Origin of the sequence: Ensifer oleiphilus (assembly GCF_013371465.1) — a bacterium.
Classification (GTDB): domain Bacteria; phylum Pseudomonadota; class Alphaproteobacteria; order Rhizobiales; family Rhizobiaceae; genus Ensifer; species Ensifer oleiphilus.
In genome coordinates, this window is the sequence record NZ_JABWDU010000004.1 from 343,820 (window position 1) to 399,137 (window position 55,318).

Consider the following 55,318-nt stretch of genomic DNA (forward strand, 5'->3'; position numbering starts at 1 on the left):
AGCGCGCACGAGGCGGCAACTGCGAGCGCAGTCGCTGCCTTCCAGTACGCAATACTCGACCGTGGTGGGGACATTCGCTTCCGCATCCCGTCTTAAGGCGACCCAATACAAACTGCCTTCAATATGCGGCGGGGTCACTATTGCATGCCTAAGGTTTTCCATCTGTTAACGATGACGACGCTCCGCATCCACCCCTGAGGCCCAGATTCCGGGTCGATTTCGCTGAAAAAGACCCGGAATGTTGTCAGCGCAGCACAAAAACCGAGTGCCGTAGCCGAGATGGCGGTTGCCGTGGACGTCTGCTGGGCGATGTTTACTGGGCATCGGATGGTCGCATCGAGGCAACGCCGCAGCGTCAAGCCGGCTCGGGCAACGCCCGTAACCTGGGAACCTGCGAGGCGATGATAACAAGAAACTGGATGAGGAAACCCACTGTTGCGACCGCCAGGCAAGCCTTGACGCCATGGTGGGTGGCGACGATGGCGCCGAGCGCTGCGCCAACCGGCCTTGCGCCGAATGTTGCCGTGGTGATGAAGGCCGAAACTCGACCCAGCATCGCGTTCGGGGTGATGGCCTGCCTAAGCGTCAACGTGGCGATCGACCAGAGAACCGGTCCCGCACCGAACAGAAAGAAGCTCAATCCCGCAAGCGCGCCATGGGGGAACCAGATCGTCAACAGCATGACGACGGCTGCGAGCAGACCGCCAAGCGGACCGAGCGCGATCATGGCGCCGAAGGGAATGCGGCGCGCAATGGCAGGGGCGGCATAGGCGCCGATCATCATGCCGGCTCCATAGATGCCGAGCGTCACACCGACACCGGTTGCCGTCAATCCGAGCGTGCGGACCGCGTAGGCGACATAGACCGCCTGCAGCACGAACCAGGACGTGTTGAAGACGATGGCGGTCACGAGGATTGGTCGCAGCAGCGTATGGCCGGCAAGGAACCGCGCGCCTTCAACAAGGTCATGAAGCAGATCGCGCCGTGATCGCGCCGCTTGTTCCTGTTCGCTGAGGCCGGAGAGCAGCACGACGGCGAGAAGGGAAAGCGTGGTCGCCGCGACATAGGCAAGCGACGCGCCGGTCCAGGCGACGATCGCACCGCCGATCGCCGGCCCGCCAGAATAGGCGAGGCTGCGGGCAAGCTCGAGCCAGCGATTGGCATCGGCAAGCTGCGCGCGTGGGACGATCGCCGGGATCAGTGCCGGTGCGGCGACATTGTAGCAAACCGTTCCGATTGCCCCGACGAAGCCCATGATCGCGAGAAGCGGCATTGTGAGCATGCCGCTTGCCATCAAAACCAGGGTGGCGACCAGCGACAGGGCGCGCAGGATTTCCGAAAGCACCATGAGCGTTCGCCGCGAGGCACGATCGACGAGCAGGCCGGCCGGAATGGACAAAAGCAGAAACGGCAGCGTCTGGGCCATCTGCAGCCAGCCGGTTTCGGCGGGGCCGGCCGAAAGCAGAAGGACGGCGGCAAGAGGTGCTGCCGCCAAGGCGATTTGCTCGGAAAATTGCGCAAAAAGGTTGGACCAACCGATGCGTTTGAACGCGGAGGGTAGGGCAACGGCAGGCGGTTTGGGCATGGGGATGTCCTCGATCGGTGTGGTTCGAGGCACCTGACAGAATTGCGTTGCCGCCGGCCACCCGGTTCCTGCGGCACTGCGTTCGATGGGGTTACCAGGCGTCAGTGTGTTCGGCAGATCGACGATAGGGGCAGAAAACGAAAAACCCCTCATGGCGGGAACCATGAGGGGTGATGACGTGTCGCCCTGACTGTCATTCGACGTCGGGCATCTTGTCGATGCGATCGACTGTCCGTGCGGCTTAGCGCGGGCAGGAGTCGATGTAGCGGCGGCCGTAGCGGTCGCGGTAGTAGCACTGGCCCGGCTGTTCGGTGACATTGCCGATGACCGCGCCGGAGACGCCACCGATGGCAGCGCCGACAGCTGCGCCACGGACGTCGCCGGTGATCGCGCCGCCGATGATCGCGCCCGAGACAGCGCCGATGCCGGCACCCTTTTCAGTCTGGGTGCAGCTCGCAACCGAAAGGGCAACCAGCACAAGTGCGATGGCTTTCTTCATTGTTCTCTCCGATCTCTACGGATGTCAGCCTGTCGCCTCGTCCGTCCCTTGAGTGATTGGCAAAAAGACGGCTGTCTTTCTCCACCTGAACTTGCAATTGCAGAAAATAAACCGCCCGCTGTGAAAGTCTACAGGAGGTCCGGCGGATTCTCTTCGCCGCCAACATAATGATATCGTTCCTGAACGGGACATGAAGGCCTCATCCCGGCAAGCGCAACCATCACGGAAATTTTTTATCGTCGCCGGCCTTCGGGCGGTTGCGACATTCCAAAAAAAGACAATGATACAGACAAGCCACGGGGACGCGGAGGAGCGGGCCACGAGGCGAAGGGCATCGATAGCAGTTGGCGCGTTTCCAGAAGTCGCGTGAACAGATCATCACCCGGCTTCCCGCGCTCGTGTTGGCATTGACCCACCCGGAGGAGCGAAATGGCGAAAATTACAATGACGGTCAACGGCCGTCAGGTGAGCGGTCAGTGCGATGACCGAACGCTGCTGGTGCATTTCATTCGCGAGAACCTTGGCCTGACCGGCACCCATGTCGGTTGCGACACGTCGCAATGCGGCACCTGTGTCGTCCACATGGATGGAAAGTCGGTCAAGAGCTGTTCCACCCTTGCCGCGCAGGCGGCGGGCTCTGACATCACCACAATCGAAGGCCTTGCTGCAAACGGAGAGCTGCATCCTGTGCAGGCGGCCTTCAAGGCCAATCACGGCCTTCAATGCGGCTTCTGCACTCCGGGCATGGTGATGACGGCCGTCGACATGATCCGCCGGCATGGCGGGCAACTCGACGAGGCGACCGTTCGCGCCGAGCTCGAAGGCAATATCTGTCGGTGCACCGGCTACCACAATATCGTCAAGTCAATCCTGGCGGCTGCCGCCGAAATGGGCGGTGCCCGCGTCGCTGCCGAATGACATCCGGCCCGCGGCGATGATTTGTCGCCGCGATCACATTTCACCGCAGGAGTTTCGCTGGATATCTCGGGAGGAGATCGGCAATGGGCGTTGAAGGTATCGGCGCGCGGGTGGCGCGCAAGGAAGACAAGAGGTTCCTGACCGGCAAGGGACGCTATACGGACGACATGTCGGTGCCCGGCATGAAATATGCGATCTTCGTTCGCAGCCCCTATGCGCATGCGAAGATCAGGTCTATCGACGCGGCGGCGGCCAAGGCCATGCCCGGGGTGATCGGCGTGCTCGACGGCAAGCAGCTGCTCGCCGACGGAATCGGCAATCTCATTTGCGGCTGGATGATCCATTCCAAGGACGGATCGCCGATGAAGATGGGCGCCTGGCGGCCGCTTGCCCACGAGACGGTGCGGTACGTCGGCGATGCCGTCGCCATCGTCGTCGCCGACAGCGTCGCCGAGGCGAAGGATGCAGCAGAAGCCGTCGTCGTCGATTACGAGGAGCTGCCGGTCGTCACCGATGCCACCAAGGCGCTGGAACAGGGCCAGCCGCAGCTGCACCCGGAAGCGCCAAACAATCTGATCTTCGACTGGCAGATCGGCGATCCCGCCGCCACCGACAAGGCGATTGCGGCGGCAGCGCACGTGACCGAGATCACCATCCACAACAACCGCCTGTCGCCAAACCCGATGGAGCCGCGCGCCACGCTCGGGATCTACGACGGTGGCGACGATCATTACACGTGCTACACCACCAGCCAGAACCCGCATGTGGCACGGCTGGTGATGAGCGCCTTCTACAACGTCGCGCCTGAAAACAAGCTGCGGGTGATTGCGCCCGATGTCGGCGGCGGCTTCGGCTCGAAGATCTACATCTACCCCGAAGAGATCGTCTGTCTCTGGGCCTCCAAGCGCACCGGCGTACCCGTCAAATGGACGTCGGACCGGACGGAAGCGTTCCTGACCGACGCGCATGGCCGCGATCACCTCTCGAAGGTGAAGATGGCGTTCGATGCCAACAACCGCATCATCGGGCTGAAGGTCGACACGGTCGCCAATCTCGGCGCCTACATGTCGCTGTTTTCGTCGGCAGTGCCGACCTATCTCTATGCGACGCTGCTGTCGGGCCAGTACGACATCCCGGCAATCCACGCCAATGTGCGCACGGTCTACACCAATACCGCCCCGGTCGATGCCTATCGCGGCGCCGGCCGGCCGGAAGCGACCTATCTCTTGGAACGCACCATGGAGACGGCGGCGCGCGAACTCGGGGTCTCGCCGGCGGAACTGCGGCGGATCAACTTCATCCGCACCTTCCCGCACCAGACGCCCGTGATCATGAACTACGATGCCGGCGATTACGACGCATCGCTCGATGCGGCGATGAAGGCCGCCGACTGGAACGGCTTTGCCGCCCGCAAGGCGGAAGCCGCCGGACGCGGCATGAAGCGCGGCATCGGTATGAGCTGCTACATCGAGGCCTGCGGCATCGCGCCGTCGGCGGCAGTCGGCTCGCTCGGCGCCGGCGTCGGCTTGTGGGAATCGGCCGAGGTCCGGGTCAATGCCGTCGGCACGATCGAGGTCCTGACCGGCTCGCACAGCCACGGGCAGGGGCATGAAACCACCTTCGCCCAGCTGGTCGCCGACCGCTTCGGCGTGCCGATCGACAGTGTCAACATCGTGCATGGCGACACCGACAAGGTGCAGATGGGCATGGGCACCTATGGCTCGCGCTCGGGTGCCGTCGGCATGTCGGCGGTCGTCAAGGCGCTCGACAAGGTCGAAGCCAAGGCGAAGAAGATCGCCGCTCACCTGATGGAGGCGGATGAGAGCGACATCGTCATCGAGAACGGTGAGCTGAAAGTCGCCGGTACCGACAAGACGGTGCCGTGGTTCCAGATGGCGCTGGCCGCCTATACCGCCCACAACCTGCCGCCGGGCATGGAGCCGGGGCTGAAGGAGGGCGCCTTCTACGATCCGGCCAACTTCACCTTCCCGGCCGGCTGCTACATCTGTGAGGTCGAGGTCGATCCGGAGACCGGCGTGACGAAGATCATCCAGTTCGTCGCCGCCGACGATTTCGGCAATATCATCAACCCGATGATCGTCGAGGGGCAGGTGCATGGGGGCCTGGCGCAAGGCATCGGCCAGGCGCTGCTCGAGAACGTTCACTACGATCCGGAAAACGGACAGCTGCTGACGGCCAGCTACATGGACTATGCCATGCCGCGTGCCGACGACCTGCCGTCATTCAAGGTCTCGACCTCGAACACGCCCTGCCCGAACAATCCGCTCGGGATCAAGGGCTGCGGCGAGGCCGGCGCCATCGGCTCGCCGCCGGCGCTGATCAACGCCATCACCGATGCCATCGGCAACAACCGGCTGACCATGCCGGCGACGCCGCAAAAGGTGTGGGCCGCCGCCCACGCCGCCAACTGAGCGGGAGGACGTGTCATGTACGAGACCCACTATCACCGGGCGTCCTCCATCCAGGATGCGGTCAAGCTCCGGCAGGCGGCAGGCGAGGGCAAGTATCTCTCCGGCGGGATGACGCTGATACCGACGATGAAGCAGCGGCTTGCCGCACCGAGCGACCTCGTCGACGTCAGGCAAGTCCCCGAAATGAAGGGCATCAGTGTTTCCGGGAGAACCGTAAGGATCGGCGCGGCGACCACGCATTTCGACGTGGCGTCCTCGAGCGAGCTTGCGGCCCTCTGTCCGGCGATCTCAGGGCTTGCCAGCCACATCGGTGACCCGCATGTGCGCCATATGGGGACGATCGGCGGCTCGATCGCCAACAACGATCCGGCAGCCGACTACCCCTCGGCGATGCTGGCGCTCGATGCAACCATTATCACCGACCGGCGGGAGATTGCCGCCGGTGATTTCTTCACCGGACTTTTCGAGACCGCGCTGGAGGATGGCGAGCTGGTGACGGCTGTCACCTTCGAGGCTCCGGCAAAGGCCGGTTACCAGAAGTTCGCCAACCCGGCCTCGCGCTATGCGATGACCGGCGTCTTCGTGGTTCGACGGGACAATGGCGATGTTCGCGTCGCGGTGACGGGAGCCGGTTCGAATGGCGTCTTCCGGCACGAGGGCATAGAGGCGGCGCTTTCCGCGCAGTGGTCGCCGGACGCGCTTGCCAATGTGACTGTCGATCCGTCCGATCTGCTGTCCGATATTCACGCCGATGCCACCTATCGCGCCAATTTGGTGAAGGTGATGGCAAAACGCGCGGTGGCGGCGGCACGAGCGGATTGAACACGTTGTGATGCGACAAAAAGGGCGGTTTCGGCCGTCCTTTTTTCGTCCAAGCTTGACTTCGATCAAGCTTGGAGGGAATTACATACGCTAAGGCTTTCTTTGGAACGGTTCAAAACTAGAGGCCTTTTGCCGCAGGCGGCGGGCGCATCGCATTGCGGGGTTGACCCCTGGTCGCTTTGAATAAAAAAAGCGGCAGGGCACTGGAGAAGATGATGGACTTCGAGAATTTCTTTAAAACCGAACTGGACGGGCTGCATCAGGAAGGTCGCTACCGGGTTTTCGCAGATATCGCTCGCAGTCGCGGCAACTTCCCCAAGGCCGCGCGCCACACGGCTGAAGGCATTCAGGAAGTCACCGTCTGGTGTTCCAACGACTACCTCGGCATGGGCCAGCATGCTGTCGTTACCGAGGCGATGAAGCGCGCCATCGACGAATGCGGCGCTGGTGCCGGCGGCACCCGCAACATTTCCGGCACCAACCACTACCATGTGCTGCTCGAGCGCGAGCTCGCAGATCTGCATGGCAAGGAATCGGCGCTTCTGTTCACCTCGGGTTACGTTTCCAACTGGGCAGCGCTCGGAACGCTCTGTTCGAAGATTCCCGGTGTCATCGTCTTCTCAGACGCCGGGAATCACGCTTCGATGATCGAGGGGATCCGTCATTCCAAGTGCGAACGCGTCATCTTCAAACACAATTCGGTAGCAGACCTCGAAGCCAAGCTGGCTGCAGCCGATCCGCGCGCGCCAAAAATCATCGCGTTTGAATCCGTCTATTCGATGGATGGCGACATTGCCCCGATCAAGGAATTCTGCGATCTCGCCGACAAATACGGCGCGATGACCTATCTCGACGAAGTGCACGCCGTCGGCATGTACGGCCCGCGCGGCGGCGGCATTGCCGAGCGCGAAGGTTTGATGCATCGCCTGACTGTCATCGAAGGCACGCTGGGCAAGGCTTTCGGCGTCATGGGTGGCTACATCACCGGTTCGACGGCGCTTTGCGATTTCATCCGCTCGTTTGCATCCGGCTTCATCTTCACCACGGCGCTGCCGCCGACGCTTGCGGCCGGTGCGCTTGCCTCCATCCGTCACTTGAAGGAAAGCCAGGTCGAACGCTTCGCCCATCAGGAGCGCGTGCGCCGGTTGCGCTCGATGCTCGATCAGCGCGGCATTCCGCATATGCCGAATCCGAGCCACATCGTGCCGGTCATGGTCGGCGATGCCGCCAAGTGCAAGTGGATCTCCGACCTGCTGCTCGACCATTTCGGTGTCTATGTGCAGCCGATCAACTATCCGACGGTGCCGAAGAAGACCGAGCGCCTGCGCATTACGCCGACGCCGCTGCATTCGGATGCTGACATCGACCATCTGGTCGGCGCGCTGCATTCGCTGTGGTCGCGCTGTGCGCTGGCACGGGCTGTCGCGTAACGTTCGGCTTATATTTTCAGAACGCTGCCCCTCTCCTCGGGTTAAACCCGAGGACTAACCCTCTCCCCGCTTGCGGGGCGAGGGGACGAGGACGACGGCGGAGGGCTCCGCGTCTTTCGGACGCAGAAGTGCTGTCTCGGCCTGATGTTGGGGAGCCAAGGCCGAGAACGTCAGCAATTGATCGGAGCGGGTGCAGCAACGTCGCTTCGCCCCGCCTGAGGGGAGAAGGTGCCGGCAGGCGGATGAGGGGCACACACTCCACGCGATGGCGAAGTGCCCGATCAAACCAATTACTGAAGCAGCCCGGCAGCCAGTTGCCGGGCTTTTTCGTCGGCGGCGAAAACGTCGTCCATGGTGACGGCGGCCGGCAGATCCGACAACTTGTCCATCACCTCTTCGACGATTTCAGCCATGGTCAGAAATCCGGTCTGACCGGCGATAAAGGCTTCGAGCGCCGTTTCCTTGGCGCCGTTCAAGACGGCACCTTGCACGCCGCCCTGTTCCATGGCGCGCCGCGCCAGCCGGATCGCCGGGAAACGCACTTCATCGGGCGCTTCGAAATCCAGCCGCGACAGCTTGGCGAAGTCGAGCCTTTCGATCGGCAGGTCGCAGCGGCTGGGATAGGCAAGCGCATAGCCGATGGCGGTGCGCATGTCGGGGCAGCCGAGCTGCGCCAGCACCGAGCCGTCGGTGTAGCCGACCATCGAGTGGATGACCGACTGCGGATGCACGATCACCTCGATCTGCTCGGGCTTCAGCCCGAACAGATGCTTGGCCTCGATCATCTCCAACGCCTTGTTGAACATCGAGGCGCTGTCGATCGAGATTTTCAGACCCATCGACCAGTTGGGATGGGCACGGGCAACATCGGCGGTGACGTGGCGCATCTCTTCGAGCGACTTTGTGCGGAACGGCCCGCCCGAGGCTGTGAGAATGATACGTTCGACTGCTTGGCGCTGGTGCTCCTCCAGCACCTGGAAGATGGCGTTGTGTTCGCTATCGACAGGCAGCAACCGGCCGCCGCCCTTTTTCACCGCTTCGATGAACAGGCCGCCGGCGGAGACCAGGCATTCCTTGTTGGCAAGCGCGATGTCGGCGCCGCGGCGTGCGGCGGCGAGCGTCGGGGCAAGCCCGGCATTGCCGACGATGGCCGCCATCACCCAACCGGCATCGCGCTCAGCCGCCTCGATCAGGCCGCTCCGGCCGGACGCGGCCGCGATGCCTGTGCCGGCGAGCGCTGCCTTCAGGCTGGTGTAGTGGCTGTCGTCGGCGGTGACGGCAAGCTCGGCGCCGTGAGCGATCGCTTGGCGCGCCAGAAGCGGAACGTTGCCGTTGCCGGTGAGGGCGACGATCTCGAACGCTTCGCGACCGCCCAGGTGTTTGACGACATCGAGCGTGTTCGTGCCGATGGAGCCGGTCGAGCCCAGGATCGTCAGTCGGCGCTTCGCGTGTTCGCGGGATGCCATGCCAATTCCCATATTCTTGTGCGCTCTTCCAACGTTCCAGCGGAGGCGCAGCGCCCGGTAAGGCGTCTCGCGCTCGCTCCGACGGAGGGAAGTCGCGTTTTGATTTTGCCGAAAACCGATGCCGATCTTCACTGTATGCGCTAGGCTCTACAGGCGAAATCGACGTGCAACAAGGGCGCGGTCTTCAATCCGACGTGTGAACGGGCTAAGAATCGGGTCACGAGTCGAAGCACCAAGGAGTTCCCGATGCTGAAAGTCGCCACCGCCCTTTCCTGCGCCTGCGTGCTGATCGAAATGGCCTCGATGCAGACGGTCGCTGCCGAAAACGTGCCGCAGGCGCTTGTCGGCACCTGGCTTGCCGAGGATATCGCTGGCCGCGGCGTCATCGACAATCTCCAGTCGACATTGGAAATCCGCGACGACGGCACCTATGGCGGCATGGCCGGCTGCAACCACTTTACCGGAACCTTCAGCCTTTCCGGGGCCAAGATCACCTTCGGACCGGCCGCCTCGACCCGCAAGATGTGCGTGCCGGCGGTGATGGACCAGGAACAGAAATTTCTGGCGGCGCTGCGCACGGAGCTTTCCTGGGATGTCGAAGGCTCGAAGCTGATGCTGGGCAAATCGGCCGGTGCGCCGGCGCTGACGCTTGCGTCCATGGCGGCAGGTGGATCGGGTAGCGTCGATATCGCAATTTCCGTTCCTGGTGCCGAAACGGTCGATCGTCAGCAGGTGCGCTATGACTGCGGCGGCAAGACGGTCGACGCCGAATACATCAATGCCGGCCCGGTCTCGCTGGCAACCTTCACCATCGACGGCAATTTCACCGTTGCTTCCAACGTGATTGCCGCATCGGGTGCCAAATATGTCGGCGGCCAATACATCTGGTGGACGAAGGGCGATGAGGTGACGTTCTACGATGCCACCAAGGGCGACAACGATGCCGGGATCGTCTGCAAGGTGGCGAGCTGACATCCGCATCGTGTCGGTAAAGGTTGCGGCGGACTGTCATAGTGCCTGACGGCGGCCGTTGTTGCTGCCGGCAGGTCTTTGGTTTGAGCCTGCTCAGACGCCTCATTTTGCGCCCGGCCCTCTTTCCCATCTGCCGCGCGATCTAAATAAGTGATTGCCGACATTGGAACTTTTCGGCTCACCTCGTCGTTACAACTCCGACGACTTCGCGTCGCCTTACAAAGGGAGTTTGTCTATGGGGCTTCTCATCAGCATTTTGATCACGTTCCTGGTTATCGTGCTCGTGCTTTATCTGGTCCAGCGCCTGCCGCTCGACGGCCGCGCAAAGCAGATCGTGCAGGCGATCGTGCTCGTCATCGGCATCATCTCGCTGCTGAAGTACTTGGCCGTCTTCTGACGCTGCCACGCACGTCAATCGGCTGGAACGATTTGACAAGGCCGCCGGCTCCATCCCAGGAGCGGCGGCTTTTTCGTGCTCGGCTCCGAACGATGCTGACAGAAACTGGCAGGGATACCCACTAGCCTGCGATCATCTGATAATGGAGATGATCGACGATGCTGAGCCCGAACCTCATCCTGCTTTACGTGGACGATCCTCAAGAGAGCGCCGCTTTCTACACGCGGCTGCTTCGCTGTGAGCCGGTTGCGGCCTTTCCGAACTATGTCGCCTACGCGTTGGAAGGCGGACTTACCTTCAGTCTGTGGTCAACCCGTGCTGCCAACTTCGTATCCTCCGGCTCCGGCCACCGGATGGAGATCGCCTTCATGGTCAAGGACGACCTCGAAGTCGAACGTATCTACACCGAATGGCGCAAGGCCGGTGTGCCGATCGAGCAGGAGCTGATGACCGCCGTGTTCGGGCGCACATTCGTTGCGCTTGATCCTGACGGTCACCGCCTGCGGGTCTGCACCCCGGATAAATGACGGCGCAGATCCGCGCTGGTTACACCTGCACGAAGTGTTCCGCCGAAACCTGCCGGTACGCGCGTGCAGCCACGACGTAGTCGGGCGCGCGCATCGGGCTCTTGATCTCGTCGCTTGAGACATTGCGCCGGGCGTGGCGCCGGGTCGGGTCGGCAATCGGCACGGCGGCCATCAGCTTGCGGGTATAGGGATGCTGCGGGTTCTCGAAGATGTCGGCGCGCGGGCCGATCTCGACGATCTCTCCGAGATACATCACCGCGACCCGGTGGCTGACGCGCTCGACCACGGCCATGTCGTGCGAGATGAACAGATAGGCAAGGCCAAGGCTCGCCTGCAGGTCGAGCAACAGGTTGATGACCTGCGCCTTGATCGAGACGTCGAGCGCCGAAACAGACTCGTCGGCGACGATGACCTTCGGATCGAGCGCCAGAGCCCTTGCAATGCAGACGCGTTGGCGCTGGCCGCCGGAGAACTCGTGCGGATAGCGCGCCGCCATGTCGGCCTGCAGGCCGACGCGCTCCAGAAGCTCGGCGACCTTGTCGCGGGCCTGGTTGGCGGTGCCGAGCTTGTGCTCAAGATAGGGTTCGGCAATCGCTGCCCCCACGGTCATGCGCGGGTTGAGGCTGGCGAAGGGATCCTGGAAGATCATCTGCATGGTCCGGCGCATCTCGCGCAGTTCCTTGCGGTCCATGGCGAGCACATCCCGGCCGTTCAGAACGACCGATCCGCTCTGCGGCTCGATCAGCCGCATGATGGCGCGGCCGGTGGTCGACTTGCCGCAGCCGGATTCGCCGACAAGCGACAGCGTCTCGCCGGGCTGCAGGCTGAAGGAGACGTTCTCGATGGCGTGCACGCGGCCCTGCAGCCTGCCGAGCAGGCCGGCATGGATGTCGAAACGCTTGACGAGGTTCTTGACCTCCAGGATCGGGCGGCTCTCGGCGACCGTGCTTGCGCCTTCGACCGGTGTATCCGGCAGGCCGGTGGTGCTGTCGATGATCGGAAAGCGCAGCGGCTGTGGCTTGCCCTTCATCGAGCCGAGCATCGGCACGGCCGAAAGCAGCGCACGGGTATAGGGATGTTTTGCGCGCAGGAAGATGTCTTCCGTCTGGCCGGTCTCAACCGCCTCGCCGCGGAACATCACCACGGTGCGGTCGGCGATTTCGGCGACCACGCCCATGTCGTGGGTGATGAACAGGACGGAGGTTCCTTCCTCCTCCTGCAGCACCTTGATCAGGTCGAGGATCTGTCCCTGGATCGTCACGTCGAGCGCCGTCGTCGGCTCGTCGGCGATCAGGAGCTTCGGCCGGCTGGCGAGCGCCATGGCGATCATGACGCGCTGGCGCATGCCGCCGGAGAAGCGGTGCGGGTATTCGTCGAAACGGGAGGCTGCCGAGGGGATGCGGACCTTGTCGAGCAGGCGAATGGTTTCGGCCTTGGCCTCCGCCTTGCTCATCGGCCGATGGCAAAGCAAAGCCTCGGAGATCTGGTCGCCGATGGTGAACAGCGGATTGAGGCTGGTCATCGGTTCCTGGAAGATCATCGCCACGTCGTTGCCGCGCACGCGGCGCATGTCGCTTTCCGGCAGGTCGAGGATATTGCGGCCGCCGAGCATGATGCGCCCCTCCGTCCGACTCATGTCCTTCTGCAAGAGGCGCATGATCGACAGCGACGTCACGCTCTTGCCAGAGCCGGATTCACCGACGATCGCCACCGTCTCCCCCGGCATGACCGAGAAGGAAATGTCCCGCACTACCGGTTTCCAGGCGCCGTCGATCAGAAACGAGGTCGTCAGGTTCTCGACCGAAAGCACGGGGTCCTTCGACGGATTGGTGGCAGCGTCGGTGCGGGTCATGTCGTCCATTCCTTGTCGTTCGGCACGGGGGCTACGGGTCGATCTCAGTCGGGCCAGCGCAACAGGCTGGCGAAGCGGCGGGCGTTGCGCTCGTGGAGCGGTGTCGCGATGATCTCGTTGGAGCTGCGCGCCTTCGTCAGTTCCTCGGAAAGCCGGTTCGCCACGATGGTTTCCTGGCCGGGATGCAGGTTGCAGGGGTCGAGATAGAAGTAATTGTGCTCGACCTCGTGGTCGCGCACGATGATCGGCGGGGTCCCGCACGCCAGCGCATCGGCGAGATCCCACGCGGTGATGTGCGCTTCTTCAGGATCGATGGTGACGCGCAGCCGGTCGAGCGGGTTGCCGGTCGGATCGGCCTCGATCACCGGCTTGATGCCGGGACGGCCATCGAGGGTGTCACGCCACAGGTTCAGATAGCCGGCCTCGCGGTCGCGGATGCCCTGGTGGTCGCGGGTTTCCCAGGCGATGAGGGCGGCCATGACGCCGAGCATGCTTTCCTTGCCGACCTTCATGCCGCGGCCGATGCCGAGGTTCTGGAGGAAGGCGTTGCGCACCAGCGTCTTTTCCCCGGCGACGATGCCCGAGGTCGGTCCACCCAGGAACTTGTGGCCGGAATAAAGAACGATATCCGCACCCTGCTCGAGGAAGAGCTTGAGGTCGTATTCGGAAGCGGCATCGACGATAACGGGAACGCCCTTGGCGTGGCAGGCCTCGGCGAACTCCTTGAGGCCAACGAGGCCATACTGCACCACATGGTGAGAGATGACATAGATGGCGGCCGCCGTGCGCTCGTTGATGGCGCCTTCGATATGATAGCGATAGGCCGACGTCGCCTGGCCGACGAGCACCGGCTTGCCGCCGGCAATGCGGATCGCCTGGTCAACCGGCGCGCCGTAGCTGACGACATGGCCCATCTGGATGATGACTTCGTTCTTCAGCCCCGTGGCGTCGGGCAGGCGCTCGATCGCGGCAAGATCGTTGCCGGTCATCGTGCCGGCAACCGCAAGGCTGATGCCGGCCGAGCAGGAGGCGGTGACGAAGCCCGCCTCCGCACCCGTCAGGCGGGCGATCACCGGGCTGATCCTGCGCTGCAGGTCGTTGATCTCGACGAATTGCGGCAGTATGCCTGTCATCGCGGCGATCGCTTCCGGGACCACGATCGATGCGCCGAGGCCCGTCATCGTGCCGGATACATTGATAACGGGGCGAAGTCCGAGAGCTTCGCGGATGTCGCGGTCAGGCATGGTGGTCTCCATATGATTTTCTGGTCGTCGAAAGCGGTAAGCTATTCCGTTTTCTCGGAATATCTACCATAGTAATGAGATATGAGCTGGCCTTTTCGGATCGACGAACGGGCCGTTGTCGCGGGTGAGACGGAAAGCGGCTGCTGCCCGCCCATCTGTTGCGAATTTCGAATTGCACGGGAGCAGACCCTTGGACAAGACGACGATTGCCGCCGAGCCCGGCGAAGACATGGAGCCGACCGGCAAGACCCGCCGCTCGCGCGTGAGCGGCATGGACCGGGCACTGCAGGTGCTCGATTTCCTCTACGAGACCGGCTCGCCGAGCGGCGTCTACGCCATTGCCAAGGCGGTCGGCGCGCCGCTGTCGACGGCCTATGTCATCGTCGACGACATGGTCGAAAAGAACCTGCTCAGCCGCGACGCCGACGGCCAGGTCTGGCTTGGAGACCGGCTCTACCACTACGGCCTTGCCTATGCGCGTTCGCTCGATTTCCTCGGCGTCGCAACGCGGGAGATGCACGACCTCGGTCGCGAAGTTGCCGAAACCATCCAGCTCTGCGGTCGCGACGGCGACTATATGCAGGTGCTCGCGATGGCCGACGGCCCCGGTCATTTCCAGGTGACATCCAGGGTCGGTACCCGCGTGCCGCTCAACTGGACGGCATCCGGGCGACTGCTGGTGGGACATCTGCCCTCCGACGAACGGCTGGAACTGTTCCGCCGCTGCGCCCGCACGTCGCCGACCGGTCGGGCCGACGTCGATCCGGCGGCCCTGTCGGCCCAGGCGGAGGCGGCGCTTAACGCCAAGCTTTCGATCCAGGCCGGCGAGTCCGACTATGCGGTTGCCTGCGTTGCCGCCCCGATCCTCGACGACAAGGGCGCTTGCGTCGCGACCATCTCCATCGTTCTGCCGGAACAGAAGATCCTCGACGATCGCAACTTCTACGCCGATCACGTCAGGGTTTCCGCCGAGCGGATCGAGAAGATGATGGGCTGGCGCAGCCATTGATCCGACCTTCCTCTGACCGTCAGTCGTGAAGCGAGACGATCGCTTCGATCTCGACGGTGATGTTGCCGGGGAGCGATCCGAAACCGACGGCCGAGCGGGCATGCTGGCCCGCTTCGCCGAAGACGTCGATCATCAGGTCCGAGCAACCGTTGATCACCTGCGGATGATCGGCGAAATCCGGCACGGCGTTGACCATGCCGAGGAGCTTGACGATGCGCTTGACGCGGCCGAGATCGCCGAGCGCATCATGCATCACTGCAAGCAGGTTGATGCCCGTCAGCCGTGCGTGCTCATAGGCGCTTTCGACATCGACATCGGCGCCGACCTTGCCGGCATGCAGATGGCCGTCGACTTCGCGTGGTCCCTGTCCGGAGAGGTACAGAATGTTGCCCTCCTGGACGTGGGTGACGAAGTTGGCGATCGGCGGCGGTGCCGGCGGCAGGTCGATGCCGAGGGCTGCAAGCCTCTGGTAGGGCAAAGCCGGCACACGGCCCTTGGTCTTATGGTCCAAACTGTTCACGCGATATCCTGCCAGTTTCTATGTTCTGTGATGGTTCATCGGTAGCTGTAGCCGTGGCTGTGGTCGGGGCACTCCACATGCGGCGGCTGGTAACGGTTTGCGGCCACGACGTCGGTTCCCATGACGGCGTAGCGCGGCTCGAAGAGCCGGTTGAGGTGGGCTTCGGCGCCGAGCGAATCGAAGACCCGGAGTTCGGAATCGACGAGATCGAAGAGGGTGAATTCGGCGCGGGCGCCGACGGCGAGCAGATTGTCCATCGTCAGGCGAATGACCGAGGCAGGCGCCTGGGTCACGGCCTCGACGACCTTTTCGAACGGCATGCCGACACTCAGCAGTTTCGACATGGTGGTGCCGAGGTCCCAGACCGACTGGTTCATGCTGCGCAGGTGCACGTCGGTGGAGATCGAGAAGGGCAGCAGGCCGCGGGCGATTGCGACTTCGGCAACGCGGAACGAGAACGATGCGCCGCCATGGCCGATGTCGAGCCGGATGCCTTCGCCGGCACAGCGCTCGGCGAGCTCGAACAGGTCTTCGTCCTCGATGATGCTCGATCCGGCCTTGCCGTTGAAGCAATGGGTGACGATGTCGCCGGGGCCGAGGATTTCGAGCACCTCGTCATAGAGCGCCGGCGGCTCGCCGACATGCACCATCATCGGGATCTTCAGGATCTTGGCGATCTTTTTGCCGAGCTTGACCGGGGTCACGCCCCAGGAGCCGGTGATGACATGGCTGGCACGCACTTTCAGGCCGACGATATGCTCGCGGTTTTCCTGGTAGCAGGCGATGATCCGGTCGATGTCGATCGAACGGATGTCGCTCAGTTCACTGACGCGGTTGCAGGCGACGAGGCCGATGGAGCCGAGATTGAGGAAGGCCTTGATGCGCTCGCGCGCCGGCTCGATGATGTATTCGCGAAAGCCATGGAAATTGGCTTCGCCGGCCGAGCCGGCGTCGACGATGGTGGTGACGCCGCGCTCCATGCCGCAGAGCTGTGGGCGGACCGAGATGTCGGTGCCGCCGTGCCAAACATGGGCGTGCAGGTCGATCCAGCCGGGCGAGATCCAGCCGCCCTTGCCGTCGATGCGCTCGCCACCGTCAGGTGCAGCCAGCCCATTGCCGATGGCGGCAATGGTGCCGTCGGTGCCGACGAGGATATCGACGGCTTCGGAGGGCGCCGCCATGCCGAAGGCGACGGGCTTCACGTTGCTGATCAGCACGGGGCTGGTGCTACGGGTTGCGGTGGGCATGGATCACAAGTCCTTTCTGAGGCGGGGATCGAGCATGTCGCGCAATCCGTCGCCAACCATCTGCAGGGACAGGACCGAGAGCACGATGGCGATGCCGGGAAACAGCGTCACCCAATCGGCCTGTCCGATGTATTGCCGGCCCGAGGCGATCATCGTGCCCCAGGTCGGGATTTCAGGGCTGACGCCGACGCCGAGGAAGGAAAGCCCGGCTTCGGCGAGCATCGCATGGGCAAACAGGAATGTACCCTGCACCAGGATCGGCGAGAGCAGGTTGCGCAGCACATGCCGTGTCATGATATGCGGCGTCGAGATGCCGAGCGCGCGGGCGGCCTCGACATAGGGCAGCTCGCGGATCACCAGCGTCGAGGCACGCACCACGCGCGCCAGCCGTGGCGCATAGACGACGCTGAGCGCGATGATCACCGTCGTCAGCGAGGGGCCGAGGGCGGCGACGAGCGCGATCGCCAGCAGGATATCGGGAAAGGCCATCATCGCGTCGATCAGCCGGGCGATCGGCGCGTCGAGCTTCGGGAAGAAACCGGCGAGCAGCCCCATGACGACGCCGACGAGGGTAGCAAGCGTGACGACGGCGGCACCGACCAGCAGCGACAGCCGGCCGGCATAGAGCGTGCGCGAAAACACGTCGCGTCCGAATTCGTCGGTGCCGAAGAACCATTGCAGGCTCGGCGGTGACAGACGGTTGACGATCGACAGCTTGCCCGGCGCATAGGGCGCGATCAGCGGCGCGAACACCGCGAGCAGCACGAAGGTGACGATGACGAACAGACCGAAGGCGACGGTCTTGCGCTTGAGCAGGCGGCGCAGGAACTTGGCGCGTTCGCTGACGACTGGGGTTGATACGGTGGCGGTCATCAGTAGCGAACCCTTGGATCAACGAGGAGATAGAACATGTCGATCGCGAAATTGATCAGCACGTAGAGCGCGGCGATCACCAGGAGCGCGCCCTGGATCACCGGGTAGTCGCGCCGGAGCACGGCCGAGACGACGAGGTTGCCGACGCCCGGCAGGCCGAAGACGGTTTCGGTGACGACGGCGCCGGAGATCAGCACCGCGGCGGTGAGCCCGATGATCGTCAGGATCGGGATAAGCGCGTTCTTCAGGGCGTGTTTCATCACCACGCGGCGCTCGCCCAGCCCCTTGGCGCGGGCGGTGCGGATGAAGTCGTCGCCGAGCACGTCGAGCATCGAGGCGCGGGTGAAGCGCAGGATCAGCGCAGAGGAGACAACCCCAAGCGCAATCGCCGGCAGGGTCAGATGGTACATGCGCTCAAGGAAGGTGGAGCCCGGACCGCCGTAGCCGGAGACCGGAAACCAGCCGAGGCGCACGGCGAGAAATTGAATGAGGATCAGGCCGAGCCAGAAGCTCGGAATGCTGGCGGCAAGCATGGCCAGCGTGGTGGCCGCCTGGTCGACGAAGGAGCCACGCCGGTAGGCCGCGTATATGCCGATCGGCAGCGCAATGCCGCTGGCGATCAGGATCGAAAACAGGGTCAGGAAGAAGGTCGGCTCGGCCCGCTCGGCAAGCGCCGATGTGACCGGCTGGTTGAGAAAGATCGACTGGCCGAGATCGCCCTGAAGCAACTGCCCGATGTAATAGACATATTGCAGGCCCAGCGACTGGTCGAGGCCAAGCTTGGTGCGCAATTCGGCGATGTCTTGCTGCGTCGCCTCGGGTCCGAGCATGACGGCTGCGGGATCGCCGGGCGTCACGCGTACGATGACGAAGACAATGGTGACGACAAGCGCCATGACCACGATCATGCCGAACAGGCGCTGGAGGATATAGCGTATCATGGGTGCCTCGAACTTCTTCCGCACGGGCGCCGATGAAACGGCGCCTGGCTATCCGGCGGGCAGCGATCCCTCAAGGGGAGACCGCCCGCCGGAGGCTTCAAGTGGGTGAAAGCTTACTTTTTGATCGAAGCGTTCCAGAAGTAGGGCCATGGGGCCGGCGAGACGCCGTCAAGCGTCTTTGTCTTGGCCGACAGGGCGTTGAAATCGCCGATCTTGATGAACGGGACTTCCTCGTAGATCACCTTCTGCACGTCGGCCCAGAGCGTCACGCGCTTGCCGGCATCCGATTCGGCGTTGAAGGCATCGACGGCCTTGGCGCGGGCCGGCGTATCCCAGTTGCCCGGCGCCTTGGTCGACATCATGCCGATCAGGGCAGGTTCAGGCAGGAACGGGCTGTGGGTGATATAGATATCCCAGAGCGTCGGGTCGGCGCGGCGCTGGGTGAGCGTCGCCCAATCCACCACCTGCAGGTCGACGGTGAAGCCGGCCAGCTTCAGATATTCGGCCGCGACCTGCGCCATCTTGTAGTGGAACTCGTATTGGCGGCTCGTCAGGATGCGCAGCGGCTCGCCTTTGTAGCCGGCGGCCTTCAACAGTTCGCCTGCCTTTTCCGGATCGGCGACATTGTAGCCGCCTTCCGTGCCGGCTTCGGTGCGCCAGACATATTGAGCGGGGTAAAGAGCGGCATCGAGCGCGTAGAAGTCGGTGCTGCCGAAGGCGGCCGCCATCATGTCTTCCATGCTGAGTGCCGTGCGAATCGCCTTGCGCAGCTCCAGGTTCTTGGTCATGCCGTTGCCGGAGTTCAGGACGAAGACCGGCCAGCCGAAGGGTTGCAGCATGACAGGTTCGGAGGCCGACGAGCCCTTGACCCGCTCGAAGGATTCGACCGGGATGGAATCGACATAGTCGTACTGGCCGGAGACGGCGGCCTCGACGCGGGTGTTTGGATCTGGAACCGGCACGAAGCGAATCTCGTCGGCATATTGATGACGCGCGCCGCCGTAGCCGTTGCTTTCGCCTTCGGGCGAGACGTAACCAGCGTAGCGCTCAAGCTGGATGTACTGGTCGGCCTTGCGCTCCTTGAGCTTGTAGGGACCGGTGCCGACGAAATCAACCATCGGCTCGGCCTGCTTTTCGGAGGGCAGCACGATTGCGGCGGAGTTGTTGAAGGCGAGCAGCGAGACCAGCGGCGCATAGGGTGTGTTGAGCGAGATCTTGACCATGGTCGCATCGATCGCTTCGATGCCGGCGATCGTCGTTGCCGTCTGCTTGCCGCGCGAGGCCGTCTTCATCCAGCGCTCGAGCGAAGCGACGACGTCGGTCGCGTCCATGTCGGTGCCGTCATGGAACTTGACGCCGGAGCGTAGCTTGATGGTGTAGGTTTTGCCGTCGGCGCTGATTTCCGGCATGGCCGCGGCCAGAAGCGGCGTCGGCTTCCAATCCTTGTCGAAGGTGTAGAGCGTCTCGAATATGTGCTGCGAGACGATGCCGACGAGGTCGGCCGTCGAGGCCATCGGGTCGAGTGTCGGCGGCTCGCCGACAGTGGCGACGTTGATGACGCTGCCCTTTTCCTGCGCGAAGGCAAATGAGGTGGAGGCGACCAGCGCCGTTCCCAGAAGCAGTGCAATCCTTGCTGATGATTTCATCCTACGTTCCTCTCTTCTTGTTATTGCATAATTATGTACTAAGATACTTTATATTGGAATGATAAGATCAGGCTTACGGAGATGTCAAGCGCTGGAGAAAAGCCGCGGTTCAGACCGCAGTTGTTGGGAGGAAGAAGCCGGAGAAGAGAAAATTGACTTGGGGAGCGGACGCATCGTGAGGCTGCGTGTCATTCAGTCTGACGGAGCAGCCTGCTCGACGTCCCTGCGCAGTGACCTATGTCGTCACGCGCTCTGAAAAATGCTTGTCATTCCAAATGGGTCCCGCCGCCTTGAAGGCGACGGGTCGGGATGGATGGCCGTTAGCGATAGGGCGAATAACAGGCCCGCCGCGCACCGTAATAGGGCTGGAAGGTATTGTCCCACGCCCGATACGAGCGGTAGCGACTTTGGCACCAACTCACATGCGAGTTGCCGCCGTAATACCGTCTTGGCTGGGCGTTCATCAGTCCGCCGATGATGGCGCCGGCGGCAAGGCCACCGATGATCGCGCCGACCCGGTCGTCATGATCGTCATCCCAGTCCCGGTGACGATAATATCGCCGGTCGCCACGCCATCTGTAGTCATTGCCGCCGCGATACCAGCGGCGATTGTAGTATTGCACGGTTTCGACGTCCGAGATGCTTGCCTTCATGGGTATGACCGACGGGAATGCCTGTGCCGGGGCTACGCTGGAGAAGGCCGATGCCAGCGAAAGCGCAACAATTGCCAGCTTTCTCATGGGCTTCACCATTTCCTTTCACTGGGGAAATGGATGAACGCGCGTTTTGTGCCGCGGCGACGGCCGAAGCTCACGGCAACGTGAACGGGTTTGTATTAGTGGCTACTCGCCGACTTCTTCCAGCTTCTGCGCGAAGATGCCGAAGCCGGCACGGCGATAGGTGTCCTGCGCCTTGGCGTGATCCCACTCGTCCGTGTGCAGCCAGATGCGCTGGGGCGCACGATCCCAGACGGCGCGCAGTGCTGCATCAAGAAGATACGGCCCGAGCCTTCTGCCCTGCATGTCGGGGATCAGGCCGAAATGAGTGAGTTCGATATCGGAACTCTCAACACGGTCGAATTCGCAAAGCCCGACGGCACGACCGTCGACCCGCAGGGTGTAAACCGCAGTCGATGGGCTGCGTAAAAAGGCGTCGAGTGTATCGGCAGACATACGCAACCGTTGATCCCAACGAAGCGGTTCGCCGACGGCGCGATAGAGCGAAAGGAATGGCTCTGCCTCCAATCGCTGAAGCGCAAACGCTGCGTTCTCGACGGGCGAGGGCAGCGGCTCGCCGGTCGGTCGAGTGCGCATTTCCATGTAGGTGACGAGCAATTGAACCATGATCGTTCGCATCGATGCCGGATTGGCGCCAGACCCAACTGGGCGGCCCGTGGTGTGTTGAGGTATGACAAGAAGAATGGTGATCCCGACGCGATTCGAACGCGTGACCCCCAGATTAGGAATCTGGTGCTCTATCCTGCTGAGCTACGGGACCACTTGGATAGCACCCATACAAAAGCAAGGCCTGTTCGCCAAGTGTTTTTGCACGATGTCTTTACGAAAGAGGGCTTGGCGCTTGGATGCTGAGCATCCAGGAGCGGTCGGATGTTGCCGGTCCGACACGGCTCCGTCCTCTACCGAGGCGTGCCGAAATCGGGGGCTGGCGTTTCCCGTCTTTCGAATGCTAAGCAGTCATTAGCGCCGGCTTGAGGAGGCAGGCGCTGCTTCATTCGACCTTCACCCAGAGACCTATCCAGACATGTTCATCGGAATTGATTGGGGCGGCACGAAAATGGAAGTCATCGCGCTCGACCGCGATGGCGAGACGCGCGCGCGCCACCGTGTCGCCACGCCGACGAGTGGCTATGACGACTGCATTCGCGCTGTTCTCGACCTCGTCGCCGCCGCCGAACAGACGGCTGGCGAACAGGGCTCGATCGGCATCGGCATTCCCGGCAGCCCCAATCCGCGCACCGGCATCGTGCGCAACTCCAACGCCGTGCTGATCAACGGCAAACCGCTCGGGCGCGACCTCGAGCAGGCGCTCGGCCGCAAGGTGCGCCTCGCCAACGACGCCAATTGCCTGGCGGTGTCGGAGGCGGTCGACGGTGCCGGCAAGGATGCGCAGACAGTCTTTGGCGTGATCGTCGGCACCGGCCACGGCGGCGGGCTGGCGATCGGCAAGAAGGTGCACGCCGGCTACCAGGGCGTTGCCGCCGAAATCGGCCACTATCCGCTTCCATGGATGACGAAGGACGAATATCCCGGTCACAAATGCTGGTGCGGCAAACACGGCTGTCTCGACATGTATGCCTGCGGCACCGGGGTCGAACTCGACTATCGCCTGACCACGGGCGTCGAAATGCGTGGGCGCGATATCATCGAGGCGAAGCGCGCCGGCGATCCGGTAGCAACGGGCGTCTACGATCGCTTCGTCGACAGGTTGGCGCGCAGCCTTGCGCTTCTGACCAATATCGTCGATCCCGATGTCTTCGTGCTCGGCGGGGGCATGTCGAATGTCGACGAGATCTATGAGGACGTGCCGCCACTGGTGGTCGACTACCTCTTTGGCGACAGTTTCGAAACGCCTGTTCGCAAGGCGCTGCACGGAGATAGCTCCGGCGTGCGCGGTGCGGCCTGGCTCTGGAAGGATTGAGCGGAGGCTTCATGAACATCGACAAGGATCTCAAGCGCATCGGCGAGCAGGAGCGGGAGCTGCAATTCGACAGTTTCGATCTGGAAGCCGCGTGGCAGCTTGGCTCGACGCTGCGCCGCATGGCGGCCGAGCGCAAGCTCGGGGTCGTCATCGACATCACGCTGTTTTCCATGCAGGTGTTCTATGCCGCGCTTGAAGGTGCAACGCCCGACAATCCGAATTGGGTACGCCGCAAGCGCAACACCGTCTTCCGCCTGTTCAAGAGCAGCTATTCGACCGGCCTCGGGCTGTTGAAGCAGCAGACCAACCTGCAGGCAAAGCTCGGTCTTCCCGATGCCGAATATGCCGCCCATGGCGGCAGCTTCCCGATCGTCGTCAAGGGCACGGGCTGCATCGGTGCGGTGACCGTGTCCGGCTTGCCGCAGCGCGAGGACCACAACATGGTGGTCGAGGCGCTGGCCGAGTTGCTCGGCAAGAACCATGACGACCTGAAGCTTGAGGGCTGAACCGTTGCCGCAGGACATTTTCTCGCAATCCGCCACCCTGTCGACATGGCTGGCCGAAAAAGCCCTGCCGCTCTGGCGCGAAAAGGGCGTCGATGCGACGGGCGGCGGCTTCGTCGAAACCATCGACATGGCAGGCGAGCCGACGCGCGCCAACCGTCGCGCCCGGGTGCAGCCGCGCCAGGTCTATTGCTTCGCCGAGGCCGGCAGGCGTGGATGGGGCGGCGACTGGAAGAGTGCCGCCGAGGGCGGGCTTGCCTATTTCGATCGTGTCTATCTGCAGCCGACAGGCTTTTACGGCGCGCTCGCGGATGCAGACGGTCACTTGATCGATGCCTCCTTCGATCTCTACAATCAGGCTTTCGCGCTATTGGCCTTCGCGTACCTTGCCGAGGTCTTCCCGGATCGAAAGCCCGAGATGATCGAGCGCAGCAATGGTCTGCGCCAACGTCTCGAAACCCATTGCAAGCATCCGCTCATCGGCTTCGAGGAGGATGATCCGTCGCGGCTGCCGCTCTGCTCCAACCCGCACATGCATCTGTTCGAAGCGTGCCTTGCCAGCGAAGAGGTGGAAGGCTTCGATCAGGTTGCCTGGTCCAACCTCGCCGACGAGATCGCGCATCTGGCGATGGATCATTTCATCGACGGCGATACCGGCGCGCTCAGGGAGTTTTTCGACCACGATTGGGCGCCTTATCCGGGCGACAAGGGTCGTATCGTCGAGCCGGGCCACCTGTTCGAGTGGGCCTGGCTGCTTCTGCGCTGGGCAGAGCGACGCGGGAGTGCCGAAGCCATTGTCAAGGCTCGGCGGCTGTTTGCCATCGGCGAGGCGCACGGCATCTGCCCGACTCGGAATGTCGCGGTCATGACCCTGCTCGACGATTTCTCGGTCGCCGACCCGATCGCCCGGCTCTGGCCGCAGACCGAATGGCTGAAAGCGTCGGTTCGCTTCGCGGCGCTGACCGACGGGGCGGAGCGCGAGCGCTACCTCGCTTCGGCGGCCCGGGCAGCGGCGGCACTCGGCTTCTTCCTGGAGACGCCGGTTGCGGGCCTGTGGCGCGACAAGCAGAAGCCGGACGGCATTTTCGTCGAAGAGCCGGCACCGGCGAGCAGTTTCTACCACATCCTTTGCGCCATCTATGAAGCCGAGGACTGCCTCGCTCGCCTCTGAGCTTTTTCTCTGATGGTATGCCCATGGCTCGTCGCACGCGCGGCGGGCCGTTTTCTTTTTGCTCCCTGTTCATCCGAAAAGCCGAATCGTCTTTCTGCCGCGCCTGTGCGCAGACTGAAACGGTGCACAGATGGGCGCTGAAGCCAGGCTCATCGAGGCAAAATAAGTCCTTTCATATGTTGACATAAAGATATCTTTATGTGATTGACTCGGCTATTGTTTGTCGTTTTCAGAACGGGAGATTTCCCATGTCCGCCATCGACGCCCTTTTCGGCGACCTTTCCTCCAAGCCGGATGGCTCCGAAGTCATGCGGGCGCTGAAGCAGGCGGCCAGCGAGCGCATCCTGATCATGGACGGCGCCATGGGCACGGAAATCCAGCAACTGGGTTTCGTCGAGGATCATTTTCGAGGCGATCGCTTCGGCAGTTGCGCCTGTCACCAGCAGGGCAACAACGACCTTTTGACGCTGACGCAGCCGAAGGCGATCGAGGACATCCACTATTCCTACGCCATCGCCGGCGCCGATATTCTGGAAACGAACACGTTTTCCTCGACCCGTATCGCCCAGGCGGACTACGGCATGGAAGATATGGTCTACGACCTCAACCGCGACGGCGCCCGGCTGGCGCGGCGTGCGGCAAAACGCGCCGAAGCGCATGACGGTCGTCGACGCTTCGTCGCCGGCGCGCTTGGCCCGACGAACAGGACCGCGTCGATTTCGCCCGATGTCAACAATCCCGGTTACCGGGCGGTCAGCTTCGACGATCTGAGACTTGCCTATGCCGAACAGATCCGCGGTCTGATCGACGGCGGCGCCGATATCATCCTCATCGAGACGATCTTCGACACGCTGAACGCCAAGGCGGCGATCTTCGCCACCAAGGAAGTGTTCGCCGAGAAAGGCATCGAACTGCCGGTGATGATCTCCGGCACGATCACCGATCTTTCCGGCCGCACGCTCTCCGGCCAGACGCCGACGGCATTCTGGTATTCCGTGCGCCATGCCGAGCCGTTCACCATCGGTCTCAACTGTGCGCTCGGCGCCAACGCCATGCGCGCGCATATCGACGAGCTTTCCAGTGTCGCCGATGCCTTCATCTGCGCCTATCCGAATGCCGGGCTGCCGAACGAATTCGGTCAATATGACGAAACGCCGGATCAGATGGCGGCCCAGGTCGAGGCCTTTGCCCGCGATGGTCTGCTGAACATCGTCGGCGGCTGCTGCGGCTCGACGCCGGCCCATATCAGTGCGATTGCCAAGGCGGTTGCCAAGCATCCGCCGCGCCGCATCCCCGATGTCGCGCCGCTGATGCGGCTTTCTGGGTTGGAGCCCTTCACGCTGACGTCGGATATTCCCTTCGTCAATGTCGGCGAACGCACGAACGTCACCGGCTCGGCCAAGTTCCGCAAGCTGATCACCGCCGGCGATTATTCGGCAGCGCTCGATGTCGCCCGGGACCAGGTCGCCAACGGCGCCCAGATCATCGACATCAACATGGACGAGGGCCTGATCGATTCGAAGCAGGCGATGATCGAGTTCCTCAATCTCATCGCCTCCGAACCGGATATCGCCCGCGTTCCTGTCATGATCGACTCCTCGAAGTGGGAGGTGATCGAGGCCGGCCTGAAATGCGTCCAGGGCAAGCCGCTGGTCAACTCGATCTCGATGAAGGAAGGCGAGGAGGCGTTTTTGCACCACGCCAGGCTTTGCCGCGCCTATGGCGCTGCCGTCGTCATCATGGCGTTCGACGAGGTCGGCCAGGCCGATACCAAGGCGCGCAAGGTCGAGATCTGCACCCGCGCCTACAAGCTACTGACCGAACAGGCGGGTTTCCCGCCCGAAGACATCATCTTCGACCCGAACATCTTTGCTGTCGCAACCGGGATCGAGGAGCACAACAACTACGGCGTCGATTTCATCGAGGCGACCCGCGAGATCATCGCGACGCTGCCGCATGTGCACATTTCCGGCGGCGTCTCCAACCTCTCCTTCTCCTTCCGCGGCAACGAGCCGGTGCGCGAGGCGATGCACGCCGTGTTCCTCTACCACGCCATCCAGGCGGGCATGGACATGGGCATCGTCAATGCCGGCCAGCTTGCCGTCTATGACGGCATCGATGCCGAGTTGCGTGAGGCCTGCGAGGACGTGGTCCTGAACCGGCGCGCCGATTCGACCGAGCGCATGCTTGAAATTGCCGAGCGCTATCGCGGCCAGGGCGGCGCCCAGGCCAAGGAGAAGGATCTCTCCTGGCGCGAATGGGCGGTGGAAAAGCGGCTCGAACACGCGCTGGTCAACGGCATCACCGAATACATCGAGGCGGATACAGAGGAGGCCAGGCTTTCGAGCGCAAGGCCGCTGCATGTGATCGAAGGTCCGCTGATGGCCGGCATGAACGTCGTCGGCGACCTGTTCGGCTCGGGCAAGATGTTCCTGCCGCAGGTGGTGAAGTCCGCACGCGTGATGAAGCAGGCGGTTGCCGTTCTGCTGCCGCACATGGAAGCCGAGCGGCTGGCAGCTGGCGGCGAAGGCGAGCGCCAGAGCGCCGGCAAGATCCTGATGGCGACGGTCAAGGGCGACGTGCACGACATCGGCAAGAACATCGTCGGCGTCGTGCTGGCCTGCAACAACTACGAGATCATCGACCTTGGCGTCATGGTGCCGTCGGCCAAGATCCTGCAGGTGGCCAAGGAGCAGAACGTCGATATCATCGGCCTTTCCGGCCTGATCACGCCGTCGCTCGACGAGATGGTGCACGTCGCCGCGGAACTCGAGCGCGAAGGTTTTGACATTCCGTTGCTGATCGGCGGTGCCACGACGAGCCGGGTGCATACGGCGGTCAAGATCAATCCGCGCTACGATCGCGGCCAGACGGTCTATGTCACCGACGCGAGCCGCGCGGTCGGCGTCGTCTCCAGTCTGCTGTCGCCCGAGGCGAAAGACTCTTATGTCGCGACGATCCAGGCTGAGTACCGCAAGGTTGCCGATGCCCATGCCCGCAACGAGGCGGAAAAGCGCCGCCTGCCGCTGTCGCAGGCCCGCGCCAATGCCCACAAAGTGGATTGGAGCGGCTACCAGGCGAAAGCGCCCTCGTTCCTCGGAACACGGGTGTTTCAGGGCTGGGAACTGGAGGAACTGGCGCGCTACATCGACTGGACGCCGTTCTTCCAGACCTGGGAGCTGAAGGGCGTCTATCCCAAGATCCTCGACGACGAGAAGCAGGGACAGGCCGCCCGTCAGTTGTTCGACGATGCGCAGGCGATGCTTGCCAAGATCATCGACGAGAAATGGTTCGCGCCGAAGGCGGTTGTCGGCTTCTGGCCGGCCGGAACCGTTGGCGACGACATCCGGCTGTTTGCCGACGAAGCGCGCGATGCCGAGCTTGCCACCTTCTTTACGCTGCGCCAGCAGCTGAGCAAGCGCGACGGCCGGCCGAACGTGGCTCTGTCGGATTTCGTGGCCCCCGTCGACAGCAGCAGCCGAGACTATCTCGGCGGCTTCGTCGTGACGGCCGGCATCGAGGAAGTGGCGATCGCCGAGCGCTTCGAGCGCGCCAACGACGACTATTCGTCGATCATGGTCAAGGCACTCGCTGACCGCTTCGCCGAGGCTTTTGCCGAGCGCATGCATGAATATGTGCGCAAGGAGCTCTGGGGCTATGCGGCCGACGAGACCTTCTTACCGCAGGATCTTGTCGGTGAGCCCTATGCCGGCATTCGTCCGGCGCCAGGTTATCCGGCACAGCCCGATCACACCGAAAAGGAAACCCTGTTCCGATTGCTGGAGGCTGAAAAGACCATCGGCGTCACCTTGACCGAGAGCTTTGCGATGTGGCCGGGCTCGTCCGTCTCCGGTCTCTATATCGGCCATCCCGAGGCCTATTATTTCGGTGTCGCCAAGGTCGAGCGCGATCAGGTCGAAGATTACGCGTCGCGCAAGCGCATGCCTGTGCGCGAAGTCGAGCGCTGGCTTTCGCCAATTCTCAATTATGTGCCGATGCCCGAAGCAGAGGCAGCCGAGTAATCTCGGCAATCCAACAATAGCACTGGCGGGCGATCAAGCCTGCCAGTGTCGCTTTTGACGCGCGGTTGTCTGCAAGGCCGGTCCTGCGGCGAAACCCACTTTCCCACTTGCCTCAATACAAGATGAAACTGGATCGGGCGGTCAGGGATGCCGACACTTGCCATTTTTGCCCCCTCTATGCTTCGCTCAGCTGGGCTATAGTTCTGCATTCGTGATTTATCGTTGAAGGCAAAGATATATTTCTTGGCGCGCCTAAAAATAACAGGATGGAAATTCCGAAAGGATTCCAATCGAAACAAGCTTGAACCAACGTTGTTTTTCAGCCGCGCCGTTGCATTTCGAGCGGTTTTCCAAATGAAACATTGAAAATCTCGAAAAAAGAATTATATGGGTGCAATCGAATATTGCTTGCGACCTTTGTCAAAGCGCTGAAAAGCGTAGTCAGATTTCCTCTCAACATCGACAAGGCCCGGCGAATACCCGTCGAGCGAAATCAACGATTGAAAGGAGATCGTTATGAATTCAGGCACAGTAAAGTGGTTCAATGGCACCAAGGGTTTTGGCTTCATCCAGCCGGATGACGGCACGACCGATGTGTTCGTTCATGTTTCCGCTGTAGAGCGTGCAGGCATGGGCTCGCTGGCGGAAGGCCAGAAGGTCACCTACGACATCGTCCGCGACCGCAAGACCGGCAAGAACTCTGCCGACAATCTGCGGGCGGTATGAATCGTCATCTGCCTCCCCCGACCACGGATGTACTGGCTGGGGATGTTTGATTGACGGGAAGAGGTCGGGTGAAGCCCGGCCTTTTTGCGTCCGGACCCTGCACCGCCGGGGAAGGAAACTATCATGACCCGCAGAATTTGTGCCGTTGGCGACACGGTGACCGTAAGGGCCGATTTCACCAAGCTGGCACCCGCCGTCAGGACGTGCCGGATCATCGGTGTTCTGCCCGCCGACCACGGCGAGACCCAATATCGCGTCCGTTTCGACGGCGAGAATTTCGAACGTCGCATCGTTGCAAGCGACGTCGAGACCACTGAGGCGGCATCTCCCATCGAAGAGGGACCGTCGCGCATCATTGCCAAGGGGGAACCCTGGCTGAAACCGTCGCGCATCCGGATCGGAAGATAGCCTAAGGCAATTTCGGTCCGCCGGTGTGCGGCCACGAACCAAAGGGAAGGATATACCTTGCAGGTACTCGTCAGAGATAACAACGTCGACCAGGCACTTCGCATTCTCAAGAAGAAGATGCAGCGCGAGGGACTGTTCCGCGAATTCAAGGCGCGCAGCGCTTACGAAAAGCCGTCGGAAAAGCGCGTTCGCGAAAAGGCCGAAGCCGTTCGTCGCCAGCGCAAGCTCGCGCGCAAGAAGCTGCAGCGTGAAGGCCTGCTGCCGGCGCCGAAGAAGGCCGTCCGCACCCGCTAGAGCGGCGAAGAACGATCTCTAGCTGATTGTTTACGCGTTTCCTGACGGAAAACCGCTTCGCACTTTTCCGGGAAAAGCTTTAAATCTGAGGCACCGATGCCGATTTCGGCATCGGTCCACGCCCGAGCGAGGAGGTACGCATGACGTCGACGAAGAAAGATCTTTTCAAGCCTGAGCGTTTGTCGGCAGCCGACAAGGCTGCGGCGACCGACCACACGGCCCGCGGTATCGTCGCTGCCGAAAAGCTGGCGCGCGAGAAGAAGACCGAAAAGCTCAAGGCGCAGCGGCTTCTGCAAGAGGCTGACGCCGAGCCCGTTGCCCCGGCGCCGAAGCGCCAGCCGGCGCGCAAGCGCACCCCCGCCTGATTTCACCCATCATCGCAAGGCCTGGAGCGTTTCCGGTTTAGACCCGCTTGCGGAAGCGCTCTACATTTCTTTTTCTCCCAACGGAGAGCCGTTTCGCGTCTCTGCCGGAGACGTCCTGCTCGTTGCCATGCCGAGCCTCCGAACAGGGGCAGATGAAAACCCACGAGCGTTCCTGCCGGCCACGCCTCAACCGGATGCTTGGCCAGCCGTTGCTCCCGGATAAAGCGCGTCGCGATCTTTCAAATTCGCGTGGCGCGCTTCAAGGTCTTGTTTTCACGCATGTCGTTTTTGCAAAACCGCGGCACGCTTTTGCGCGACATGTATTAGTTGACGGGGCTTGGCTCCGGAAACTGCCACTTTCCATCCATTATTTCCTGCCGGGGACGATAGAGGCGCACGGTGTAATTCCAGCCTTTCGTGGTCGGCAGGCAATTTTCTATCTTGCCATCACAGCCACCGAACTGGATCGCCACCGTGCCGTCGTCGCGCTTCTTTGCGGTGATATTGTTGACAGTGTAAGCACCATACTGGTTCTTCTCGTAGTATCCGGCGTCATTGTAGACGCTCACCGACCAGAACGCGTCGACCGGAACATCCTTCACATCGAGCTTGTAGACTGTCGCGCCATCGTTCTTCGACGGCGTGATGTTGAGATAGGTCGCATCCCTGTCCGGGTTTCCGCCCCAGGCCGAGGCCGTTCCGATCAGATGGCGAACGGGATCGACCTCCTCCTTGGTCCCGAACGCTTTCTTGAAGTCGGGCAATGTCGCACTCAGCGCAAGCAGCGCTTCACGCACTGTCTTCTGGCTCGCGGGATCCCAGGCAGGGACCTCGAAGCTGCCGCTCTTTGCCTGACTGACCTTGATCGCATCCTGTAGGGCATGGACCGCTTCGATATCCTTTGCGTCGGCCGGATCGACGAGCGTGCGAATAGCAACCACGACATAGCGCGTCCCGACGCCCTCCTTCGTCAGTGTATGCTCGCCGGCCTCATAGGTTACCTGCGGCACATAGTGATCCTCGTTGATCACCTGCATCGACATGAACCGTTTTCCGGCATCGGGCAGCGTAATGGTGACGGGGCCGGCATCGAGGTCGAACACTCCAGAGGAATAGAGAGTGTCGCGGTTGAGGCGAATGACCGTCTGGTTGTCGATCGAGGCGGGCTCGCGGCGGTGCAGCAGCTTCCCCAGTGCCCCGTCCTTGACCATGGCTGCGGCATACATGTCGCTCTCGGCGCGGATGAAATTGTCGACACCGACAATAACTGGTTCTGCGGCTTTGGCTGGCATCATGCCGATCGAGGTAAGGGCCGCTGCCAAAGCAAGTGTGGTTCGAAGCGTCTTCATGTTGGGCATCCTCTCTGCTTAAGCGACCACTTTCAGTGGCGGGGCCTTCCATTTTCCGTCTAGCGCATCGGGCTTGGGCCAATAGAGCCGCATGACCACGAAGAATGGTCCCTTTGGCGCGGGCAGCCAATTGCTTTCCCGATCTGCCCCCGGGCTCTCGTTCTGGACATGCAGGGTCAGGCCGCCATCGGCGTCTTGCTTCAGGCTTGGCAGCATCGGCGAATTGATGAGATAGCGATCGAGCGCATTGGCGTAGAGCAGGCTTTCCGGCAGCTGGTAGAGCGTCAGCGACCAGAAGGCGTTGACCGGCGGCAGTTGGCCGGGCTCGCAACGCAGCGCGTACTTGCTCGCGCCGGAGAGCGGCTTTTGCTGGTCGTCGGTGAAATAGGCGGGGTAAAGGGCTTCGTCCTTGGAGTTGCCGTAGATGCCCAGCACGGCGCCCGACATGCGCTGCATGTAATCGTTCTTCAGGAATTCGCGCGTGCCGAATGCATCGGCGCTCGACGCCTTGCCGGTGTCGATCATCGTCTCCTTGTGTTCCTTGAAGGCGGCCCAGGCATCCGCCATGCCGTCGGTGATCGCCTTCTGGATATCCGGCGGGAAGGCCATGAGGTCGAATGTCTTGCCTCCGCCGATGTTCAGGTCGGCGAAACGGACCATCAGCTCCCGCTCCGAAGGATCGGTCGGGCAGAACTGCAAGATGAAGTTGAGCACCTTGAAGAAATCGGGCGAGGTCTTTTCGTCGGCGGCGCTCAAGGGGGCGATGAAGTCGACGGCGGGGGCTGGAGCAGGCGCGGGTTGCCCGAGGAACGTCGACAGGGGCTCGACCTTGTAGCCAGCCTGGATCTTCTTGACGTTGTCGAGATCATCCGGGTTGAAGAGCTGCGTGCGGTAGAGCACGAAGGCAAACTCCGTTTCCGAGCGGATGACGGCCTTGATGCCGGCAGGCGTTTCGCCCTTCCAGTTCGGCCCGGCCAGCAGATAGCTGCCTGCCTCGTTGCCCGTGGCGCGGCTGCCGACATAGGCGAAGTTGAAGGTGTATTGGTCGATGAACTGCAGCGAGTAGTAACGCTCCTTCTCGATAGCCGGCACTGTGAACACCAGGGGCTCGGCTCTCAGATCGGCACCGACATAGGAGTAGGGCGTATCGGAGTTCGGGGTCTGGATCGCCTTATCGTCAGGCGTATAGACCCGTGCATTGTTGACCAGCTCGTTCCAGGGGGCCTTGAACTCCGGCCCTCCGGTATCGACGAAATAGGAATGCTGTACCCGATAATTGTCGACCAGCGGGAAACCGTAGATCGTCGCGTCCTTGGCGATTGCCCGTGCCTCGTCCGGTGTAAGCGCCACGTCGGTGGCAACGGCCCGCAGGGCCGCTAACGGGGACAGCGCGGCAGCAAACACGCCGCACATCAAAAGGGTCCGTCGTCTGAGCATGCAAAGTCCTCCAGAAGAACGCGTGTCGTGCAGGCAGTCGGCGGCACCTGCAAAGCCGTGTGCAACCAGCACCGTTTGACGCTGAGCGACCGGTGGAAAACCGCAAGTACGTAACGGTTACGGCGGCGGCGTCAGCGTGCCTGTCGATGCGATGGCGGCGCCTGACGACCTGCGGTAACATCGTTGTTGAACACATCGCACGTGAAGAGACCGTCGATGGAACGCCGCCTCGCAGCCGTCCTGATCGCCGACGTTGCCGGATACACTCGCCTGAGCCGGCTCGACGAGGAGGGAACGCGTGCGAGATTCCAGAGCGACCTGCACGACATTCTGGAGCCGCAGTTTGCCGAGCACCACGGTCGCCTGGTCAAAACGATGGGTGACGGGCTGCTGGTAGAGTTTCGCAGCGTGGTCGATGCGCTTCGCTGTGCTGTGGAAATCCAGCAACGCAAGGCCGAACAGGCCGACAAGGTTGCAGCCGACCGCCGTCTCGATTTCCGCATCGGCATCAATCTCGGCGACATCATCGTCGAAGGCGACGACATTCACGGCGATGGCGTCAACACCGCCGATCGGGTGCAAGGGCTTACTGAGCCAGGGGGTATAGCCATTTCCGGCACCGCCTATGATCAGGTGCAATCGAAGATTGCCGTCGGATTTGCCTCGCTCGGCGAGCAGACGGTGAGGGGCATTGCCGAGCCCATTCGTGTGTATCGCGTTCTGCTCGATCCTGATGACGCCGGCAAGACCATCGTCAACGCGACGAAACAGCATTTCGCACGCAAAAACTTCCTCGTTGCCGGTGGCCTCATGCTGATCCTTGGCCTTGCTGCCGCCTGGTGGCAGCCTTGGACGCTCATTCTGCCGGAAACCCCGACGGAGCGCTTTGCCTATCCCTTGCCGGACCAGCCATCCGTTGCCGTCCTGCCTTTCATCAATGTCAGCGGCGACCGGGATCACGACCATCTGGCCGAAGGACTGACCGACGACCTGATCACCGAGCTGTCGAAGGTGTCGGGGCTGTTCGTGATTGCGCGCCACTCGGTGTTTGCGATGAAGGACAACGCTTCGAAAATCCAGGATGTGGCGGCGGAGCTGGGCGTTCACTACATCCTAGAAGGCACGCTGCAGCGGGCCGACCAGCGGCTGCGCATCAACGTCAAACTGATCGATGCGATGAGCGGGCTGTCGCTCTGGGCGGAGCGCTACGACCGTCAGTATGCCGATCTCTTCGCCGTGCAGGACGACGTCATTGGCAAGATCATTGCGGCGCTGGAGGTCAAGCTCAGCGAAGGTGAGCGCGACCAGCTGGCGCGCATTCCGACGGACAATCTCGAAGCCTACGACTATTACATGCGCGCCGAGCAGCAGGGGCTGATCTACAGCGACGTCGATACCTATCGCCAGACGCTGGCCTTCTATCAGAAGGCGATCGATCTCGACCCTCGGTTCGCCGATGCCCATGCCGGGATCGCACGCGTCGCCGTCGATGTCTGGCGCAACGACTACAACTCTCTCTGGTCGGCGGCCGTCGCCCGCAAGATCGCCTATGATGCGGCGGGCCAGGCGTTGAAGCTCAACGCCAACAATGCTCGCGCCCACACCGTGCTTGCATTGCTGCAACTCGTTGACGGTCGCGAGACGGAAGCACGGCAGTCAGCTGCGCGAGCGGTCGCCGCCCAACCGAGCGATCCCGAGGCCTATGCCAGTCAGGCGCTGATCCTGGCGCAAACGGGTGACCACCAGCAGGCGATCGCGGACCTGGAGAAGGCGCTCAGGCTCGACCCGTCGCCATCCCCGAGCTTGCGGCTTTTGGCGGGCATCGTCTACTACACGGCGCGGGACAACGACCGGGCGATCCCGTTGATCGAGAATGCCGGCGAGGCCCTTCCCAACGCCGAGCCGGCCCGGGAATATCTGGCGGCCGCCTACGCCCAGCGAGGCGACAGGGCCCGTGCGGTGGCGGAAGGGGAAAAGCTGCTAAAGCTCTTTCCCGACACCAACCTCACCTATTACGGCTATCTCTACGACTACTGGCGCGAGGAGGACTTGAACCGCCACCTCTACGGCCTGCGCACGGCCGGCATTCCGCAGTGGCCGTTCGGCTTCGTCGGCGCGCCGGCCGACCGGCTTGGACCTGCGGAACTCGGCGAAATCACCAGCGACAAGACCTGGAGCGGGCAGCACAAGAACGGCACCAGCTTCCTGCAGTTCTTCGACAGAGCGGGCAATACTGCCTATCGCAGCGCCAACACCAACATCACCGGGCGGGTCGAGGTGAAGGGCAACCAGCTCTGCGAGAAATTCGACGGCTATTTTCTCGGCCGGATGGTCTGCGGCTATGTCTATCGCAACACGGCCAAGGGCGAGCGCGGCGCCGACTTCATCCATGTGACGCCGCAGGCGCTGAAGTTCTTCGCGATCGAGCGGTGACGGCCGTCGAAATGAAAGCGCTTTAGCGCGCCTTCTGCCAGCTGGTTCCAAGCTTCTCCGAAACGAGCGTGTTTTCCACTTCGGACCAGTGTTTCCTGGAATCGACAAGCTTGTTCGGGTTCTTCTCGAAACCTTCTGCCGCACCCGGATCATAGCTCAGGAACAGCTTGCCCTCGATGATCCGCCAGGCTTTGGGATCGATGTTGGTGGTCACCGTTCCGAACGAGACGCCGTCGGCGCAGTAGCCACCGTATTGCGGGGCGTAACGGGTGGGCTCGCGGATGAACAGCTCGCGGTTTTCGGCGCTGGCAAATTGCCAGTTGGCCCCGAGCCAGCGGTAGGAATATTGCGGCGAGCCTTCCAGTGCCTTGCTTTCGGTGAAGTAGGCAACCGGATCATAGCCTTTGATGGCGACATCGCCGAAGTAGCCGGTGTTGACGAGGTCTTCCGCCATCGTCGGCGCGGACAGGGCGAGAAAGGCGGCAGCGGCAACGCCGATGGCGCATGCGTGTCGATGGTAGGACATTTGCTTTTCTCCGATTTCCGGATGCGGGTGGCGAGCGCTCAGGCATCACTTCCGCTTGGTGCATTCGGCATAGAGCCAGTCGCCGACGAGGTCGGCCTTCTGGCAGGTGGCGCCGGCCTTCAGCAGCAGATCGGCTGCGTCCCAGTGCGAACGCCAGCCGGCCTGTGTCAGCGGCGTATAGCCGTTGCGTTCCTTCACCTCGATCTCGGCCTTTTGGGCAAGCAGCAAGGCGACGACGTCGGCGTGTCCTTCCTCGGCTGCAGCATGCAGAGGCGACATATGGTAGAAGTTCTTGGTGTCGTTGACGTCGGCGCCCTTGGCGACGAGCAGCTTGACCGTTTCGAGATTGCCGCCATAGGCGGCCGCATGCAGGGCGGTCAGCCCGCCCTTGTTGCGGATCTCGATGTCGCAGCCGCGGTCAAGCAGAAGCGCGACCACTTGCGGCCGTCCGGCAAGCGACGCGACCAGCAACGCCGGCTCGCCGGCCGTATCCGGCTCGGTGATGTCGGTTCCCTGATCCAGCAACAGCGTGACGCGCTCGATGTCGCCGTCTCTTGCCGCGTCATGCAAGGGACCCGCAAATGTCGCCGAGGTCGAGAACGCCAGCCCGGCGACAGAAGCACACAGATAGTTCATCGCGCCACCTCCGCCCCAGCTTCGGCTTTGCATATAAGGACAGTCGAAAATATCACAGAGTCGTTGCCGGCAACAAGGTCAATTGCCGGGTTGAGCCGAGCGCGAGCTTTCGCGCGGCGCGTCGCCCGATGCCGCAGGCCGATAGTCTGCGCAGAAATTGCGGGTCAGGCGTTGACCCGCATCAGGTCAAGCACGCGCTCGACCGCGCATGGTATGGGTGCGATGATCGGCGTGGCGAAGTGCGGCTGGAGCTGTTCTGCCGCCTGGCCGAGCGGGCCGCCCCCGATGATGACGGCTTCGGCGCCGTCGAGCTCGATGCATTGCCGCACCGCTTCGCCGAGCGCTTCGCGCAGACGCTGTTCGTCGCCGGCAAGGTCGAGCGGGTCGCCCGGTGTGCAGCGGATGCCGGTATATTGGCCGACAAGGCCGAGGTCGCGGGCGCGCTCGTCGATCGCTTCGATCAGCTCCGGCGTCGTGGTTGCGACGCCGAATTTGCGGCCGTTCCGTGCCGCGTCGATCATCGATGCCTCGCAGATGCCGACGACAGGGATGTCGACGCGAGCCTTCAGAGCTGCAAGGCCGGGATCGCCGAAGGCGCTGACGATGATCCCCAGGCAACTGTCGTCGTGCGCCGCGCCGATCTCGATGACTTCGTCGGCCGCAGCGGTCAGTTGCTGCGGCGTGACGATCATCGGCGGGTTCCGCCTGGCCGTGGCGACTGCCACGGCCAGGCGTCCGGTCACAGCCCGCTCGGCGATGGCGAGCATCATGCTGCTGGTCGCGTGCGAGCTGTTCGGGTTGATCAACAGGAGGTGTGCGGTCACGTTCTGACTTCCATGCCGACATTGATCTTGTTCGGTTCAGCCTTGGCGAGGTCGGCATCAGCCGGCTGGTCCAGGTCCTCCATCGACATGCCATAGGTCTCGGGGCCGAGCTGGATGCAGAATGCGAAGACCGCGTACATGCCGGCTGCCAGACCGAAGACCCCGACCATGCCGTAGGTATCGAACAGCATGCCGGAGATCGTCGGCACGAAAGAGCCGGCCGCCGATCCCGTCGCCAGGATGAGCGCGACGCCGAAGGCACGGATGCGGGTCGGGAAGAGCTCCGGTGCGTAGATCCAGATCGAGGTGTTGAGAAGCAGCACGAAGAACTGGAAGATCGCGCCGAACATCAGGACGAGGTAGATGTTGGTGCCGAGATAGGCGATCGAAATCGCTGCAAGGCAGGCGAAGACAGCACCCAGCGTCAGCACCTTCTTGCGCGGGAAGTAATAGCCGAACATCGAGGCGGCGATGGCGCCGAGCACGCTGCCGCTCTGGATGATCATGCTGTAGAGCAGGCTGCCCTGCAGCGTGTAGCCCATCGACACGAAGATGATCGGCATCAGGGTCAGCACCGACAGCTGCGCGCCGTAGCTCATGAGGATGGCGATCGCGACGGGAATGGTCCGGCCGATGAACGGTGCGCGGAAAAGCTCCTTCCAGTCGCTTTTTGCCGGTGCTTCGTCCTGGAGATGTTCTTTGGTCAGGTATTCCTCGACCTTCAGGTTGCGCGGCCGCAGCGACCCGGAGGCGAGGATCGACAGCACCTTGTTGGCCTCGTCGATCTTGCCTTGAGAGGCGAGGAAGCGCGGCGTCTCCGGCACGAAGCGGCGATAGAAGACGACGAGCAGCGCGGGCAGCGCCAAGGCGGCAAACAGCCAGCGCCAGCTGTTTTCTCCCGGGAAGAGGGTGAAGATCAGAAGGCCGAAGGCCGGCGCCAGGAAGTTGCCGAAGCCGCCGGCGCCGACATTGACGAGACCGGCCGCCGTGCCGCGGAATTTCGGCGAGCAGAATTCCGACAGCATCGTGACGGCAGTCGAGATCTCGCCGCCGACGCCGAAGCCGACGATGGCGCGGGCAAAGCAGAGGGCTGCGAAATTAGGCGCCAGCGCGCAAGCGGCCGAGCCGATGGTGAAGAGCAGGAGGTTGATCGTCAGCATGACGCGGCGGCCGTAGCGATCGCCGAGAATGCCTGACAGCAAGCGGCCGATGGCGGCACTGCCGAAGGTGATGGTGTTGAGGAAGCCGATGTCGGTGCCGGTCAGGCCCCAATGCTCCTTCAGGATGGGTCCGGCGACGCCGATGGTATTCTGTTCGAAACTGTCGAACAGGCAACCGATCAAGACGAGGGCGATGATCTGCTTGTGGGCGCCGGTGACGCCGATCTTGGTGAAGGCTGATTCCAGTTGTCGAATGACCGGCGAAGACTTGCCGGACGGCACCATATTTTCCGCTGCCATGGTTCGTTCCCCTTTATGGCTTAACTGGCGTGAAAACTTAGTTTCATGATACTATATCAAGAAACCTTGGTTTCATACAGGAAATTTGCTTTGGAGCCGACGAACCGGACGTTTCACGCCAGACGAGCGCTGCTACCGTCCAGTACAATTCTTCTTCACAGCAATGCCCTTGAGGAATGCAGATTTCGTGCCAGAGTTTAGGAAACTACAGTTTCTCTTTTTCAATCAGATATTTGACCTGCTGTTGGCCCGCATCGCGCAGTTGAAACTACGGTTTCATATGATTGAAGAATGGACTGTTGTTTCAGGCAGATGCCCAAACAACGATCACAGCTCTTCGAGCGCGTCGTTCAACGCTTCGATGCCGCGCAAGCGGTTTCGACCGGTGACGCCGGCGGTTTCGATGCAGCGCGTCGTCAGGAGATGGCAGAGCGCCATGACGGAGACATGGTTGAAAAGAGGGCCTGGCGCCAGTGTCTGACAGCGGAAATGCCACTCGGCCTGGGTCAGGAAGGGCACGCCCTCATCGGTGATGTAGAGCAGGCGGGCACCGGATTTTTCCACCTGGCCGAGGAGCGTGTCCATCAGGGCGATGCGGCGGCGCAGGCCGAAGACGATGACGACGTCATCGGGCGTGAAGCTGACGAGGTGTTCGCCGAGCGTTTGGCCACCGCCGGGAATGGCCGCTATGTTCTCGATTACCTGCGTCAGCTGCCATTGCAGATAGGTGGCGAAGGAATGGCTGGCGCGAAAGCCGATGACCCAGACTTTTCGCGCCTTCAACAGTGCGGTCGAGGCGGTGTTGATCTGGGTTTCGGATACGGCAAGAAATGTCGCCTCGATATTGGCGACGCCTTGCGCCACATGGGCAGTGACCGATTGTTCGCCGGCCGTATCGGCGCTCGTCGCCAGGAACAGCCGCGATCCCGTCTGCTTGTCGGCGCGCGCATGGCGGCGCGCCTCCTCGTAGTTGTCATAGCCGAGCCGCTGGATGAAGCGCGACACGGTCGCCTTCGACACATGCGCCAGCGCCGCCAGTTCCTGGGCGGAGTAGCTGGCGACTTCGCCCGGAAAATCGCAGAGGAAGTCCCCAAGGCGTCGCTCCGCCGGATGCAGTTCCGGCAGGACCTGACGAACGCGGGTGAGGAAGGATCGCTCTTTGGGACTCATTACCAATTCCATGAAACTGTCGTTTCACGGACTGTCCGATTTCCGCGGAGAGTTGGCAAGGGCGCAAGGGCTGAAGAGACGACCTTGCGCGCTGCCGTCCTCAATACTTTGACGGCACGTAGAGTTCCGGTGGCAGAACCTTGCGCTCGTAGTCCGGATTGAACACCCGCTCCGGCAGGGTGATTTCCTCGTGCGGCACGTCCTCATAGGGGATCTGCTGCAGCAGGTGGTCCATGCAGTTCAGCCGCGCGCGCTTCTTGTCGTTGCCCTCGACGATGTGCCACGGCGCCTCGGGAATGTTGGTCCTGGCGAAGGTTTCTTCCTTGGCCTTGGTGTAGGCTTCCCAGCGCACGCGCGACTGCAGATCCATCGGCGACAGCTTCCACTGTTTCAGCGGGTCGTGGATGCGCACCAGGAAGCGCATCTGCTGCTCCTCGTCGGTGATCGAGAACCAGTACTTGACCAGCCGGATGCCGGAGCGCACGAGCATGCGCTCGAATTCGGGTACGTCGTTGAAGAACTGCTCGACCTGGTCTTCGCTGGCAAAACCCATGACGCGCTCGACGCCGGAGCGATTGTACCAGGAACGGTCGAACAGCACGATCTCGCCGCCGGCCGGCAGGTGCGGCACGTAGCGCTGGAAATACCACTGGGTCTTTTCGCGGTCCGATGGGGCGGGCAGGGCTGCGACCCGGACGACACGCGGATTGAGGCGCTGGGTGATGCGCTTGATCACGCCGCCCTTGCCGGCCGAATCGCGCCCCTCGAAGATCACCACGACCTTCTCCTTGTGGTGCACGACCCAGTCCTGCAGCTTGATCAGCTCGGACTGCAGCGCGATCAACGCGCGGAAATAGTCGATGCGCGGCAGCGATGGCGGGTGGTTCTTGCGGTAGATCTTGCGGATCTCTTCCGAAAGGGCCGGCTCGGAAAGCTCGAGTTCGTAATCCTCGTCGAGCGTGTCGGCGAGTTCCGCCTCCAGCCAGTCCTGCCCGTCGAAGTCGCCATTTGACCTGTTCATCGCATCCCTCCAGCGCACAAGCGCGCAATGCGGCCGCACCGCGGCAGGATGCAGCCGTCCCTTTGGCTTATTCCATAGCAGCATGAAGGGAATTTGACGCCGCCCTCTGTGGCCGCCGCGGCTGTTTGCGAGGCGCGCTATGGTTTGATGTACCAGCCCCAGGGCTCGTCGGCGTCGAAGCTGGTGATCTGCTTGGTCTCGAGATAGTTGGCAAGGCCCCATCGGCCGAGCTCGCGGCCGATGCCCGACTGCTTGTAGCCGCCCCACGGCGCTTCGGTGAAGGTGGGTTGCGAGCAGTTGACCCAGACGATGCCGGCGCGGAAAGCCCGGGCGACACGTTCGCAGCGTTCCTTGTCGGTGGACATGACGGCTGCGGCAAGCCCGAAGCGGCTGTCGTTGGCCATGCGCACCGCATCCGCCTCGTCTGCAAAAGGCTTGACGCAGACGACGGGCCCGAAGATTTCCTCGCGCCAGACATAGCTGTCTTCGCTCATGTCGGTCAAAACCGTCGGCTCGATGAAGTAGCCGCTGTTGAAACCGGCCGGCCGGCCGCCGCCCGCCGCGATGGTCGCGCCGTCCTGGCGGGCGCGGTCGATCGCCGTCAGGATCTTGTCATACTGCCCCTTGGAAACGATCGGCCCGAGCAGCGTGCCGTCGTCGAGGCCATTGCCGATCTTGATCTTGGCCACCTCTTCACAGAGCCGCTTCACTACGGCCTCGTAGATCGGCTCCTCGACCAGCACGCGCGAGGTTGCCGAGCAGACCTGCCCCTGGTTCCAGAAAATGCCGAACATGATCCATTCGACGGCTTTTTCGATATCGCTGTCGGCAAAGACGACGAAGGGCGACTTGCCGCCGAGCTCGAGGCTGATGTTCTTGATGTCCTGGGCGCCGGCCATCATCACCTTTCGCCCTGTTGGCACCGAGCCGGTAAAGGCGAGCTTGTCGACCAGCGGATGCTCGGTCAGCGGCTGGCCGGCGTCCTGACCGGTGCCGGTAACAATGTTGAGCACGCCCGGTGGCAGTTCGATTTCCTCGGCGATGGCGCCGAGTTCCATCGCCGTCAGCGGCGTCAGTTCCGACGGTTTCAGCACCATGGTGCAGCCGGCGGCGAGCGCCGGCGCCACCTTCCAGGAGACCATCAGCAGCGGATAGTTCCAGGGCGTGATCGCTCCGACGATCCCGAGCGGCTCGCGAATGGCGCGAGCGGTGAACCTGGTGTCGCCGACGGCGATCGTTTCCTCGGGGTTGGCGTCGAGTTCTTCGGCAAGGCCTGCATAATAGCGAAAGCAGCCGGCGGCATCGTCGATATCCCAAAGCGCCTCCGGCAGCGGTTTACCGTTGTCGGTGACTTCGAGCCGCGCCAGCGCGTGGCGCCGTTCCTCGATCTTTTCTGCAATGGCCCGGAGATAGACCGCCCGCTCGGTGCCGGAAAGCCTCGGCCATGGGCCGCTGTCGAAGGCGATGCGGGCGGCTTTGACGGCGCGATCGATATCGTCATAGGTAGCCGCCGGTGCGCGGTGGATGATCTCCTCCGTCGCCGGATCGATGACGTCGAGCGTCCCGCCGCGCCGCGGCTTTTCCCATTTTCCATCGATGAACAACTTGTCCCGCATGCCCGTCCCCTTATTTCTGCCCGGGGGGAGTATGGCCTCAGCGATGGTCGTCGCGCCAGCCGTCGGCCACACTTTTTTGCCAATCTTGCTTTCAGAGCGGGGACTTAGGCCCTCGAACGTCGTTTTGAGGCGCGGCTTTTAAGGCAAGAAACGGTAGCACGGGCAGGATCGCGGCGGCGCTGGTCAGAAACCAGAATTGCCGAAGCGTCATCCAGCCTGCACTGTGCAGCATGCCGGTGAGGACGCCCGCCACCATGAACAGGTCCATCAGCGGCAGGCTCAGCGCATAGAAGACCGCCTGGCGCTCAAGGCTCAGGCGTTGCTGAATGAGGGTGAAATAGGCGGCAAAGGCCACCATCTCGGGGATGCCGCCGACGATTAACAACACTGTTGCCAGGGCATGGGTCGGGACGAAGACCAGCGCCAGCGTCGTTATCCCTTCAAGAAGGCTGGCGACGAGATAGGCGTTCAACAGCTGCCTTTCGTCGACGAGCGTTCGCGCAAGGCGGTTTGAGACCAGCGCGCCGAGAACGGCACCTGCGCCTTGCGCCGCCAAAAGCACGGTCCACATCGAGATGCCGAGCCCGAACTGGTCGTGATTGAGCCAGACCAGGAAGGGCTGCAGCGCGCCGAGGGAAATCATGTAGCCAAGAGCGGGCAGCACGAGCACCCAGAGCGTCGGGTTCTCTTTCATCATCGCCATGGCTTCGCGAAAAAGGCCAGCCCTGTTGGCAGTCTGTGGCTCTGGCCGTGTCTGACCGGGTGTCGCGACGCTGGTGAAAAGAGTGATCGCGGCCAGGAGATGACCCGCGGCCAACGTCGGGAAGGTGAGGGCAGGGGTAACGACAATCATCAGGAAGCCGGCTGTCGGCGGGCCGAAAATCTTGGCTAGCCGATCGATCGTCTGAAACGTGGTATTGGCTTCCATGTTGCGACCGGCGGGGACGACGGCGGCACGCAGTGCCAGAAGCCCTGGGACGATAATGGTGTCTGCAAGCCCGATCGTCAGAACGATCATCTGCAGCGTGGCCACATGCGCGACGGTGACGACAGCGACAAGACACAATGCGGTGGCGACCAGTCCGGCGCAAACGGGCGTTCGAGGGCCGGCGCGCCTGATCAACTCGGCGGCCACTGGCGCAAACAGGATGCGTGGCGCGAGCCTCATCGCCAGGCTGCCGACGAGTTCCGGCCCGGTGCCGAACCGTTGCGCGACGAAAAGCGGCAGTGCCGCGACCAGCATCCACGAGCAGAAGGAATAAAAAGTGAGAGCGAAGCCGACGCGCCGGAAGGCGGTCGATTTCCAGAGGGATGGAGAATTCATGATGAGCCCGATTGGCCATCGATCGCCTCACGCTCCCGGCAGCCGCGCCAACCGCAGTGGGGCGCAGCGAATTCGGGAGAAAGAGATCAATCGAACAACAGAAACCAGCCCGTGGGACACGGGCGACTTTGGGCTCGCTCTGGCAAGCCCCGCCTTGCGGGGCTCGTCACGCCATCAGGTGTGGTTCGGTCGACATGAGCGCTTGTTACCACGGCCCCGATAGCGGCAACAAGGCGTGCGGATAGCAGGAGCGCATCGTTACCGGGCTTGGCTTGCGAGTACCGGCACGGCGCTGGCGAGCTGCGTGATCACCATGCCGCCGACGATCAGCGCAACGCCAACGAGGCGGGCGATGCTGACCGGCTTTTCCGGAAAACCCATCAGGCCGAAGTGGTCGATGACGATAGAGACCGCCATTTGACCGGCGATGACCGCAACGATGAAGCTGGCTGCGCCAAGTTTCGGGGCAAGCAGCAGCGCGGCGGTGATGTAGATGACGCCGGCTGCGCCGCCGATCCAGATCCACCAGGGACCTTTCATGGTTTCGCCGAGCGTTGGCATCGGCACGCGGAAGGCGATCATGACCGGAATGATGAGGGTAAGGCTGACGCCGAGCGAAACGACGGTGGCCCAGAGGGGGTGGCCGATAAGGCGGCCGAGCATGGCGTTGGCGCCGGCCTGGAGCGGCACGACCGCTCCGGCAAAGACAGCGGCGAGGATGAGCAGGAGTGATCCGGCATTTGGCATGACGATATTCCGATCTGTTTGACGGCTGGATGCTCCATCATTCGAAACGGGAATGGAAATTCTGATCTTGCACAGTCTATATTCGCCAGATGAATAATCTCGCCGGAATCGACCTGAACCTTCTCGTCGTGCTCGATGCACTCCTGGCTGAGCGTCATGTGTCGCGTGCCGCCCTGCGCCTCAACAAGAGCCAACCGGCGGTCAGCCATGCGCTGGCGCGGCTGCGTCACGTTTTCGATGACCCTCTGCTGGTGCGGCATGGCGGGCGGTTGGAGCTGACCCTGAGGGCGCTCGAAATCGCACCGCAGCTTGCCGACGCGATGGGCCGGATGCGATCTTTGCTGACGCCGGCAGGTTTCGACCCGGCAACCGAGCGGCACGTGTTCCGGCTGGCGATGTCTGACTATGGCGCAGCGGTTCTGTTGCCCAGGTTGATGGCGACCTTGAGGGTCGAAGCGCCACAGATCGACTTGATCGTCAGCCAGGCGAGCCGCGAGGTCATGGCCTCGCAAGTCACCGAAGGCGAGATCGACCTGGCGCTCGGCGTATTTTCGACGCACGGCGAAGGCATCCGGTCATCGCTGCTCTTCACGGAAAGCTTTGCCTGTCTTGCAGACGCGTCGCAACTTGGCGGATCGCCGGCCATGGATCTCTCCGACTACCTCGCGCGACCGCATGTGCTGGTGTCGTTGCGCGGCGATATCGGCAACGAAATCGATCAGGCGCTGGCTGCGGTGGGAAAGACGCGCCGCGTCTTTCTTGCCATTCCGCACTGGAGCGTCGCGCCCGGCCTGGTGCGCGGCACGGATCTCGTCCTGACCGTGGCACGCCGTATCCTGCCGCAGGGTGGCGACGGGCTTGTCGTCTTCGAGCCGCCCTTTGCCATTCCGCCGTTCGACTTCGAGCAGATCTGGCATCGGCGCCGCGATGGTGACAAGAGACATCGCTGGTTGCGGGGACTTGTCTCTCGCATTCTTGGTGATGTGGGGCCGACTGTCGACCTTTGACTGGGAAGCGCTCGTCGCCCCTGTCCCGGGGACCGGCTGATCCGCATGTCCCGCGTGCCGTCGCCGGGAAGTGAAAGGTCAAAAAAAGACCCGGTCGGATGGGCCGGCCGGGTCTCAAAGGTTTAGCGTGCTGATGGTATCAGGCGTGTCCGACGCCCTGGATCGCCGATACCTGCCATTCGCCGTCGGCCTTGCGCACGAAGGTCCAGAGCTCGACGGCTTCCGTCAGATTGTCCGGATCGCCGCTGATCACCTTGCCGGTCGTGCGGTCGCGCATCACGTCAATGCTCTCGTAGCGCATGGCGACGGTGGCAAAGTCCTTGCCGTCTTCCGACCAGGCTTCGGCGACATCGCCCTGGACGAGATGGACGTCGGTGACATCGTTCTTGACGCCGCTCGTGGCGTTGTCGCTCAGCTCCTCTGCCAGATAGGACATGGCTTCCGGCGTCGTCAGGCGGCGCAGGGTGCCGTAGTCCTCGGCCGCATAGGCTGCCTGAACGTCCTTCAGCATCTTTTCGAACTGCTCGAGGTCAGACTGGCCGATGCCGATTTCATCGGCGGGGCCTTCCGCTGCGGGGGCCGGCGTTGGAGCGACCGTCGGGCGCGCGTTCGCCTGCCCATTTGCCTGGCCGCCGCTGATGCTCGGGATTTTGAATGACGGCATGCCGCCTGCCGGCGGCTGGGCCGACGAGCGCTCGGACGGGCCGGCATAGGCCGTCTGCTGCCGGTTGCGGCCGAAGAAGCGCATTGCGAGCATGATCACGCCGCCGATCAGCAGCATCTGCACGATCAGGCCGAGGAAGCCGGCAGCGCCGCCGAAGCCGCCGCCCATCAGCATGCCGATGAGGCCGCCGACCATGAGGCCGCCGAGAAGCGAGCCGCCGAAGCCGCTGAAGAAGCCGGGGCGTGCATTGGGTGTGTTGGCACCGGGGCGGGTCTGGGCAGCACCCGGTGTGGCCGTCGTCGGGCCAGCGTCCTGGCGCGGCGTCATCGAGCGGTCGATCGGTGCCGCGTTGGTCGGCGCGGTGCGGGTGACGGGCGGCTGCGAAAAGGTGCGTGTGCCGCGGCTGCCGAAGCCGCCACCGGAGCGCCGGGCCTCGGCGACATCCACAACCGTGAGCCCGATCGTGAGACCGATCGCCATCATCGCCAGAGCTCGTCCAAAACGCTGCATTGCCATTCAAACCCCTTATAGTGCTTGGGCCCGATGAGGGCCGTTGCTGGTTCATATAGAGGTTCCGGTCCTGGATTTTAAGGTTTGGGCGTCGCATTTTGGCCAGTTTACCGTAATCCGGGCTGCCAAACGAAGCGATTGGGCGGTCAGCGATCGGCCGCGAGGATCATCGCCGCTGCCTTCTCGGCAATCATGATCGTCGGCGAATTGGTGTTGCCTGATGTGATCGTAGGCATGATCGAGGCATCGGCAATCCGTAGGCCCTGCAGCCCACGCAGCCGTAGCTCCGGATCGACCACGCTTGCCGGGTCCGCGCCCATCCGGCAGGTGCCGACCGGATGAAAGATCGTCGTGCCGATGTCGCCGGCGGCGCGTCGCAGATCGTCGTCGCTCTCGTAGGTCGGCCCCGGTTTGAACTCTGTGGGATCAAAACGCGCGAAGGAGGGCTGGCTGACGATGCGGCGCGTCAGGCGGATGGAACGGACAGCGACATCGCGGTCTGCCTCGGCCGTCAGATAGCGCGGGCGAATGTCCGGCGCCGTGGCAAAGTCCGGCCCCTTCAGGTGCACCGATCCCCGGCTTTCGGGCCGCAGGTTGCAGACGCTGGCGGTGATTGCCGGAAACCTGTGAACCGGCTCGCCGAACTTATCCAGCGACACCGGCTGGACGTGATACTGCAGATCCGGTGTTTCTTTCTCCGGGCCGGACCGGGTGAAGATGCCGAGCTGGCTCGGCGCCATTGACATCGGGCCTGAGCGCCTGGCGAGATATTCGAGGCCGATCGCCGCCTTGCCGAACAACGTGCTCGCCTTCTCGTTCAGCGTCGGCACGCCGGTCACCTTATAGGCAAGGCGCAGTTGCAGGTGATCCTGCAGGTTCTCGCCGACGCCTGCCATCTCGTGCCTGACCTCGACACCATTGTCCTGCAGCACACCCCCGCGACCGATGCCCGAAAGCTCCAGGATCTGCGGCGAGCCAATTGCGCCTGCCGAGAGAACTGTCTCGCGACGAGAGCGTACCCGCTTGACCACGCCGTTGTGCTGGAACTCGACGCCGGCGATACGACCCTCCTCGATCACCAGCCGGCGGACATGCGCCTTGGTCAGAATGGTTAGATTGCGCCGGTTACGCGCCGGCCGCAGAAACGCCTTGGCCGTGTTCCAGCGGATACCGGAGCGCTGGTTGACGTCGAAATAGCCCGATCCCTTGTTGTCGCCGCGGTTGAAATCGGCCGTTTCCGGTATGCCGGCCTCGCTCGCCGCCTTCTGGAAAGCATCGAGTACCGCCCAGCGGACGCGCGCCTTTTCCACCCGCCATTCGCCACCGGCGCCATGCATGTCGTCGGCGCCGTGATAGTGGTCTTCCGACCTGCGAAAATGCGGCAGGACGTCGTCCCAGCCCCAACCGCTGCAGCCCAGTTGGCGCCAGTGATCATAATCGCGCGCCTGGCCGCGCATGTAGATCATGCCGTTGATCGACGAGCAGCCGCCGAGCACCTTGCCGCGGAGATAGCCGAGTGCGCGGCCGTTCAGTCCGTCCTCGGCGGCGGTGGTGAAACACCAGTCGGTGCGGGGATTGTTGATGCAATAGAGATAGCCGACGGGAATGTGGATCCAGTGATAGTTGTCGCTGCCACCGGCTTCGAGCAGCAGCACGCGACGATCCCGGTTTTCGGAAAGACGGTTCGCCAGAACGCAGCCGGCGCTGCCCGCTCCGACGACGATGTAGTCGAACGTGTCCATTGGCTCACTCTCGTATCGATGCCCGGTCCGGCCAAAAGCGGGGCCGGGCTCGCTCTCTTTCCCGAGGCTGACAGGCCTAGTGCCTATGCTCGAATCCGAGCTTGCGCCCGAGCCTCGAATTGTAGAACTCGCCGACGATGCCGCGGCGGAACAGAAGCACGCAGACCATGAACACCAGGCCGGTGATGATGGTGACCGGGAATTCGGAGGTGGCCAGATAGTTCTGCAAGGTCACGACCAGGCCGGCGCCGAACAGCGGTCCGATCAGCGTGCCGATGCCCCCGAGCAGCGTCATCAGGATGACCTCGCCCGACATCTGCCAGCTGACGTCGGTCAGCGTTGCGAACTGGAAGACCAGCGCCTTGATGCCGCCGGCAAGGCCGGTCAGTGCCGCCGACATGACGAAGGCGGCGAGCTTGTAGTTGCGTACGGAATAGCCGAGCGACACGGCGCGCGTCTCGTTCTCACGGATCGATTTCAGGATCATGCCGAAGGGCGAGTGAATGATCCGCCAGATGATCGCAACGCCGATGATGAACACGCCGAGCACGAAGTAATACATGTTCGTCGACTGGCTGAGATCGATGAAGCCGAAGAGATGGCCGCGCGGCACGGACTGGATACCGTCCTCGCCCTTTGTGAACTCGGCCTGCAGGCAGAAGAAATAGAACATCTGCGCCAGCGCCAGCGTGATCATGGCGAAGTAGATGCCCTGCCTGCGGATGGCGAGAAAACCGATGATCGCGCCGAGGAATGCCGCTCCGGCGACGCCGACCAGAATGCCGAGTTCTGGAGGAAGCCCCCATTCCTTCACCGCATGGGCGGTGAAGTAGGCGGCCCCGCCGAAGAAGGCTGCGTGGCCGAAGGACAGAAGCCCGGTGTAGCCGAGCAGCAGGTTGAAGGCGCAGGCAAACAGCGCGAAGCACAGGAGCTTCATCAGGAAGACGGGATAGAAGAACAACGGTGCGAGCACCAGCAGCGCCAGACCGGCCGCCAGGATGATCGTCTGTACGACGACCGGCTTCTTTTCGCTTGGCTTATCGATATCGAGTGTCAGTGTCATATCAAACATCCCGGCCGAAGAGGCCTGCAGGCCGTATCAGGAGAACGATGGCCATGATCACGAAGATCACGATGTTGGAGGCTTCGGGGTAGAACACCTTGGTCAGCCCCTCGGCGACGCCGAGCAGGTAGCCGGTGACGATCGCCCCCATGATCGAGCCCATGCCACCGACGACCACCACGGCGAAGACGACGATGATGATGTTCGACCCCATCAGCGGCGAGACCTGGTAGATCGGCGCCGCGAGCACGCCGGCAAGGGCGGCAAGGGCCGCGCCCAGCGCATAGGTCAGCGTCAACAGGAACGGCACGTTGATGCCGAAGGACTGGACGAGTATGGGGTTTTCGGTGGCCGCCCGCAGGTAGGAGCCGAGTTTGGTCTTTTCGATCACCAGCCAGGTGCCGATGCACACGACGAGCGAGAAGGCGATCACCCAGCCGCGATAGATGGGCAGGAACATGAAGCCGAGATTGGTGCCGCCAGCAAGGGTGGCCGGCGTCGCATAGGGCTGGCCGGAAGCGCCATAGAGATAGCGGAACGTGCCCTCGATCGTCAGCGCCAGGCCGAAGGTGAAGAGCAGGCCGTAGAGCGGATCGAGCGAATAAAGCCGTCGGAGCATGGTGCGTTCGATGATTGCGCCGACAAGCCCGACGGCAAGCGGTGCCACGATCAGCGCCGGCCAGTAGCCGATGCCGAAATAGGACAAAAGCAACCAGGCGAAGAAGGCGCCGAGCATATATTGCGCGCCGTGGGCGAAGTTGATGACGCGCAACAGGCCGAAGATGATCGCAAGGCCAAGGCTTAAGAGCGCGTAGAACGAGCCGTTGATCAGGCCGATCAGCAATTGCCCGAGGAAGGCTTGCAGCGGAATTCCAAAAATCATGGTCATGGCTCAGACCCCCAGCACGTCGTGCAGCATGTCCATGCGGACGGAGAGTTCCAAAACAGGAAACTCGCCGACCATGCGGCCATGGTCCATCAGGTAGAAACGGTCGGCGACCTTGCTGGCGAAGCGGAAATTCTGCTCAACCAGCAGAACGGTCATGCCGCGTTCTTTGAGCGTCTTCAGCACGTCGCCGATGCGCTGGACGATGACAGGGGCAAGGCCCTCGGTCGGTTCGTCGAGCAGCATCATGCGCACGCCGGTTCTCAAGATCCGGGCGATCGCCAGCATCTGCTGTTCGCCGCCGGAAAGTTTTGTCCCGGGGCTGTTGCGGCGTTCGTGCAGATTGGGAAAAAGCTCGAAGATCTCGTCGACCGTCATTCCGCCCTTGGCGACCGCCGGCGGCAGCAGCAGGTTTTCGTAAACCGACAGCGTCGAGAAGATGCCGCGCTCCTCGGGGATAAAGCCGAGGCCCCGATGGGCGACCCGGTGCAGCGGCACCTTGATCAGGTCCTCGCCGGCGAAATCTATGGCGCCCTTGCGGTTGCGCACGATGCCCATGATCGAGCGCAGGGTGGTGGTCTTGCCGACGCCATTGCGCCCAAGCAATGTGACCATCTCGCCTTCGCCGACGGTCATGTCGACACCATGCAGGATATGGCTTTCGCCGTACCAGGCGTTAAGGCCGGAGACTTTCAGAAGTGGTTTCATCTCAGGCCTCCTCGGTGCCCATATAGGCGGTGCGCACCCGCGGATCGGCCGACACGTTTGCGTAGTCGCCCTCGGCAAGGATCTCACCCCGCTGCAGCACGGTGACGTGATGGCAGAGCGTCGAGACGACGGAGAGATTGTGCTCGACCATCAGCACGGCGCGTTCCAACGCCACTTCGCGGATGATCTCGGCCACCATGCCGACATCCTCGTGGCCCATGCCGGCCATCGGCTCGTCGAGCAACAGCACCTTCGGATCGAGCGCCAGCGTTGTCGCGATTTCCAGCACCCGTTTGCGGCCATAGGAAAGATCGGCGGCAACCGAATTCCTTTCCTTGTCGAGGCCAACCGAGCGGATCAACTGGTCGGCCTTGGCCGTCAGCCCGTCGAGTGCCGACATCGGCTTCCAGAACTGGGTTGCAAGACCATTCGGCCGCTGCAGCGCCACGCGCACATTGTCGAGCACGCTCATATGCGGAAACACCGCCGATATCTGGAACGAGCGGACCAAGCCCATGCGCGCCACCTTGTCGGGCGCCATGCGGGTGATGTCTTCGCCCAAGAGCGTGATCGTGCCACCGGTCGGTTGCAGGAACTTGGTCAGAAGGTTGAAGACCGTCGTCTTGCCGGCGCCGTTCGGGCCGATCAGCGCATGCACGCGAGCATGGTGGACGTCGAGGTTGACGTTGTTGACGGCGGTGAAGCCGCCGAAATCGCGACGGAGACCGCGGGCGGACAAAACCACCCGCGGCGCTCCATTCTGTTCAGACAAGGCAGCGGTCATCGCGATCCGACCGCTCACGATTTCACGAGGTCGCAGCCGCTCTTGGCCGGATCGATGAAGGCTTCCGAACCCGGGATGGTGGCGAGCACCTTGAAATAATCCCAGGGCTCCTTGCTTTCGTCCGGCTTCTTGACTTCCAGCAGGTACATGTCGTGGATCATGCGGCCGTTCTCGGCGACCTTGCCGTTTTCGGCAAAGACGTCGTTGACAGGCAGCGCACGCAATTCCTTCGCAACGGCATCGCCGTCATCGCTGCCGGCCTTCTCGATCGCCTTCAGGTAGGACAGCACGGCGGAGTAGGTGCCGGCATGAACCATGTTCGGCATCTTGCCGGTGCGCTCCATGAAGCGCTTGCCGAACTTTGCCGTTTCCTCGTTGCGGTTCCAGTAGAAGCCTTCGGTCAGCGTCAAGCCCTGCGCCGCCTCGAGGCCGAGACCGTGCACTTCAGCAAGCGTGAACAAGAGCGCCGCCAGGCGCTGCCCTCCCTGGACGATGCCGAATTCGGCCGCCTGCTTGATGGCGTTGGACGTGTCGAGGCCGGCATTGGCAAGGCCGATGACCTTGGCGCCCGAAGACTGGGCCTGCAGCAGGAAGGACGAGAAGTCGGTGGTCGCCAGCGGATGGCGGACGGAGCCGACGACGGTGCCGCCGTTTTCCTTGACGTAGTTGCCGGTGTTTTCCTCGAGCGAATAGCCGAAGGCGTAGTCGGCGGTCAGGAAGAACCAGCTGTCGCCGCCCTGCTTGACCAGCGCGCCGCCGGTGCCGACCGCCAGCGCATGGGTGTCATAGGCCCAGTGGAAACCATAGGGCGAGCACTGCTTGCCCGTGAGTTCCGTGGTGGCAGCACCGGTGTTGATGGTGATCTTCTTCTTTTCCTTCGACAGCGCCTGGACGGCGAGGCCGACAGACGAACTCGTCAGCTCCATGATGCTGTCGACCTGCTCGGTGTCATACCATTGCCGGGCGATGTTGGAGGCGATGTCGGCCTTGTTCTGGTGGTCGGCGGTAATCACTTCCACGGGAACACCCAGAACCTTGCCGCCGAAGTCCTCGACCGCCATCAGCGCGGCCTCGTAGGAAGACTTGCCGCCGAAGTCGGCATAGACGCCGGACTGGTCGTTCAGGATGCCGATCTTGACCTTGCCGTCGGATGCGTCGGCGAATGCGGCCGTGCTGCTGGCAAGCATCATGGCGAATGCGGTGAGCAGTTTCTTCGTCATCGTGTCCTCCTCCAAGGGTTTTCAGAGCGGGACAACCGCACGCGACATGGCATGTCGCTCCGGCAAAGCGCGTGGCATTGCCGGGCCGTCAGTCCCGTTCTGTTCAAATTTGGCCAGACATGCTCCTCAGATGTCGGCTTCGGCGCTACAATCCGGAAAAATTCACTTGGACGCAAGCGCCGCCGCCCGTAAATTGCAAACAGGGTCTGTTCATTTTCGAACAGATGGGGGCGATGAGATGAATCCGAATTTCACCTGGGACGACCTGCAGTTCTTTCTGGCGGTCGCGCGCACCGGGCAATTGTCGACGGCCGCCCGGCGGCTCAGAACCAGCCACGCGACGGTGTCGCGGCGCATCGACCGGCTGGAATTCGCGCTCAAGGTCAAGCTTTTCGAGCGCAATCCGCGCGGCTACGTGCTGACGGCGATCGGCCAGCGCTTTGTCGAAACCGCCGAGCGCATCGAGCGCGAGACCGAGCAGTTGCAGCTCGACATCAGCGATGGCCTGACGGCACAGCGCGGCGTGGTGCGTCTGAGCACGCTCGAAGGGTTCGGCAACTTCTTCCTGTCGGACCGGCTCTCGAGCTTTGCCGCGACCTATCCGAACATTTCGCTGGAGCTGGTGGCGATCCAGCAGATCATGTCGCTGTCGCGCAAGGAGGCGGACCTGTCGGTGGCGCTGACGGCACCGAAGGCCGGTCCCTATCACTCCGAGGTGCTGACCCCCTATACGCTGCATGTCTATGGTTCCCGCAGCTACCTCGCCAGCCATCCGCCGATCAGGAGCCGCAACGATCTCGCCGCCCATCGTTTCGTCGGTTACATCGAAGACATGATCTTTGCGCCCGGGCTCGACTATCTCGGTGAGATCCAGCCAGGCCTCAGGGCGTATTTCCAGAGCTCGAGCATCCTCACGCAGCTGAAGGCCGTGCGCCAGGGGCTTGGCCTCTGCGTGCTGCCGCATTTCATGGCGCGGGAGGAAAAGGACATCGAGATCGTGCTGCCCGACGAGATCGAGCTCAAACGCACTTACTGGATGATCTGCCACCGCGATCTGGTGGCGGTGCCGCGGGTGAGGGCGGTACGCGAGTTTCTGATGCAGATCGTGCGGGAGAATTGGGGCCATTTCAGCCGCGAGCGCGCTTTGGCGGTGGCGCCGGCCGACCAGGTTCTTCGGTCGCAATAGAGCGCCCGAGCCCGTTCGTGCGGCTTTTGGACGTCCGGCCTTCCTGTTTGGCGGTGCTTCCGCCGAAATCCGCCGTGGTTTTTACGGCTCCTCCTGCCTGTTGATAACTCCCGTTCGAATTTCCCCTTTATTTTCAGTTGATTGTCGTTTCTTGTCAGTTTTTTGAAATTGCCTGTTGACGTGTTCGAGGTGTGGGGTCTATAAGCCCGATCACTGACGAGGGCGGCGGCGCTGCTGGCGACGATGCCCTTCGTTCTAGAGGTTTCCTTGATTGGCGGATGCTGATTGGTCGGAGCGATAAGTTTCGGCGGGGAGATTTGACGGATTGCCCGTCTGTTCTTTGACAATTGCATATAGAGAAAGAGAAACGTGGGCGGCGGAGCTCGTGAGGAACCTTTAGGGGTTCTTTCAGAAAGAGACTTTGGCGGTCACGTTTATCAAGAGACTACACCTGTTTTCTCGATGGCGATCTTTGGAT

General features: G+C 62.5%; 50 protein-coding genes and 1 tRNA gene (1 of these 51 only partly in view). 19 read left to right on the forward strand and 32 right to left on the reverse strand.

What is annotated here, in order from left to right; all coding sequences use genetic code 11:
* The 3 genes from HT585_RS19220 to HT585_RS19230 form a co-directional block, all read right to left on the reverse strand.
* Window positions 1-74, reverse strand: partial view of an autotransporter assembly complex protein TamA gene (locus HT585_RS19220; protein WP_176354478.1) — the 5' end (the start) only. The gene continues 1,840 nt to the left of window position 1, outside the view; 74 of the gene's 1,914 nt are visible here — the first part of the coding sequence; it begins with the start codon at window positions 72-74; its stop codon lies off the left edge, out of view.
* 281 nt (window positions 75-355) lie between these two features.
* The gene (locus HT585_RS19225) at window positions 356-1,585 is read right to left on the reverse strand and encodes an MFS transporter (protein ID WP_176354479.1); all 1,230 of its coding nucleotides are present in this window, start codon (window positions 1,583-1,585) and stop codon (window positions 356-358) included.
* A 241-nt stretch (window positions 1,586-1,826) separates the two neighbouring features.
* Entirely contained in the window at window positions 1,827-2,084 is a 258-nt protein-coding gene (locus tag HT585_RS19230) for a YMGG-like glycine zipper-containing protein (RefSeq protein WP_065780791.1), read from the reverse strand.
* Between the two features lie 429 nt (window positions 2,085-2,513).
* On the opposite strand from HT585_RS19230, the gene HT585_RS19235 reads away from it, so the two are divergent.
* The 4 genes from HT585_RS19235 (at window position 2,514) to hemA (ending at window position 7,686) form a co-directional block, all read left to right on the forward strand.
* A complete protein-coding gene (locus HT585_RS19235) occupies window positions 2,514-3,002 on the forward strand; it encodes a (2Fe-2S)-binding protein (protein ID WP_176354480.1) in 489 nt (162 codons plus the stop codon).
* An 83-nt stretch (window positions 3,003-3,085) separates the two neighbouring features.
* On the forward strand, window positions 3,086-5,434 hold the full coding sequence (locus HT585_RS19240) for a xanthine dehydrogenase family protein molybdopterin-binding subunit (RefSeq protein WP_176354481.1): 2,349 nt from the start codon (window positions 3,086-3,088) through the stop codon (window positions 5,432-5,434).
* A 15-nt stretch (window positions 5,435-5,449) separates the two neighbouring features.
* A complete protein-coding gene (locus tag HT585_RS19245; protein WP_176354482.1) occupies window positions 5,450-6,256 on the forward strand; it encodes an FAD binding domain-containing protein in 807 nt (268 codons plus the stop codon).
* Window positions 6,257-6,471: 215 nt separating this feature from the next.
* A complete protein-coding gene (gene hemA / locus HT585_RS19250) occupies window positions 6,472-7,686 on the forward strand; it encodes a 5-aminolevulinate synthase (RefSeq protein ID WP_176354483.1) in 1,215 nt (404 codons plus the stop codon).
* Between the two features lie 290 nt (window positions 7,687-7,976).
* Here the strand turns inward: hemA and dxr are convergent, their stop codons facing one another.
* Window positions 7,977-9,152 carry a 1-deoxy-D-xylulose-5-phosphate reductoisomerase gene (gene dxr, locus HT585_RS19255; RefSeq protein ID WP_176354484.1) on the reverse strand — a complete coding sequence of 392 codons (1,176 nt, stop codon included), beginning with the start codon at window positions 9,150-9,152 and terminating at the stop codon, window positions 7,977-7,979.
* Between the two features lie 246 nt (window positions 9,153-9,398).
* On the opposite strand from dxr, the gene HT585_RS19260 reads away from it, so the two are divergent.
* From HT585_RS19260 to HT585_RS19270, 3 genes are all read left to right on the forward strand, one after another.
* Window positions 9,399-10,124, forward strand: a complete 726-nt coding sequence (locus tag HT585_RS19260; RefSeq protein WP_176354485.1) for an META domain-containing protein — start codon at window positions 9,399-9,401, stop codon at window positions 10,122-10,124.
* Between the two features lie 235 nt (window positions 10,125-10,359).
* Window positions 10,360-10,521, forward strand: a complete 162-nt coding sequence (locus HT585_RS19265; protein ID WP_107027568.1) for a Thivi_2564 family membrane protein — start codon at window positions 10,360-10,362, stop codon at window positions 10,519-10,521.
* Window positions 10,522-10,679: 158 nt separating this feature from the next.
* The gene (locus tag HT585_RS19270; protein ID WP_176354486.1) at window positions 10,680-11,048 is read left to right on the forward strand and encodes a VOC family protein; all 369 of its coding nucleotides are present in this window, start codon (window positions 10,680-10,682) and stop codon (window positions 11,046-11,048) included.
* A 19-nt stretch (window positions 11,049-11,067) separates the two neighbouring features.
* Here the strand turns inward: HT585_RS19270 and HT585_RS19275 are convergent, their stop codons facing one another.
* Both HT585_RS19275 and HT585_RS19280 read right to left on the reverse strand, forming a co-directional pair.
* Complete coding sequence (locus HT585_RS19275; protein WP_176354487.1) at window positions 11,068-12,900, reverse strand: ABC transporter ATP-binding protein; 1,833 nt, start codon at window positions 12,898-12,900, stop codon at window positions 11,068-11,070.
* 44 nt (window positions 12,901-12,944) lie between these two features.
* On the reverse strand, window positions 12,945-14,144 hold the full coding sequence (locus HT585_RS19280; RefSeq protein WP_176354488.1) for an aminotransferase class V-fold PLP-dependent enzyme: 1,200 nt from the start codon (window positions 14,142-14,144) through the stop codon (window positions 12,945-12,947).
* Between the two features lie 229 nt (window positions 14,145-14,373).
* Between HT585_RS19280 and HT585_RS19285 the strand changes: the two genes are divergently transcribed.
* Complete coding sequence (locus tag HT585_RS19285) at window positions 14,374-15,153, forward strand: IclR family transcriptional regulator (protein ID WP_176354536.1); 780 nt, start codon at window positions 14,374-14,376, stop codon at window positions 15,151-15,153.
* 19 nt (window positions 15,154-15,172) lie between these two features.
* Here HT585_RS19285 and HT585_RS19290 read toward each other — a convergent pair whose 3' ends face one another.
* The 8 genes from HT585_RS19290 to HT585_RS19325 form a co-directional block, all read right to left on the reverse strand.
* A complete protein-coding gene (locus HT585_RS19290; RefSeq protein WP_176354537.1) occupies window positions 15,173-15,664 on the reverse strand; it encodes a RidA family protein in 492 nt (163 codons plus the stop codon).
* Between the two features lie 44 nt (window positions 15,665-15,708).
* A complete protein-coding gene (locus HT585_RS19295) occupies window positions 15,709-16,920 on the reverse strand; it encodes an amidohydrolase/deacetylase family metallohydrolase (protein WP_176354489.1) in 1,212 nt (403 codons plus the stop codon).
* A gap of 3 nt (window positions 16,921-16,923) precedes the next feature.
* Window positions 16,924-17,793 (reverse strand): ABC transporter permease, encoded by an 870-nt coding sequence (locus HT585_RS19300; protein ID WP_176354490.1) that lies wholly within the window; start codon window positions 17,791-17,793, stop codon window positions 16,924-16,926.
* Window positions 17,793-18,734, reverse strand: a complete 942-nt coding sequence (locus HT585_RS19305) for an ABC transporter permease (protein WP_176354491.1) — start codon at window positions 18,732-18,734, stop codon at window positions 17,793-17,795. The genes HT585_RS19300 and HT585_RS19305 overlap by 1 nt, the downstream gene beginning before the upstream one ends.
* Before the next feature lie 113 nt (window positions 18,735-18,847).
* Window positions 18,848-20,380 carry an ABC transporter substrate-binding protein gene (locus HT585_RS19310; protein ID WP_176354492.1) on the reverse strand — a complete coding sequence of 511 codons (1,533 nt, stop codon included), beginning with the start codon at window positions 20,378-20,380 and terminating at the stop codon, window positions 18,848-18,850.
* Window positions 20,381-20,700: 320 nt separating this feature from the next.
* Window positions 20,701-21,120: a BA14K family protein gene (locus HT585_RS19315; protein WP_176354493.1), complete on the reverse strand. Its 420-nt coding sequence runs from the start codon at window positions 21,118-21,120 to the stop codon at window positions 20,701-20,703.
* 102 nt (window positions 21,121-21,222) lie between these two features.
* Entirely contained in the window at window positions 21,223-21,723 is a 501-nt protein-coding gene (locus HT585_RS19320) for a GNAT family N-acetyltransferase (protein WP_176354494.1), read from the reverse strand.
* Window positions 21,724-21,800: 77 nt separating this feature from the next.
* Window positions 21,801-21,877: transfer RNA gene (locus HT585_RS19325), tRNA-Arg, on the reverse strand.
* Between the two features lie 264 nt (window positions 21,878-22,141).
* Here HT585_RS19325 and HT585_RS19330 point away from each other — a divergent pair.
* The 8 genes from HT585_RS19330 (at window position 22,142) to HT585_RS19365 (ending at window position 30,527) form a co-directional block, all read left to right on the forward strand.
* A complete protein-coding gene (locus HT585_RS19330) occupies window positions 22,142-23,038 on the forward strand; it encodes an ROK family protein (RefSeq protein ID WP_176354495.1) in 897 nt (298 codons plus the stop codon).
* An 11-nt stretch (window positions 23,039-23,049) separates the two neighbouring features.
* Window positions 23,050-23,544, forward strand: a complete 495-nt coding sequence (locus tag HT585_RS19335) for a heme-degrading domain-containing protein (protein WP_115419098.1) — start codon at window positions 23,050-23,052, stop codon at window positions 23,542-23,544.
* A gap of 4 nt (window positions 23,545-23,548) precedes the next feature.
* Complete coding sequence (locus HT585_RS19340) at window positions 23,549-24,712, forward strand: AGE family epimerase/isomerase (RefSeq protein WP_176354496.1); 1,164 nt, start codon at window positions 23,549-23,551, stop codon at window positions 24,710-24,712.
* 248 nt (window positions 24,713-24,960) lie between these two features.
* Window positions 24,961-28,734 carry a methionine synthase gene (gene metH / locus HT585_RS19345; RefSeq protein ID WP_176354497.1) on the forward strand — a complete coding sequence of 1,258 codons (3,774 nt, stop codon included), beginning with the start codon at window positions 24,961-24,963 and terminating at the stop codon, window positions 28,732-28,734.
* A 516-nt stretch (window positions 28,735-29,250) separates the two neighbouring features.
* Window positions 29,251-29,460 carry a cold-shock protein gene (locus HT585_RS19350; protein WP_176354498.1) on the forward strand — a complete coding sequence of 70 codons (210 nt, stop codon included), beginning with the start codon at window positions 29,251-29,253 and terminating at the stop codon, window positions 29,458-29,460.
* A gap of 123 nt (window positions 29,461-29,583) precedes the next feature.
* Window positions 29,584-29,868, forward strand: coding sequence for a hypothetical protein (locus HT585_RS19355; RefSeq protein WP_025424997.1), 285 nt, complete (start codon window positions 29,584-29,586; stop codon window positions 29,866-29,868).
* 57 nt (window positions 29,869-29,925) lie between these two features.
* A complete protein-coding gene (gene rpsU, locus HT585_RS19360) occupies window positions 29,926-30,162 on the forward strand; it encodes a 30S ribosomal protein S21 (RefSeq protein ID WP_025424996.1) in 237 nt (78 codons plus the stop codon).
* Window positions 30,163-30,302: 140 nt separating this feature from the next.
* The gene (locus HT585_RS19365) at window positions 30,303-30,527 is read left to right on the forward strand and encodes a hypothetical protein (protein ID WP_176354499.1); all 225 of its coding nucleotides are present in this window, start codon (window positions 30,303-30,305) and stop codon (window positions 30,525-30,527) included.
* Between the two features lie 323 nt (window positions 30,528-30,850).
* Here the strand turns inward: HT585_RS19365 and HT585_RS19370 are convergent, their stop codons facing one another.
* Both HT585_RS19370 and HT585_RS19375 read right to left on the reverse strand, forming a co-directional pair.
* A complete protein-coding gene (locus HT585_RS19370) occupies window positions 30,851-31,876 on the reverse strand; it encodes a DUF1254 domain-containing protein (RefSeq protein WP_176354500.1) in 1,026 nt (341 codons plus the stop codon).
* Window positions 31,877-31,894: 18 nt separating this feature from the next.
* Window positions 31,895-33,313 carry a DUF1254 domain-containing protein gene (locus tag HT585_RS19375; protein ID WP_176354501.1) on the reverse strand — a complete coding sequence of 473 codons (1,419 nt, stop codon included), beginning with the start codon at window positions 33,311-33,313 and terminating at the stop codon, window positions 31,895-31,897.
* 216 nt (window positions 33,314-33,529) lie between these two features.
* Here HT585_RS19375 and HT585_RS19380 point away from each other — a divergent pair, with 216 nt between their 5' ends.
* On the forward strand, window positions 33,530-35,746 hold the full coding sequence (locus HT585_RS19380; RefSeq protein WP_176354502.1) for an adenylate/guanylate cyclase domain-containing protein: 2,217 nt from the start codon (window positions 33,530-33,532) through the stop codon (window positions 35,744-35,746).
* Between the two features lie 22 nt (window positions 35,747-35,768).
* Here the strand turns inward: HT585_RS19380 and HT585_RS19385 are convergent, their stop codons facing one another.
* The 9 genes from HT585_RS19385 to HT585_RS19425 form a co-directional block, all read right to left on the reverse strand.
* Window positions 35,769-36,272: a YHS domain-containing (seleno)protein gene (locus tag HT585_RS19385; protein ID WP_176354503.1), complete on the reverse strand. Its 504-nt coding sequence runs from the start codon at window positions 36,270-36,272 to the stop codon at window positions 35,769-35,771.
* Window positions 36,273-36,317: 45 nt separating this feature from the next.
* Window positions 36,318-36,908 (reverse strand): ankyrin repeat domain-containing protein, encoded by a 591-nt coding sequence (locus HT585_RS19390; RefSeq protein ID WP_176354504.1) that lies wholly within the window; start codon window positions 36,906-36,908, stop codon window positions 36,318-36,320.
* A 164-nt stretch (window positions 36,909-37,072) separates the two neighbouring features.
* Window positions 37,073-37,732, reverse strand: coding sequence for an aspartate/glutamate racemase family protein (locus HT585_RS19395; protein ID WP_176354505.1), 660 nt, complete (start codon window positions 37,730-37,732; stop codon window positions 37,073-37,075).
* Window positions 37,729-39,192, reverse strand: a complete 1,464-nt coding sequence (locus HT585_RS19400; RefSeq protein ID WP_176354506.1) for an MFS transporter — start codon at window positions 39,190-39,192, stop codon at window positions 37,729-37,731. Before HT585_RS19400 ends, HT585_RS19395 begins: the two co-directional genes overlap by 4 nt.
* A gap of 327 nt (window positions 39,193-39,519) precedes the next feature.
* Complete coding sequence (locus tag HT585_RS19405) at window positions 39,520-40,362, reverse strand: MurR/RpiR family transcriptional regulator (protein ID WP_176354507.1); 843 nt, start codon at window positions 40,360-40,362, stop codon at window positions 39,520-39,522.
* 100 nt (window positions 40,363-40,462) lie between these two features.
* On the reverse strand, window positions 40,463-41,383 hold the full coding sequence (ppk2, locus tag HT585_RS19410) for a polyphosphate kinase 2 (protein ID WP_176354508.1): 921 nt from the start codon (window positions 41,381-41,383) through the stop codon (window positions 40,463-40,465).
* 137 nt (window positions 41,384-41,520) lie between these two features.
* Window positions 41,521-42,999, reverse strand: a complete 1,479-nt coding sequence (locus tag HT585_RS19415) for an aldehyde dehydrogenase family protein (protein WP_176354509.1) — start codon at window positions 42,997-42,999, stop codon at window positions 41,521-41,523.
* Between the two features lie 91 nt (window positions 43,000-43,090).
* Complete coding sequence (locus tag HT585_RS19420; protein WP_176354510.1) at window positions 43,091-44,323, reverse strand: MFS transporter; 1,233 nt, start codon at window positions 44,321-44,323, stop codon at window positions 43,091-43,093.
* Window positions 44,324-44,581: 258 nt separating this feature from the next.
* Window positions 44,582-45,070 (reverse strand): DMT family transporter, encoded by a 489-nt coding sequence (locus HT585_RS19425; RefSeq protein WP_176354511.1) that lies wholly within the window; start codon window positions 45,068-45,070, stop codon window positions 44,582-44,584.
* 89 nt (window positions 45,071-45,159) lie between these two features.
* On the opposite strand from HT585_RS19425, the gene HT585_RS19430 reads away from it, so the two are divergent.
* The gene (locus tag HT585_RS19430) at window positions 45,160-46,077 is read left to right on the forward strand and encodes a LysR family transcriptional regulator (protein ID WP_176354512.1); all 918 of its coding nucleotides are present in this window, start codon (window positions 45,160-45,162) and stop codon (window positions 46,075-46,077) included.
* Window positions 46,078-46,216: 139 nt separating this feature from the next.
* On the opposite strand, the gene HT585_RS19435 is transcribed toward HT585_RS19430, so the two are convergent.
* The 7 genes from HT585_RS19435 to HT585_RS19465 all read right to left on the reverse strand — a co-directional run bounded on the left by HT585_RS19435 (window position 46,217) and on the right by HT585_RS19465 (window position 53,654).
* A complete protein-coding gene (locus HT585_RS19435; RefSeq protein WP_176354538.1) occupies window positions 46,217-47,251 on the reverse strand; it encodes a Tim44 domain-containing protein in 1,035 nt (344 codons plus the stop codon).
* A gap of 146 nt (window positions 47,252-47,397) precedes the next feature.
* On the reverse strand, window positions 47,398-48,993 hold the full coding sequence (locus tag HT585_RS19440; protein ID WP_176354513.1) for a GMC family oxidoreductase: 1,596 nt from the start codon (window positions 48,991-48,993) through the stop codon (window positions 47,398-47,400).
* A 76-nt stretch (window positions 48,994-49,069) separates the two neighbouring features.
* Window positions 49,070-50,065 (reverse strand): branched-chain amino acid ABC transporter permease, encoded by a 996-nt coding sequence (locus tag HT585_RS19445; RefSeq protein ID WP_176354514.1) that lies wholly within the window; start codon window positions 50,063-50,065, stop codon window positions 49,070-49,072.
* Entirely contained in the window at window positions 50,058-50,945 is an 888-nt protein-coding gene (locus tag HT585_RS19450; protein WP_176354515.1) for a branched-chain amino acid ABC transporter permease, read from the reverse strand. The genes HT585_RS19445 and HT585_RS19450 overlap by 8 nt, the downstream gene beginning before the upstream one ends.
* Window positions 50,946-50,948: 3 nt before the next feature.
* Complete coding sequence (locus tag HT585_RS19455) at window positions 50,949-51,650, reverse strand: ABC transporter ATP-binding protein (protein WP_176354516.1); 702 nt, start codon at window positions 51,648-51,650, stop codon at window positions 50,949-50,951.
* Window position 51,651: 1 nt separating this feature from the next.
* Window positions 51,652-52,434, reverse strand: coding sequence for an ABC transporter ATP-binding protein (locus tag HT585_RS19460; RefSeq protein ID WP_176354517.1), 783 nt, complete (start codon window positions 52,432-52,434; stop codon window positions 51,652-51,654).
* Window positions 52,435-52,448: 14 nt separating this feature from the next.
* Window positions 52,449-53,654, reverse strand: coding sequence for an ABC transporter substrate-binding protein (locus tag HT585_RS19465; protein WP_176354518.1), 1,206 nt, complete (start codon window positions 53,652-53,654; stop codon window positions 52,449-52,451).
* A 238-nt stretch (window positions 53,655-53,892) separates the two neighbouring features.
* On the opposite strand from HT585_RS19465, the gene HT585_RS19470 reads away from it, so the two are divergent.
* Window positions 53,893-54,840, forward strand: coding sequence for a LysR family transcriptional regulator (locus tag HT585_RS19470; protein WP_176354519.1), 948 nt, complete (start codon window positions 53,893-53,895; stop codon window positions 54,838-54,840).
* Window positions 54,841-55,318: the final 478 nt, after the last annotated feature.

Coding starts and splice junctions, on each gene's coding strand:
- HT585_RS19225 (WP_176354479.1), bottom strand. CDS start 1,585: ATGCCCAAACCGCCTGCCGTTGCCCTACCCTCCGCGTTCAAACGCATC.
- HT585_RS19230 (WP_065780791.1), bottom strand. CDS start 2,084: ATGAAGAAAGCCATCGCACTTGTGCTGGTTGCCCTTTCGGTTGCGAGC.
- HT585_RS19235 (WP_176354480.1), top strand. CDS start 2,514: ATGGCGAAAATTACAATGACGGTCAACGGCCGTCAGGTGAGCGGTCAG.
- HT585_RS19240 (WP_176354481.1), top strand. CDS start 3,086: ATGGGCGTTGAAGGTATCGGCGCGCGGGTGGCGCGCAAGGAAGACAAG.
- HT585_RS19245 (WP_176354482.1), top strand. CDS start 5,450: ATGTACGAGACCCACTATCACCGGGCGTCCTCCATCCAGGATGCGGTC.
- hemA (WP_176354483.1), top strand. CDS start 6,472: ATGGACTTCGAGAATTTCTTTAAAACCGAACTGGACGGGCTGCATCAG.
- dxr (WP_176354484.1), bottom strand. CDS start 9,152: ATGGCATCCCGCGAACACGCGAAGCGCCGACTGACGATCCTGGGCTCG.
- HT585_RS19260 (WP_176354485.1), top strand. CDS start 9,399: ATGCTGAAAGTCGCCACCGCCCTTTCCTGCGCCTGCGTGCTGATCGAA.
- HT585_RS19265 (WP_107027568.1), top strand. CDS start 10,360: ATGGGGCTTCTCATCAGCATTTTGATCACGTTCCTGGTTATCGTGCTC.
- HT585_RS19270 (WP_176354486.1), top strand. CDS start 10,680: ATGCTGAGCCCGAACCTCATCCTGCTTTACGTGGACGATCCTCAAGAG.
- HT585_RS19275 (WP_176354487.1), bottom strand. CDS start 12,900: ATGACCCGCACCGACGCTGCCACCAATCCGTCGAAGGACCCCGTGCTT.
- HT585_RS19280 (WP_176354488.1), bottom strand. CDS start 14,144: ATGCCTGACCGCGACATCCGCGAAGCTCTCGGACTTCGCCCCGTTATC.
- HT585_RS19285 (WP_176354536.1), top strand. CDS start 14,374: ATGGAGCCGACCGGCAAGACCCGCCGCTCGCGCGTGAGCGGCATGGAC.
- HT585_RS19295 (WP_176354489.1), bottom strand. CDS start 16,920: ATGCCCACCGCAACCCGTAGCACCAGCCCCGTGCTGATCAGCAACGTG.
- HT585_RS19300 (WP_176354490.1), bottom strand. CDS start 17,793: ATGACCGCCACCGTATCAACCCCAGTCGTCAGCGAACGCGCCAAGTTC.
- HT585_RS19305 (WP_176354491.1), bottom strand. CDS start 18,734: ATGATACGCTATATCCTCCAGCGCCTGTTCGGCATGATCGTGGTCATG.
- HT585_RS19310 (WP_176354492.1), bottom strand. CDS start 20,380: ATGAAATCATCAGCAAGGATTGCACTGCTTCTGGGAACGGCGCTGGTC.
- HT585_RS19315 (WP_176354493.1), bottom strand. CDS start 21,120: ATGAGAAAGCTGGCAATTGTTGCGCTTTCGCTGGCATCGGCCTTCTCC.
- HT585_RS19320 (WP_176354494.1), bottom strand. CDS start 21,723: ATGGTTCAATTGCTCGTCACCTACATGGAAATGCGCACTCGACCGACC.
- HT585_RS19330 (WP_176354495.1), top strand. CDS start 22,142: ATGTTCATCGGAATTGATTGGGGCGGCACGAAAATGGAAGTCATCGCG.
- HT585_RS19335 (WP_115419098.1), top strand. CDS start 23,050: ATGAACATCGACAAGGATCTCAAGCGCATCGGCGAGCAGGAGCGGGAG.
- metH (WP_176354497.1), top strand. CDS start 24,961: ATGTCCGCCATCGACGCCCTTTTCGGCGACCTTTCCTCCAAGCCGGAT.
- HT585_RS19350 (WP_176354498.1), top strand. CDS start 29,251: ATGAATTCAGGCACAGTAAAGTGGTTCAATGGCACCAAGGGTTTTGGC.
- HT585_RS19355 (WP_025424997.1), top strand. CDS start 29,584: ATGACCCGCAGAATTTGTGCCGTTGGCGACACGGTGACCGTAAGGGCC.
- HT585_RS19365 (WP_176354499.1), top strand. CDS start 30,303: ATGACGTCGACGAAGAAAGATCTTTTCAAGCCTGAGCGTTTGTCGGCA.
- HT585_RS19370 (WP_176354500.1), bottom strand. CDS start 31,876: ATGAAGACGCTTCGAACCACACTTGCTTTGGCAGCGGCCCTTACCTCG.
- HT585_RS19375 (WP_176354501.1), bottom strand. CDS start 33,313: ATGCTCAGACGACGGACCCTTTTGATGTGCGGCGTGTTTGCTGCCGCG.
- HT585_RS19380 (WP_176354502.1), top strand. CDS start 33,530: ATGGAACGCCGCCTCGCAGCCGTCCTGATCGCCGACGTTGCCGGATAC.
- HT585_RS19385 (WP_176354503.1), bottom strand. CDS start 36,272: ATGTCCTACCATCGACACGCATGCGCCATCGGCGTTGCCGCTGCCGCC.
- HT585_RS19390 (WP_176354504.1), bottom strand. CDS start 36,908: ATGAACTATCTGTGTGCTTCTGTCGCCGGGCTGGCGTTCTCGACCTCG.
- HT585_RS19400 (WP_176354506.1), bottom strand. CDS start 39,192: ATGGCAGCGGAAAATATGGTGCCGTCCGGCAAGTCTTCGCCGGTCATT.
- HT585_RS19405 (WP_176354507.1), bottom strand. CDS start 40,362: ATGAGTCCCAAAGAGCGATCCTTCCTCACCCGCGTTCGTCAGGTCCTG.
- ppk2 (WP_176354508.1), bottom strand. CDS start 41,383: ATGAACAGGTCAAATGGCGACTTCGACGGGCAGGACTGGCTGGAGGCG.
- HT585_RS19415 (WP_176354509.1), bottom strand. CDS start 42,999: ATGCGGGACAAGTTGTTCATCGATGGAAAATGGGAAAAGCCGCGGCGC.
- HT585_RS19420 (WP_176354510.1), bottom strand. CDS start 44,323: ATGAATTCTCCATCCCTCTGGAAATCGACCGCCTTCCGGCGCGTCGGC.
- HT585_RS19425 (WP_176354511.1), bottom strand. CDS start 45,070: ATGCCAAATGCCGGATCACTCCTGCTCATCCTCGCCGCTGTCTTTGCC.
- HT585_RS19430 (WP_176354512.1), top strand. CDS start 45,160: ATGAATAATCTCGCCGGAATCGACCTGAACCTTCTCGTCGTGCTCGAT.
- HT585_RS19435 (WP_176354538.1), bottom strand. CDS start 47,251: ATGCAGCGTTTTGGACGAGCTCTGGCGATGATGGCGATCGGTCTCACG.
- HT585_RS19440 (WP_176354513.1), bottom strand. CDS start 48,993: ATGGACACGTTCGACTACATCGTCGTCGGAGCGGGCAGCGCCGGCTGC.
- HT585_RS19445 (WP_176354514.1), bottom strand. CDS start 50,065: ATGTTTGATATGACACTGACACTCGATATCGATAAGCCAAGCGAAAAG.
- HT585_RS19450 (WP_176354515.1), bottom strand. CDS start 50,945: ATGACCATGATTTTTGGAATTCCGCTGCAAGCCTTCCTCGGGCAATTG.
- HT585_RS19455 (WP_176354516.1), bottom strand. CDS start 51,650: ATGAAACCACTTCTGAAAGTCTCCGGCCTTAACGCCTGGTACGGCGAA.
- HT585_RS19460 (WP_176354517.1), bottom strand. CDS start 52,434: ATGACCGCTGCCTTGTCTGAACAGAATGGAGCGCCGCGGGTGGTTTTG.
- HT585_RS19465 (WP_176354518.1), bottom strand. CDS start 53,654: ATGACGAAGAAACTGCTCACCGCATTCGCCATGATGCTTGCCAGCAGC.
- HT585_RS19470 (WP_176354519.1), top strand. CDS start 53,893: ATGAATCCGAATTTCACCTGGGACGACCTGCAGTTCTTTCTGGCGGTC.